Origin of the sequence: Leucobacter sp. BZR 635 (assembly GCF_048061935.2) — a bacterium.
GTDB lineage: Bacteria > Actinomycetota > Actinomycetes > Actinomycetales > Microbacteriaceae > Leucobacter.
Map to the genome: position 1 here is coordinate 1 of NZ_JBLUNZ020000047.1, position 56,482 is coordinate 56,482.

50 protein-coding genes and 3 tRNA genes (1 of these 53 cut by a window edge) are annotated in these 56,482 nt (G+C 67.2%); 25 read left to right on the forward strand and 28 right to left on the reverse strand.

What is annotated here, in order from left to right; genetic code table 11:
• Window positions 1-567: 567 nt before the first annotated feature.
• Together ACI1US_RS09670 and ACI1US_RS09675 are read right to left on the reverse strand one after the other, a co-directional pair.
• Complete coding sequence (locus ACI1US_RS09670; RefSeq protein ID WP_461640022.1) at window positions 568-2,337, reverse strand: MucBP domain-containing protein; 1,770 nt, start codon at window positions 2,335-2,337, stop codon at window positions 568-570.
• A gap of 125 nt (window positions 2,338-2,462) precedes the next feature.
• Window positions 2,463-3,512 carry a LacI family DNA-binding transcriptional regulator gene (locus tag ACI1US_RS09675; protein WP_416549965.1) on the reverse strand — a complete coding sequence of 350 codons (1,050 nt, stop codon included), beginning with the start codon at window positions 3,510-3,512 and terminating at the stop codon, window positions 2,463-2,465.
• A 133-nt stretch (window positions 3,513-3,645) separates the two neighbouring features.
• Between ACI1US_RS09675 and uriH the strand changes: the two genes are divergently transcribed.
• The 3 genes from uriH (at window position 3,646) to ACI1US_RS09690 (ending at window position 7,089) form a co-directional block, all read left to right on the forward strand.
• Window positions 3,646-4,593, forward strand: coding sequence for a uridine-preferring nucleoside hydrolase UriH (gene uriH / locus ACI1US_RS09680; RefSeq protein WP_416549966.1), 948 nt, complete (start codon window positions 3,646-3,648; stop codon window positions 4,591-4,593).
• A gap of 1 nt (window position 4,594) precedes the next feature.
• Entirely contained in the window at window positions 4,595-6,022 is a 1,428-nt protein-coding gene (uriT, locus tag ACI1US_RS09685; RefSeq protein ID WP_416549967.1) for a uridine transporter UriT, read from the forward strand.
• Between the two features lie 116 nt (window positions 6,023-6,138).
• The gene (locus ACI1US_RS09690; protein WP_416549968.1) at window positions 6,139-7,089 is read left to right on the forward strand and encodes a ribokinase; all 951 of its coding nucleotides are present in this window, start codon (window positions 6,139-6,141) and stop codon (window positions 7,087-7,089) included.
• A 146-nt stretch (window positions 7,090-7,235) separates the two neighbouring features.
• On the opposite strand, the gene ACI1US_RS09695 is transcribed toward ACI1US_RS09690, so the two are convergent.
• Entirely contained in the window at window positions 7,236-7,811 is a 576-nt protein-coding gene (locus ACI1US_RS09695) for a YdeI/OmpD-associated family protein (RefSeq protein ID WP_461640026.1), read from the reverse strand.
• A 9-nt stretch (window positions 7,812-7,820) separates the two neighbouring features.
• Window positions 7,821-8,774, reverse strand: coding sequence for an alpha/beta fold hydrolase (locus ACI1US_RS09700; protein WP_461640028.1), 954 nt, complete (start codon window positions 8,772-8,774; stop codon window positions 7,821-7,823).
• Between the two features lie 64 nt (window positions 8,775-8,838).
• Between ACI1US_RS09700 and ACI1US_RS09705 the strand changes: the two genes are divergently transcribed.
• Window positions 8,839-9,846 (forward strand): helix-turn-helix transcriptional regulator, encoded by a 1,008-nt coding sequence (locus ACI1US_RS09705; protein ID WP_461640030.1) that lies wholly within the window; start codon window positions 8,839-8,841, stop codon window positions 9,844-9,846.
• Between the two features lie 7 nt (window positions 9,847-9,853).
• Here the strand turns inward: ACI1US_RS09705 and ACI1US_RS09710 are convergent.
• Together ACI1US_RS09710 and ACI1US_RS09715 are read right to left on the reverse strand one after the other, a co-directional pair.
• A tRNA-Met gene (locus ACI1US_RS09710) sits at window positions 9,854-9,927 on the reverse strand.
• Window positions 9,928-9,962: 35 nt separating this feature from the next.
• Window positions 9,963-10,034, reverse strand: a tRNA-Thr gene (locus ACI1US_RS09715).
• A 195-nt stretch (window positions 10,035-10,229) separates the two neighbouring features.
• Between ACI1US_RS09715 and ACI1US_RS09720 the strand changes: the two genes are divergently transcribed.
• Window positions 10,230-10,784, forward strand: a complete 555-nt coding sequence (locus ACI1US_RS09720) for a hypothetical protein (RefSeq protein WP_461640032.1) — start codon at window positions 10,230-10,232, stop codon at window positions 10,782-10,784.
• Window positions 10,785-10,996: 212 nt separating this feature from the next.
• On the opposite strand, the gene ACI1US_RS09725 is transcribed toward ACI1US_RS09720, so the two are convergent.
• Window positions 10,997-13,228: a YhgE/Pip family protein gene (locus ACI1US_RS09725; protein ID WP_461640033.1), complete on the reverse strand. Its 2,232-nt coding sequence runs from the start codon at window positions 13,226-13,228 to the stop codon at window positions 10,997-10,999.
• Window positions 13,225-16,044: an MMPL family transporter gene (locus tag ACI1US_RS09730; RefSeq protein ID WP_461640035.1), complete on the reverse strand. Its 2,820-nt coding sequence runs from the start codon at window positions 16,042-16,044 to the stop codon at window positions 13,225-13,227. Before ACI1US_RS09730 ends, ACI1US_RS09725 begins: the two co-directional genes overlap by 4 nt.
• Window positions 16,045-16,138: 94 nt before the next feature.
• Here ACI1US_RS09730 and ACI1US_RS09735 point away from each other — a divergent pair, with 94 nt between their 5' ends.
• Entirely contained in the window at window positions 16,139-16,801 is a 663-nt protein-coding gene (locus ACI1US_RS09735) for a TetR/AcrR family transcriptional regulator (protein WP_461640036.1), read from the forward strand.
• A gap of 180 nt (window positions 16,802-16,981) precedes the next feature.
• Window positions 16,982-17,587, forward strand: coding sequence for a dCTP deaminase (dcd, locus tag ACI1US_RS09740; protein WP_461640038.1), 606 nt, complete (start codon window positions 16,982-16,984; stop codon window positions 17,585-17,587).
• A 487-nt stretch (window positions 17,588-18,074) separates the two neighbouring features.
• Here dcd and ACI1US_RS09745 read toward each other — a convergent pair whose 3' ends face one another.
• Entirely contained in the window at window positions 18,075-18,533 is a 459-nt protein-coding gene (locus ACI1US_RS09745; protein WP_461640039.1) for an SRPBCC family protein, read from the reverse strand.
• Between the two features lie 89 nt (window positions 18,534-18,622).
• Window positions 18,623-20,641, reverse strand: a complete 2,019-nt coding sequence (locus tag ACI1US_RS09750) for a cytochrome c oxidase assembly protein (RefSeq protein WP_461640041.1) — start codon at window positions 20,639-20,641, stop codon at window positions 18,623-18,625.
• Window positions 20,642-20,691: 50 nt separating this feature from the next.
• On the opposite strand from ACI1US_RS09750, the gene ACI1US_RS09755 reads away from it, so the two are divergent.
• The gene (locus tag ACI1US_RS09755) at window positions 20,692-21,399 is read left to right on the forward strand and encodes a DUF1361 domain-containing protein (RefSeq protein ID WP_461640042.1); all 708 of its coding nucleotides are present in this window, start codon (window positions 20,692-20,694) and stop codon (window positions 21,397-21,399) included.
• 45 nt (window positions 21,400-21,444) lie between these two features.
• On the opposite strand, the gene ACI1US_RS09760 is transcribed toward ACI1US_RS09755, so the two are convergent.
• Window positions 21,445-22,476 (reverse strand): DUF2804 domain-containing protein, encoded by a 1,032-nt coding sequence (locus ACI1US_RS09760; RefSeq protein ID WP_461640044.1) that lies wholly within the window; start codon window positions 22,474-22,476, stop codon window positions 21,445-21,447.
• A gap of 78 nt (window positions 22,477-22,554) precedes the next feature.
• Here ACI1US_RS09760 and ACI1US_RS09765 point away from each other — a divergent pair, with 78 nt between their 5' ends.
• The 3 genes from ACI1US_RS09765 (at window position 22,555) to ACI1US_RS09775 (ending at window position 25,507) form a co-directional block, all read left to right on the forward strand.
• On the forward strand, window positions 22,555-23,388 hold the full coding sequence (locus ACI1US_RS09765; protein WP_461640046.1) for a class I SAM-dependent methyltransferase: 834 nt from the start codon (window positions 22,555-22,557) through the stop codon (window positions 23,386-23,388).
• 4 nt (window positions 23,389-23,392) lie between these two features.
• Window positions 23,393-24,277 (forward strand): endo alpha-1,4 polygalactosaminidase, encoded by an 885-nt coding sequence (locus ACI1US_RS09770; RefSeq protein WP_461640048.1) that lies wholly within the window; start codon window positions 23,393-23,395, stop codon window positions 24,275-24,277.
• Window positions 24,278-24,394: 117 nt separating this feature from the next.
• A complete protein-coding gene (locus ACI1US_RS09775; protein WP_461640050.1) occupies window positions 24,395-25,507 on the forward strand; it encodes a type I restriction endonuclease in 1,113 nt (370 codons plus the stop codon).
• A 15-nt stretch (window positions 25,508-25,522) separates the two neighbouring features.
• Here ACI1US_RS09775 and ACI1US_RS09780 read toward each other — a convergent pair whose 3' ends face one another.
• A complete protein-coding gene (locus ACI1US_RS09780) occupies window positions 25,523-26,101 on the reverse strand; it encodes a thymidine kinase (RefSeq protein WP_461640052.1) in 579 nt (192 codons plus the stop codon).
• A gap of 255 nt (window positions 26,102-26,356) precedes the next feature.
• Window positions 26,357-26,815, reverse strand: coding sequence for an Lrp/AsnC family transcriptional regulator (locus ACI1US_RS09785; protein ID WP_461640054.1), 459 nt, complete (start codon window positions 26,813-26,815; stop codon window positions 26,357-26,359).
• A 182-nt stretch (window positions 26,816-26,997) separates the two neighbouring features.
• Here ACI1US_RS09785 and ACI1US_RS09790 point away from each other — a divergent pair, with 182 nt between their 5' ends.
• The 5 genes from ACI1US_RS09790 (at window position 26,998) to paaZ (ending at window position 33,557) form a co-directional block, all read left to right on the forward strand.
• Entirely contained in the window at window positions 26,998-28,107 is a 1,110-nt protein-coding gene (locus ACI1US_RS09790) for a thiamine pyrophosphate-dependent dehydrogenase E1 component subunit alpha (RefSeq protein WP_461640056.1), read from the forward strand.
• Window positions 28,104-29,153 carry an alpha-ketoacid dehydrogenase subunit beta gene (locus ACI1US_RS09795; RefSeq protein WP_461640058.1) on the forward strand — a complete coding sequence of 350 codons (1,050 nt, stop codon included), beginning with the start codon at window positions 28,104-28,106 and terminating at the stop codon, window positions 29,151-29,153. The genes ACI1US_RS09790 and ACI1US_RS09795 overlap by 4 nt, the downstream gene beginning before the upstream one ends.
• Complete coding sequence (locus ACI1US_RS09800; RefSeq protein WP_461640060.1) at window positions 29,150-30,550, forward strand: dihydrolipoamide acetyltransferase family protein; 1,401 nt, start codon at window positions 29,150-29,152, stop codon at window positions 30,548-30,550. The genes ACI1US_RS09795 and ACI1US_RS09800 overlap by 4 nt, the downstream gene beginning before the upstream one ends.
• A gap of 154 nt (window positions 30,551-30,704) precedes the next feature.
• Window positions 30,705-31,472, forward strand: a complete 768-nt coding sequence (locus tag ACI1US_RS09805; RefSeq protein ID WP_461640062.1) for an enoyl-CoA hydratase/isomerase family protein — start codon at window positions 30,705-30,707, stop codon at window positions 31,470-31,472.
• Window positions 31,473-31,514: 42 nt separating this feature from the next.
• Window positions 31,515-33,557 carry a phenylacetic acid degradation bifunctional protein PaaZ gene (gene paaZ, locus ACI1US_RS09810; protein ID WP_461640064.1) on the forward strand — a complete coding sequence of 681 codons (2,043 nt, stop codon included), beginning with the start codon at window positions 31,515-31,517 and terminating at the stop codon, window positions 33,555-33,557.
• Between the two features lie 116 nt (window positions 33,558-33,673).
• Here the strand turns inward: paaZ and ACI1US_RS09815 are convergent, their stop codons facing one another.
• The 3 genes from ACI1US_RS09815 to paaI form a co-directional block, all read right to left on the reverse strand.
• Window positions 33,674-34,300, reverse strand: coding sequence for a TetR/AcrR family transcriptional regulator (locus tag ACI1US_RS09815; protein ID WP_461640066.1), 627 nt, complete (start codon window positions 34,298-34,300; stop codon window positions 33,674-33,676).
• Window positions 34,301-34,377: 77 nt separating this feature from the next.
• The gene (locus ACI1US_RS09820; protein ID WP_461640068.1) at window positions 34,378-35,697 is read right to left on the reverse strand and encodes a phenylacetate--CoA ligase family protein; all 1,320 of its coding nucleotides are present in this window, start codon (window positions 35,695-35,697) and stop codon (window positions 34,378-34,380) included.
• Complete coding sequence (gene paaI / locus ACI1US_RS09825) at window positions 35,684-36,166, reverse strand: hydroxyphenylacetyl-CoA thioesterase PaaI (protein WP_461640070.1); 483 nt, start codon at window positions 36,164-36,166, stop codon at window positions 35,684-35,686. The genes ACI1US_RS09820 and paaI overlap by 14 nt, the downstream gene beginning before the upstream one ends.
• Window positions 36,167-36,324: 158 nt before the next feature.
• On the opposite strand from paaI, the gene paaA reads away from it, so the two are divergent.
• The 6 genes from paaA to ACI1US_RS09855 all read left to right on the forward strand — a co-directional run bounded on the left by paaA (window position 36,325) and on the right by ACI1US_RS09855 (window position 41,051).
• Complete coding sequence (gene paaA / locus ACI1US_RS09830; protein WP_461640072.1) at window positions 36,325-37,338, forward strand: 1,2-phenylacetyl-CoA epoxidase subunit PaaA; 1,014 nt, start codon at window positions 36,325-36,327, stop codon at window positions 37,336-37,338.
• A gap of 26 nt (window positions 37,339-37,364) precedes the next feature.
• Entirely contained in the window at window positions 37,365-37,670 is a 306-nt protein-coding gene (gene paaB / locus ACI1US_RS09835; RefSeq protein ID WP_461640073.1) for a 1,2-phenylacetyl-CoA epoxidase subunit PaaB, read from the forward strand.
• The gene (paaC, locus tag ACI1US_RS09840) at window positions 37,667-38,509 is read left to right on the forward strand and encodes a 1,2-phenylacetyl-CoA epoxidase subunit PaaC (protein WP_461640075.1); all 843 of its coding nucleotides are present in this window, start codon (window positions 37,667-37,669) and stop codon (window positions 38,507-38,509) included. Before paaB ends, paaC begins: the two co-directional genes overlap by 4 nt.
• Window positions 38,503-39,012, forward strand: a complete 510-nt coding sequence (gene paaD, locus ACI1US_RS09845; RefSeq protein ID WP_461640077.1) for a 1,2-phenylacetyl-CoA epoxidase subunit PaaD — start codon at window positions 38,503-38,505, stop codon at window positions 39,010-39,012. The genes paaC and paaD overlap by 7 nt, the downstream gene beginning before the upstream one ends.
• 99 nt (window positions 39,013-39,111) lie before the next feature.
• Window positions 39,112-40,218 carry a 1,2-phenylacetyl-CoA epoxidase subunit PaaE gene (paaE, locus tag ACI1US_RS09850; RefSeq protein WP_461640079.1) on the forward strand — a complete coding sequence of 369 codons (1,107 nt, stop codon included), beginning with the start codon at window positions 39,112-39,114 and terminating at the stop codon, window positions 40,216-40,218.
• 17 nt (window positions 40,219-40,235) lie between these two features.
• Window positions 40,236-41,051, forward strand: coding sequence for an enoyl-CoA hydratase/isomerase family protein (locus tag ACI1US_RS09855; protein ID WP_461640081.1), 816 nt, complete (start codon window positions 40,236-40,238; stop codon window positions 41,049-41,051).
• 646 nt (window positions 41,052-41,697) lie between these two features.
• Here the strand turns inward: ACI1US_RS09855 and ACI1US_RS09860 are convergent.
• Window positions 41,698-41,778: transfer RNA gene (locus ACI1US_RS09860), tRNA-Tyr, on the reverse strand.
• Between the two features lie 95 nt (window positions 41,779-41,873).
• Between ACI1US_RS09860 and ACI1US_RS09865 the strand changes: the two genes are divergently transcribed.
• Window positions 41,874-42,422, forward strand: coding sequence for a GNAT family N-acetyltransferase (locus ACI1US_RS09865; RefSeq protein WP_461640083.1), 549 nt, complete (start codon window positions 41,874-41,876; stop codon window positions 42,420-42,422).
• Between the two features lie 143 nt (window positions 42,423-42,565).
• On the opposite strand, the gene ACI1US_RS09870 is transcribed toward ACI1US_RS09865, so the two are convergent.
• The 7 genes from ACI1US_RS09870 to ACI1US_RS09900 all read right to left on the reverse strand — a co-directional run bounded on the left by ACI1US_RS09870 (window position 42,566) and on the right by ACI1US_RS09900 (window position 51,821).
• Complete coding sequence (locus ACI1US_RS09870) at window positions 42,566-43,168, reverse strand: hypothetical protein (RefSeq protein WP_461640085.1); 603 nt, start codon at window positions 43,166-43,168, stop codon at window positions 42,566-42,568.
• 65 nt (window positions 43,169-43,233) lie between these two features.
• On the reverse strand, window positions 43,234-46,875 hold the full coding sequence (locus ACI1US_RS09875; RefSeq protein ID WP_461640087.1) for an aldehyde dehydrogenase family protein: 3,642 nt from the start codon (window positions 46,873-46,875) through the stop codon (window positions 43,234-43,236).
• 103 nt (window positions 46,876-46,978) lie between these two features.
• Complete coding sequence (locus tag ACI1US_RS09880) at window positions 46,979-47,974, reverse strand: ABC transporter substrate-binding protein (protein ID WP_416549718.1); 996 nt, start codon at window positions 47,972-47,974, stop codon at window positions 46,979-46,981.
• A 165-nt stretch (window positions 47,975-48,139) separates the two neighbouring features.
• Window positions 48,140-48,931 carry an ABC transporter ATP-binding protein gene (locus tag ACI1US_RS09885; RefSeq protein ID WP_416549719.1) on the reverse strand — a complete coding sequence of 264 codons (792 nt, stop codon included), beginning with the start codon at window positions 48,929-48,931 and terminating at the stop codon, window positions 48,140-48,142.
• A gap of 2 nt (window positions 48,932-48,933) precedes the next feature.
• Window positions 48,934-49,866 carry an ABC transporter permease gene (locus ACI1US_RS09890; RefSeq protein ID WP_416549720.1) on the reverse strand — a complete coding sequence of 311 codons (933 nt, stop codon included), beginning with the start codon at window positions 49,864-49,866 and terminating at the stop codon, window positions 48,934-48,936.
• 73 nt (window positions 49,867-49,939) lie between these two features.
• Window positions 49,940-51,016, reverse strand: coding sequence for a histidinol-phosphate transaminase (gene hisC / locus ACI1US_RS09895; RefSeq protein WP_416549722.1), 1,077 nt, complete (start codon window positions 51,014-51,016; stop codon window positions 49,940-49,942).
• Between the two features lie 241 nt (window positions 51,017-51,257).
• Window positions 51,258-51,821, reverse strand: coding sequence for a YbhB/YbcL family Raf kinase inhibitor-like protein (locus ACI1US_RS09900; protein ID WP_416549723.1), 564 nt, complete (start codon window positions 51,819-51,821; stop codon window positions 51,258-51,260).
• Window positions 51,822-51,921: 100 nt separating this feature from the next.
• On the opposite strand from ACI1US_RS09900, the gene ACI1US_RS09905 reads away from it, so the two are divergent.
• Window positions 51,922-52,698 carry a FadR/GntR family transcriptional regulator gene (locus ACI1US_RS09905; protein ID WP_416549725.1) on the forward strand — a complete coding sequence of 259 codons (777 nt, stop codon included), beginning with the start codon at window positions 51,922-51,924 and terminating at the stop codon, window positions 52,696-52,698.
• Between the two features lie 182 nt (window positions 52,699-52,880).
• Here the strand turns inward: ACI1US_RS09905 and ACI1US_RS09910 are convergent, their stop codons facing one another.
• Window positions 52,881-53,663 (reverse strand): MerR family transcriptional regulator, encoded by a 783-nt coding sequence (locus tag ACI1US_RS09910; RefSeq protein WP_461640092.1) that lies wholly within the window; start codon window positions 53,661-53,663, stop codon window positions 52,881-52,883.
• A 107-nt stretch (window positions 53,664-53,770) separates the two neighbouring features.
• On the opposite strand from ACI1US_RS09910, the gene ACI1US_RS09915 reads away from it, so the two are divergent.
• The gene (locus ACI1US_RS09915; protein ID WP_461640094.1) at window positions 53,771-54,532 is read left to right on the forward strand and encodes an SGNH/GDSL hydrolase family protein; all 762 of its coding nucleotides are present in this window, start codon (window positions 53,771-53,773) and stop codon (window positions 54,530-54,532) included.
• 7 nt (window positions 54,533-54,539) lie between these two features.
• On the opposite strand, the gene ACI1US_RS09920 is transcribed toward ACI1US_RS09915, so the two are convergent.
• The 3 genes in view from ACI1US_RS09920 to ACI1US_RS09930 are tightly spaced (each overlapping or abutting the next) and all read right to left on the reverse strand, a layout consistent with a single transcriptional unit that may run on beyond the window.
• The gene (locus tag ACI1US_RS09920; protein ID WP_461640096.1) at window positions 54,540-54,935 is read right to left on the reverse strand and encodes a Fur family transcriptional regulator; all 396 of its coding nucleotides are present in this window, start codon (window positions 54,933-54,935) and stop codon (window positions 54,540-54,542) included.
• The gene (locus tag ACI1US_RS09925; protein ID WP_461640098.1) at window positions 54,935-55,786 is read right to left on the reverse strand and encodes a metal ABC transporter permease; all 852 of its coding nucleotides are present in this window, start codon (window positions 55,784-55,786) and stop codon (window positions 54,935-54,937) included. The genes ACI1US_RS09920 and ACI1US_RS09925 overlap by 1 nt, the downstream gene beginning before the upstream one ends.
• Window positions 55,783-56,482, reverse strand: partial view of a metal ABC transporter permease gene (locus ACI1US_RS09930; RefSeq protein ID WP_461640118.1) — the 3' portion only. 269 nt of this gene lie beyond the right edge of the window; 700 of the gene's 969 nt are visible here — the last part of the coding sequence; its start codon lies off the right edge, out of view; its stop codon occupies window positions 55,783-55,785. The genes ACI1US_RS09925 and ACI1US_RS09930 overlap by 4 nt, the downstream gene beginning before the upstream one ends.

The window sequence follows — 56,482 nt, forward strand, 5'->3', positions numbered from 1 at the left end:
AGTGCACACTATTGAGTTCTCAAGAACCAGACACCCACCGTACCGGCCTCAACCAAGAGACCCTCCGAAGAGCAACTTTTCTATCTTAGCCACCCTCACGCCGAAGCGCAAATCCGTGTCGCGGCCCGTAAGCCACCCACCGGAACACGAGCCACTCGAAACGAGCGATACACCGTGTGGTGAAGTCAGGATCTCATTTTCCCTACCCGCTTTACGAACCGATTCGGTTCAAGCTGGGGGTGTTGTGTGAGAGACCCTCTCGCGGCTGCCCCGTTTCCGTGGCGGCCAACAAAGGAATACATTACGCGGATTCCGCCCACCCCACAAATCCGCGCACCCCGGACAACGCCGATCCCAACGGTGGAGCCGATCCACCCCCACCGCCGGGCGTGGCGAACCGGCCCATTGCGCATGCGTTCTCACGCAGTTTTGCCCGAAAGTGGCCCCTGTTCGCGCCAGATGGCCCGCAGCTCTGGCGTGTCGCACTCCTCTAAGAACAATGACGGGGTCCCGCTCTCATCTGAGAACGGGACCCCGTCGTAGTTCTGGCTTGCTCGGCGCCTCGCGCTAGCGCTGCTCGGTCTTCTTACGACGCATAACCAGCCCGGCTGCACCCAGCACCATCGCGGCCGCTCCGAGAGCGGCGAGGTTGAAGCTGCCTGCCTGGCCCGACTTAGCCAGCTCACCCTTTACTGTGGGATCCGGCTTCACCTCGGGCTTCGGGTCTGGCCGGACGATCTCGTCAGCTGCTTCTGTCACGATCACTCCGGTCGCCGCTGTCCGGCTCCCCAACGTCGTGTTCTCCCCTGGAGCTGACAACACCAGTGCAAGCTGCTTCTCTGAGGCCACCGCGCCTTCCGCAGCAGGCTTCGTCTTCACCGTGACCGTTTTCGGGGCAGTCTCTTGGTCCGCCCAGACCAGCTGCACGGCGAGCGCCTCGTAGTCAGCGCCGGCCAGCGCGGTGTCGTCCTGAGTCCGCACCTCTACCGACGTCTCACCGGTCCACGGATCGACGGCCGCGTTCTCCCGCGTCACAGTGAAGGTCAAGTCGCTACCAGCCTTGACTGTCTGATCTGCCCCGATAGCTACAACGCTGTCCACCAGAACGGGAGCGGCGGTCGCCGCATAAACATGCACGACCGAGATCGGATCAGCAGAGAACGCCCCGGCTACTTCTCCCTCGGTGCGCACGTACTCGTAGCCCACGAGCTCCTTCGCCGCTGGCGCGGCGTATGGAGTGCCTACCTCGCCCGTCACGAATTCCGAGTCAGCTACCTCATTGCCCTCTTCGTCGAGGTGCCAGACACTGACCAGCCCGAGCTCTTCTTCGGTTGGACCGTCCTGCGCGGTCTGCACGATAACGCCTGAGAACGGCGTGCGCGCCTCTGCGCTCGGCAGCGACCACCCAAGGTAGAACGTACCCGGGCTCGTCATCTGCCACTGGCCTGAGGTCTCGTTCATTTCGAGGCCTTCACCCCGCAGGTGTCGGGGCTGCACGTCCCTCGTAGTTGGGCCGTTATCGTCCCACCACGCTGCGGAGATGGGCAAACTGTTCCAGGTGTTGAGCGCAGTTGGATCCATTCGCACGATTTGCGCGACGAACTGAGACGTCTCAAGTGTGCGAATTGAGTTCACCGGCGACGTATCTGTTACCCGGTTGACGTTGAGCGAAACTCGCGCGAGGCGCGGGAACGCCCCTGGCTCATTGAACACTGCAACGTCGGTCACATGGTTGCGGTCAGCGTCGATCGAGATGAGTCGGGGCAGCGACTGGAGCCCGTCAAGCGTGGTCAGCCGGTTACGTTCGACGCTGAGGGTCTTCAGCGAGACCAGTGTGTCGACAGCAGGCAACGCTGTGAGCCCGTTGCCTCGCAGCGTCAGCGACTCGAGCTGCGTCATTTCACCGATGAACGCAAGATCCTCGGCACCGATGCCCGCTGACTCACTGAGCTCGAAGACGGTCATCGACTGCAGTTGCGCGAGACCCGAGAAGTCCTGCTTTCCGAACCCTTTCAACGAGGCACCAGTCAGTCCCGTGAGCTGCTCAAGGGGTTTCACCTGAGCGCTGGGCGCCACTGTCAAGCCGACGTAACCCAGTCCCGTGAGCTGCTCAATGCCCTCGAGCGTTGCGACGCCCTCGCCAGCGTCTCCGCAGGTCAGCCTCTTGAGCTGATCGGCTTCAGCAACTGTCAGGCCCTCGCTGACGAGCGCGGCTTGGATGCACGACTCGAGCTGAGGGTCAACAGCGATCGAGTCATCTGCGGCGGCGAGGGTTGCCCCTGAGAAGACGAGTGCTGCTGCTGCGGTTGCGGCAAGCACTGGTGTGAGCGAGCTCACACCGTTGAAACGAACTCGAGGCCACAACTTTTGCACTTGTTCTCCTTCGTCGGATCCCCTCCCCCGGAGGCTAGGAATATCCTACGCAAAGCCAAAGCCCTGTCCAAGTGCTCAGCAGCAACAGGCTACGAGGAGTCGCGCACGATGAGGCGTGCTCCGATGAGCGGAACCGCCTGCCGTGCGGGAGCCAATGCAGCGCCACCGTCGGCAGGATCCTCCCGCTGCGCCTGCAGCGCCCGCACCGCCCCTCGTCCGAGCGCTTCGCCAGGGAGTTCGACCGTGGTGAGGGCGGGCGAGACAATCGCCGAGGCGGGGAGGTTGTCGAAGCCGGTGACTGCGAGGGTGTCGGGCACACTGATCCCGAGCTCGCGCGCCGCACCGAGCACGCCGTACGCGTGCGAGTCAGTGGCGCACACGAGCGCCGTCACTCCGGCGTCTCGCCACCGCGGCCAGTGCTCCACGAACACCTCCGCTGCCCCCTCGGGCGCGATGAGGCTCGCCGCCTCCGGCATCGCGACGTATTCCATGCCTCGCTCGGCCGCCCCGTGCTCAATAAGCTCGCGTCGCAGCTCGAACGTCTCTGTCCGGGTGAGGCTGTCGAGGTACCCGATGCGCTTGTGCCCTTTGCTTGCAAGGTGGTCAAGGAGCGATCCGATTCCGCTTCGCAGGTCGAAGTTCACCGTGGGGGCCTGCGTCTCTCGCCCGGGCGCATCGAGCAGCACGAGCGGGGCCCCAGCGGGCAGGTCACGCAGAAACTCGTCGTCGGGCGCTTCGACCAAGAGCCCTGCTGGCCGCAGCGCGACGAGACGATGCACGTCGGCGGCGCTCGGATTGCGGCCTTCTCCCGTCACTGAGAGCAACAGCTGGTAGTCGCTACCCAGCTCGGCCTTGATTCCCGAGATCACTCGCCCGTAGAACGGGTTCGAGAGGTCGGGCGCTACCAGAATGACAATGTTCGAGGTGCCCCTGGCGAGCGACGAGGCGGTGTGATCGACCACATACCCGAGCTCCCGCACAGCCGCGAGCACCCGGTCAATGTTCGATTGCGAGACGCGACCTGCGGTTTTTCCGTTCACGACGAGTGAAACTGTGGCCGTCGACGTTCCTGCCAGCTCGGCTACTTCCGCCGCCGTCACGCGGGCCGGCCGTGGCGAGATAGCTTCGGGGCGAGACATTCCCTCATTCTAGCTCCGAGCACTCAGCTCCCCACGTTGCGGCGTTAAGCGCTTTGCGTGTTATCGTAAAGCGCTTGACGTACCCAACACGCCCGCCCGCGCCCGCGCGAGCACCGGCCCCAAGGATGTGGAATTGACTAAGAAGATCATTCTCGACTGCGACCCCGGACACGACGACGCAGTAGCCCTGTTGCTCGCGCACGGCAACCCAGATATCGAACTCCTCGCGGTGACCACCGTTGTCGGCAACCAGACGCTGCCGAAGGTGACGCATAACGCACTCTCTGTCGCCCGCGTCGCAGGCATCACCGGAGTCCCGTTCGCCGCCGGTGCAGCGCGCCCGCTCGTGCGCAACATCGAGGTCGCTCCCGACATTCACGGAGAGTCCGGCCTCGACGGCCCCGTGCTCCCAGAGCCCGAGCTCGAGCTCGATCCACGTCACGCGATTGACCTCATCATCGACACGGTCATGGCCCACGAGCCCGGCACCGTGACCCTCGTTCCGACCGGTGGCCTCACCAACATCGCGATGGCCGCGCGCAAGGAGCCCCGCATTGTTGAACGCGTCAAGGAGGTCGTGCTCATGGGCGGCGGCTACCACGTGGGCAACTGGTCGCCCGTCGCAGAGTTCAACATCAAGATCGATCCCGAGGCCGCGCACATCGTGTTCAACGAGTCGTGGCCCGTCGTGATGGTCGGCCTCGATCTCACCCACCAGGCACTCGCGACCGACGAGGTCGCCGCCCAGATCGCCGCGGTCGGCACCAAGCCCGCGAAGTTCGTCGGCGAGCTGCTCGACTTCTTCGCGCTCGCGTACAAGGATGCCCAGGGCTTCGACGCGCCCCCCGTGCACGATCCCTGCGCGGTTGCCTACGTCATCGACCCGAGCATCGTGAAGACCGTGAAGGTGCCGATCGATATCGAGCTCACCGGCACGCTCACCCTCGGCATGACCGTCGCAGACTTCCGCGCAGAGGCACCGGAGGACTGCACCACCTGGGCCGCCACCGAGCTGGATGCCCCCCGCTTCTGGAACCTCGTCACCGAGGCCCTCGAAAACATCGGCGAGGTCGACTTCTAATATGAACGCCCTCGCCCAGAAGCCGGCCGTGCGCGTCGGCTCACTCATGGTCGCGCTGCTCGCAGCGTGTATCGCCTTCCAGCTCAACGCCTCGATGCTGAGCCCCGCGCTCGTCACCATGGCGAAAGAACTCAACACCGACGACGCGACCATCGGTCTCTCGCAGACGATGTTCTTCACGGCTGCCGCGCTCTTCTCGCTGTTCCTCCCCCGCCTGTCAGACATCATCGGGCGCAAGCGCGTGCTCGTCGGGATGCTCGCGATCATGGCCGTCGGCACGGTCATCGCGGCGCTCGCGACCAACGTTGAAATGCTCTTTGTCGGCCGCATCATTCAGGGCGTCACCGGGCCCGTGGTTCCCGTCACCCTCCTCATGCTCCGCAATGAGATCCAGGATCCCAAGCGCTACGGCACCATGATGGGCGTCATCACCGCGGTCAACGGCGGCATCGCCGGTGTTGACGCGCTCGCCGGCGGCTGGCTCGTCGCCAACCACGGCTTCCGGTCGGTGTTCTGGACCATGGCCGTCGTCGCCGTGATCGCAATCGCGTGCGTGCTCGTCTGGGCACCTGAGAGCCGCCCGTCGAAGGACACCAAGATGGACTGGCTGGGCGTCGTACCCCTCGTCGTCTCGATTGGTTCGTTCCTCACGTTCCTGAACTTCCTCGGCGCGGTGAACGACAGCAACTGGTTCATCATCTGGGCGTTGCCCGTGCTCGGCCTCGCCTCGTTCTGGGCATTCTGGGCGCTCGAGTCAAAGATCGCTGAGCCGCTCATCCCGCCGAAGTACCTCAAGCAGCGCTCGAGCTGGGCGCTGCTCGTGACGACGCTCCTCACCATGACCGGCGTCTTCGCGGTCGTGAACGGCCTCGTCGCGTCGCTCGCGCAGAACACCGAGGCTGGCTTCGGTCTCGGGGCGGATCTCACGTCGCTCTGGTTCCTCATGCCCTACGCCGTGGCAGGCTGGATCGTCGGCCCGTTCGCCGGGCGCCTCGCACCAACCTTCGGCTACCTCAACGTCATGCGCGTCGGCATGCTCGGCACGATCGTCGGAACCATCGTGATGGCGTTCGTCGGCGTACACTCGCTGCCCGTGCTCATCGTCACGACGATCGTGCTCGGCATCACCTACGCGGGCATCGGCAACATCATGCTCAACGGGCTCGGCATCGTGCTCTCCCCGAAGGACAACCCCGGGTTCCTCCCAGGGCTCAACGCTGGCGCGTTCAACCTGGGTGCCGGCGTGAGCTTCGCGATCCTCCCCGCGGTGCAGCTGCTGTTCACCTCGGCCGACGACCCGTCGTCGACCACCGGGTACAGCGCCGGCATGCTCGCGGGAGCAGCGATCTCCATCCTCGGCTTCGCGATGAGCTTCCTCATCCCGGCCCCGAAGGACGCCGAGGTTACCGCCCCGGCCACAGGAAAGTAACTCCAAGCAACGTATTCTAGGAGCGGGTTCCCGCAGGCCACCGCCTGCCGGGGACCCGCCCGCTGTATCACCCGCCCGCACGACCGCGAGCCCGCGGGTCGCGAAAGGACCTCACCATGACCGACGGCCTCATTCTTGTAGTTGGTTCGCTGAACGCAGACCTTGTGGTGCAGACCGCACGCTTCCCGCAGCCAGGAGAGACCCTCACTGGCGAAGAGCTGCGCACCATCCCTGGAGGGAAGGGGGCGAACCAGGCGGTCGCCGCCGGCCGTCTCGGGGGGAGCGTCGCGATGGTGGGCGCGCTTGGCGCAGACGCGAACGGGCAGATGCTGCGTGACTCCGTTGAGGCCTCGGGGGTGGACACCGCGCACGTCGCCTCGCTCGACGGCGTCGCAACCGGCACGGCCGTCATCACGGTCGATGGCGCAGGGGAAAACACCATCATCGTCTCCCCCGGCGCGAACGGCCGACTCGGCGTTGCCGACCTCGACGCCGCGGCAGCGCTATTCGAGCGCGCCGCTGTCGTCTGCCTGAGCCTCGAGGTCGGGCTCGACGTGGTCATCGAAGCAGCCCGCCGCGCCCGCACTGCGGGGGCACGCGTGCTACTCAATCTCTCGCCCTACGGCCCCGTGCCCGACGAGCTCCTCAGCCTCACGAACATCCTGCTCATCAACGAGCACGAGGCCGCCGATCTGCTCGACCTCACCGCTGAGCAGGTGCTCGCAGAGGGCGGCAAGTACACGCGCGCTGCACTCACTGAGCGCGGGATCCCCCGCGCCGTGGTCACCGCGGGTGCCGCGGGGAGCATTGTCTTCGACGGCGCCACCCGCGACGGTGCCGACGCTATCGCAGTACCGTCGCCGAAGGTCACTGCGGTAGACACCACCGGCTGCGGCGACGCGTTCATGGGATCCCTCGCGCTGCGCCTCGCAGCCGGCGACCACCTCGCCGTCGCTGCCGGCTACGCGGCAACCGTTGGCAGCTTCGCGGCAACCCGCGCGGGCGCGCAGGCCTCCTACCCGACGCCTCAGGAGCTCGCGGAGTTCATGGCTGCACGCAAGCGCTGACCCTCGGAGCGCGCGGCCCCGAGCGCGGGCCTCGAGCGCGGGCTCCGTAACGAAAATCCCCCGGCCAAAACCGGGGGATTTCTTGTGACGCTCGGTCGCTGAGGCGGGACTCGATCCCGGGACCTCACGATGAAAAGTCGTGCGCTCTACGCAGTTGTTGCGCTGAACACAGGAACTCGTTGACGCTGGGTCGACGAGGAAATCAAGAGATCAAGTCTTTTTATCCTGGTTTCTTCACGCTTCGCGCTCATCACCCACCAGACAGCGTCTCGCCTGTACGAGGGCGCGAACTCCGCAAAGTTCTCCCACGCCTCCTGCTGATCCTTGAATTTCTGTTCATAGGCGGGAGGCAGCTGGGCGTTTCGTGTCTGCGAAGAGTAGCCTTCGGCATCTTTTCGCCTGTTGTAGAGATCGATGCCTTCCTGCCGCATCCTCCCAGACCGAAGCAAGGCCTCGACCTTTTTCACGTTGACGGAACTCCACACGCTGTTCGCTTTGCGGGGCGTGAAACGCACCTTGTAGCTGTCACCGTCCACACGCTTTCTGAGACCATCGATCCACCCAAAGCACAGCGCCACGTCTACGGTCTCACTCCAGCTCTGGCTGCTCTTTCCCGAGCCCTTCTTGTGGAACAAGATCCACACTTCCGACGTGTGACTGTGATGCATCTCGAGCCAGTCACTGAACGAATCAGCGTCAGCAAAAAACTGTGTGTCGAGCATTCTGAATTCCTAGGTGTTGGGGTTCTGCTTCAGCCACTCCATGATCGCACTCGTGACTTCCCTGTGGCGCTCCTGGTGAACCCAATGGCCGCTATCAAAGCTCACCTCTTCAACATTCGGCACGAATGCTGCCAGCTGCTCCGAGCGTGCGACGGCATCGCGCAGGCCATAGATCATAAGCGCGGGCTGGTGGACAATGGGGTCGGCATCCGCCAGCTGGTGCCAATTGCGGTTGAGGTTGCGGTACCAGTTGATGCCGCCGGTGAAGCCCGAGTGGGTGAAGGCAGCGTCATAGACCTCCAACTCGCGCTCGTCGAGCAGCGGTTCGCCAAGCGGGGAATCGTTCTGGGCAATCTCAATAAGCGCCATCCCCGGCCCGGTTGGCATGAGCGGTTCGTCCCTGCGGTACAGATTATTGATGAAACGCGCGGGGTCCGCGTCGAAGACGGCATCTGCGACACCCGGCTGCTTGGTGAAGTGCACGAAGTAGTAGTCGCTCCCGAGCACCGCCTCCATGAAGTCGAGCCACGGCATTTCCCCTCGCGCGAGGTACGGCAGGCCGAGCGCCACCACCCTGTCGACCCGCTGCGGGTACAGCAGGGTGAAGCTCCAAACGATAAAAGCGCCCCAGTCGTGGCCAATGAATGTCGCGCTCTCATACCCGAAGTGGTCAAGCAATGCGGCGAGGTCCCCAGCGAGGTGCTCAATGTCGTAGTCAGCGACATCTGCCGGCGTCGCCGAGTTGCCAAATCCTCGCTGGTTGGGCGCGATCACATGGTACCCGGCAGCGACAAGCGCTGGGATCTGAAACCGCCAGGTGTACGCGAGGTCGGGCCAGCCGTGGCACAGCACAATCGGGTTTCCAAGGTTTTCGCGGCCCGCTTCGAACACCTCAAGTTCAACTCCGTTGACGTGAATAATGCTGGCTTCGGGAAACGTATGCTGATGAGTTGAAATCTCCATAGCTACCAAGGTAAATCGCTAAATAGGACAACTACTGTCCGGTTTGTTTGGAAGAATACACATCATGAAATCCGACCGCTTGGTTGCCATCCTCCTCATGCTGCAGCGGCGTGAGCAGATCACGGCCGCAGAGGTCGCGAAGGAACTCGAGGTTTCTGAGCGCACCGCCCGGCGCGATCTTGATGCGCTTGGCATGGCTGGGGTGCCTATCTATTCGATCCAAGGCAGATCTGGCGGCTGGCGTCTGCTGGGCGGTGGCAGAACCGACCTCTCTGGGCTTACCGAGAGCGAGGCGCGTGCCCTCTTCGTGACCGCGGGGCCAGCGGCTGCCGCGGAGGCTGCGACGCCCCAGCTCAAGGCAGCACTGCGAAAGCTTGTGCGGGCTTTGCCTGAGTCCTTTCGATCGCAGGCAGAGGCCGCGGCGTCTTCGATGATTGTTGATCCGCAGCCGTGGGGGGCCGCAGGCGAGGCGATGCTGCCGCCGGAGCTCCTCGATGAGTTGCAGACCGCAGTGATCCGTGGCATGCAAGCGAGGCTCAGCTACACCGATGGCGCAGGCAAGGAATCCGAGCGAACTGTGCACCCGCTCGGACTCGTGTCGAAGAGCGCGAAGTGGTACCTCATCGCCCACACCGATAAGGGACAGCGCACCTTCCGCCTTGACCGCATAGTGGCCGTTTCATTGAGTGACGTACCCGTTCAGCGCAGCGATGACTTTGACCTTGCACAGAGCTGGCGGGCGCTCACCGATGATGCCGGGCGCTACCGCTCCGCCATAGAAGTTCATGCGACCTGTGATCCGCAGGGCATCGATTTTCTCCGGACAGCGCTTGGCGACAGGCTTCAGATCGGTCCGGCAGCAAGTGATGGTCGCATTCCTGTCGTGTTCCACGCACCGAGTGAGTACGGAATCGCGGGGCATCTTTCGGGCCTTGTTGAATGGCTCGAAATCACCAGCCCACAGAGCGTGCGCGATCACCTGGCAGCAATCGGTGCGGCGCTCAGCGCTCGGTACGGCCCGAACGCTGAAAACGAAAAATCCCCCGGCCAAAAACCGGGGGATTCCTTGTGACTCTCTGTAGCTGAGGCGGGACTCGATCCCGCGACCTCACGATTATGAGTCGTGCGCTCTAACCAGCTGAGCTACTCAGCCAAACTGGCCCGCACTGAGGCGGGCCAGAGAGTCAGAGCCCCGACCGGGATTTGAACCCGGGACCCCTTCCTTACCATGGAAGTGCTCTACCACTGAGCTATCAGGGCGTAGTCACGCTGACGTGACAACCGTTAGAGCGTACCACCTTGTTTGGGTGAATGCGAATTCGGGCGTGATGGCTCGGGCGTGGCGCGCTCCGGGGGTTTCTCTCCGTTTCAGACGGCGCCGGCTTGGTAAGGTTACGGCGAACTGCGGGCGCATTCGCGGGCCCGCGCAAAGCGCGTGTTGCGATGGGAGTCGGCGTGAAGAGTGTGTTCGTCACCGTCATGGGGTTGGTGCTCGCAGTATGGATGTCTGCCGGCCGATGGTTCTTCGGCATTGGCGGCAGCCTGACCTGGTGGTACGTTCCCGCGATCGGGATGACCTACGCGGTTCTGATGCTCTGGATCGGCCACCGCATCGCCGTCACCGAGCAGCGCGGACGGCGACTCGGGCGCTCCGTCTGGGTGACGCTCGCACTCTCATGGGTGTGCGCCATCGCATTTGGGCTCACCGTGCCCGACAATGTCGGCGGCGAACTCATCTCGATCGTGAGCCACGCGGCCGGATCGCAGTTCTCTGCCGAGATGTCGATTGCGCTCTGCAACCCGCTCGGGATCATTGCCTTCACACTGGCGTTCTTCGCTCTGGGTATCGCGATTGCCAACGGCAAGGATCCGAAGGTCACCGAAGACGAGTTGCTCGATGCGGCTGAAGAGCTCAGCGCCTCCCAGATGGTGCCGCATCCGCTCTTGTCGCCGGTGAAGGCCCCCTCGATCACGGACCCGGGCCAGACCACGCCCACCACGTCTCGCTAGCGATCTGCCGGCACCGGCCCGGGCGAGGGCCCGGCCACCCCTTCCTCCCCGACCCTATTTTTCCTGGGTGAGCCTTCTAGAGGCCGCAGAAGGGTCGGAATAGAAAACTCGGGGAAGTGTGGGCGGCAAAGCGGCTCTACGAAGCTGCGGTTCTCGCGGCCTGCGCGCAGGTGGCCTCAGCGAAGCCTCTCGGCGTTCGTGACCGCCGAGCGCTACGCCCGCCGCTCCCGCGCCACAGCCCACGCCGTGAGCGCGGCCCCACCGGCACCCCACAGCGCGAGCAGCACCGCAGCACCACCGGCGCCGCTCACCCCTGCGGCGAGCGCCTGGAAGCCCGTGAACGCCGCCCCGATCGGGCTCGCGTCGCCCACCGCAGACAGCAGCCCGGGCACGGTCGAGACGATCCCCACGGTGAACGCGACTACGAGCAGCGCGAACGCGGCGAAGCGCCCGAAGCCGCCGAAGCGAGCTGAGAGCCCCTGCACCACGAGCGAGAACGCAATCCCGGCCAGCACGGCAAGCCCGAAGAAGCCAGCGGCCTGCCCGAAGTCGTAGCGCAGCGCGATCGGCAAGACGATACCCGCGATCGCCCCCTGGGCGGCACCCAGCAGCACCGCCGGGAGTGCGCTGCGCAGCGTGATCGCGAAGACTCCCCGCGCGGCCTCGCGGGTGCGTGACCAGAGCGGCGACAGCACGAGGAAGGCCGCGAGCGCACCCGCCCAGAGCGCGATGCCCGCAAACAGCGGAACACCCGAGGCGTTGAACAGCTCACCACTCTCCCCCTCGGAGGAGACAGCCTCGACCGCGGTCTCGGCCATCACCTGGCGCTCGCTCTCGGTGTAGTTCGGGATCTGCGCGACGGCATCCCCGAGCCCGTCTGCGAGGGTCTTCGTACCCGTTGCCGATGCCGTAGCGCCCTCCGCGAGTTTGCCGGCACCGTCCGCGAGCTGCGGCGTCTGGGCGGACAGCTCGGTCACGCCCGCCGACAGCTCGTTCGCTCCGGCCGAGAGCTCTCCGGCCCCGCCGGCCAGCGCCGATGCGCCGCCCGCGAGCGCGGAGGATCCTTCCGCAAGTGCTGCGGTGCCACCGGCAAGTTCGGATGCGCCGCCCGCGAGGGTGGCGGCCCCGCCAGCAAGCTGCGAGGCACCGTTCGCGAGGTCTGCGACGCCCCCGGAGAACCCGGCGAGGCCTGCGGCAAGCTCCTGCTGCCCGGCCGCCGATGCTTCGGCTCCCGCGGCGAGCGCTTCACCCTGTCGCTTGAACGCGGCAAGCTGGTTGTTCGGGTCATCGTCGTTGATGACCTTCTCCATCTCGGCGATCACGGTGTTGAGGGTCTCGAGGATCTTTGCCTGTTCCTCGGGCGGCACGGGAACAGTCCCGGCTACGATCGCGTCGACGAGGAGCTGCAGCGGCCCGACCGCCTCACCGACCCCGGCCTGCACCCCGTTCACGATGCTGTTGACGCCGGTAACGTACTCTCGCGTACCCGCGGCGAGTGGTTGCCCGCCCGCGGCCGCATCCTGCGCCCCCGCGGCGAGCTCTGCCGCGCCAGCAGCGAGACCCGACGCACCCGCGGCAATTTCTGCGACACCTCCCGAGAGGTCCTGCGCGCCAGCGGCGAGCGCCCCGGCACCGCCGGCGACGCCCTGCGCCCCCTGGGCGACCCCGGCGACGCCTCCAGAAAGCTCCTGCGCGCCAGCGGCGAGGCCGCCAGCCCCGCCCGCCAGTGCACCGGCACCGCCGGCAAGCTGCTGCGTGCCATCGACGAGCTGCTGCGTGCCGTCGGCAAGCTCCCCTGCACCGTCTGCGAGCTGTGTGCCGCCCGCAGCGAGCTCTTTTGCCCCACCCGCGGCTTCGCTCACGCCGTCATGGATGCTCGACATGCCGACGAACACCCCTCCGACGAACTGCTCGCCGAGCTGCTGGTTGAGCACGCGGGTCGCGGTCTGAGTGACGATGCCTGAGAGCGCGGTGTCGAGGAGTCGGCCGCGGTCGCTCTCGGTGATCTCGATCGTTGCCTTGCGTGCCTGCCCTGGCCCGGCTGAGAGCGAGGTGGCCGCCGCGGAGAACTCCTTCGGGATCGTGATGCTCGTCGCGAAGCGGCCGTCGTCGAGCCCGGCGCGCGCGTCGGAGGCGCTCGTGAGCACCCAGGTGAAGTTCTGGCGCGCATCATCGGCGGCAGATCCGGCAGACACGGCATCGCCTGAGTCACCCCCCGAGATGAGCTCAGCCGCAAGCACCCGCCCGAGCGGCACGAGCTGCCCGTCGAGCTCGACTGGCTCATCCTCGTTCACGACGGCTGCGGTGACGGTCTCGAGCCGGTCGCTCGGGTTCCACAGCCCCCAGAGGAAGAGGCCTGCGACGGTGAGCGGCACGAGCAGCAGACCGAGCAGCGTGGTCCAGCTGATGCGCTTCCCGCGGAGCGGGGTGAGTGCGGGGGTCATCGTGCGCCCTCCAGTTCGAGGCCTTCGGTGTAGTCATGGGGTGTGGCTGCCGCGTGCCCGGGGGCGGCCTCGCGATCAGCCGAATCAGCGGCCGAGCCAGCGGCCGGGTGCAACACGGCGGCGTGGCCCTCTGGCAGCAGCGGCGTCGCGGCAGCGGGGTCGCCGAGCACGATAAGGATCGGCTCGTCACTCCCCCGCGCCCGGTCGACGTGCCAGGCGGCGATCGCGGAGCGAGCGTCGGCGACGGCGGGCGGCTGTAGCGGAGTGAGCTCGGCGGATCGCAGGTCGAGCACGAGCAGCGCGGGCCGGTCACGCAGCGCCTGTCGGAGTGTCTCGGGGTCGGCCCAGGCGGTTCGCGCACGGAGGGTGCCCGCCCGCTCTGGGAGGAGGAGGCCGTCGACCTTGAGGGTGCCGGCGACGATCTGCCCTCGCCCACTCAGTGCCTGCGCGAGCGGGAAGCTCGCGGGGTCGCGCGGGTTGAGGATCAGTGCCTCGCCCGCCGCGAGTCGCAACGCGGGGGTGGTGAGGTTCGATCCGCGCCCGCGAAGGGTGAGGCGGTCGGATCCGATCCGCGCGTCCGGCATGTCCTCGGGCCACTCGGCGTGCGCGAGTTCCCGCGCGAGCCCCTCGCCCTCGACGTCGAACGACGGCAGCACGCGGGCGAGCCAGCGTGGCATCTTCCATGCGCGGTCGCCGAGGAGGGCGAGCACCGCGGGCACGAGCGTCATACGCACGATGAACGCGTCGACGAAGACGCCGACGGCGAGGCCGAGCGCGATGACCTTGATGCTCGGGTCGCCCGCGGGCACGAAGGCCGCGAACACGGCGATCATGATGAGGGCGGCCGCGGTAACAACCTTCGCCGAGCCGACGAAGCCGCGGTGGATCGCGCGTTGTGCATCGCCGCCGTGCACGTACTCCTCGCGCATTCGGGCGACAAGGAAGACCTCGTAGTCCATTGCGAGCCCGAACAGCACGCCCATGAGGATGATCGGCATGAAGCTGAGCACGGGGCCTGTCGAGCTCACCTGCAGCAGGTCAGACAGCCAGCCCCACTGGAACACAGCGACGACCGCGCCGAAGGCTACGCCGACCGAGAGCAGGTAGCCGAGGGTCGCCTTGATCGGCACCCAGACGCTACGGAACACCATCGCGAGCAGCACGAGCGACAGCCCGACGACGAAGATGCCGAACGGCAACAGCGCGGTCATGAGCTGCGCAGACACGTCGATGCCGACGGCGGTGAAGCCGGTCACGGCGAGGCTCACGCCGTACTTTTCTTCCCACTCGTCGTGGTGGGATCGGAGCTCCTTCACGAGCTCCGTCGTACTCGCGGCGTGCGCGCCCTCCTCAGGGATGATCTGGATGATGCCCGTGTCGGCCCCCGGGTTCGGGGTCGAGAGCGGCACCTCTGCGACGCCCGGCACCTGTTCGACCTCGCGCTTGAGGTCGACCATGAGTCCGAGCGGGTCGGTGCTCGAGATGATCGACCCGGTGAGCAGCAGCGGCGAGTTGAAGCCCTCGCCGAAGTGCTCGCCCGTGAGCTCGTGGGTGACGCGGGCCGGGTCGTCGACCGCGAGCGAGGTCGCGTCTGGCAGCGCGAGGCGCAACTGGAGGGCAGGGATCGCGCCGATCCCGAGCACCACGAGCACCGTGAGGATCGTGACCACCGGCCGCTTCGTCGCCCCGCGCACCCACGATGCGAAGAATCGGTCGGCGCGGGTGGGGGTGAGCTCGACGGGCTCCGCCGCCGCGACGACGTCGGCCGTTGGCCGGTGCTTGCGGGGGAGGATCCTCATCCCGGCCATCGACAGCACCGCGGGGGTGAGGGTGATCGCGATCAGCACGGCGACGGCGACGGCCGCAGCGGCAGCGACGCCGAGCGCAGTGAGGAACGGGATCCTGGCCACCGCGAGGCCGACGAGCGCAATGATCACGGTGAGGCCCGCGAAGACCACCGCTGAGCCGGAGGTCGCGGTCGCGCGCGCGATCGATTCGCGCACGTCGAGGCCCGCGCGCAGCTGCTCCTGGTGCCTGCTCACGATGAAGAGCGTGTAGTCGATGCCGACCGCAAGGCCGAGCATGAGCGCGAGGATCGGTGTGGTCGAGGTGAGATCCACAAATGCAGTGACAAAGAAGAGTCCGGCGATCGATACGCCGACACCGATGAGGGCGATGAGCAGCGGCATTCCGGCTGCAATGAGCGAGCCGAGGGTGAGGATCAGCACGACAAACGCAATAATCACGCCGACCGCTTCCGTGGGACTCACGGACGGCACCGACGCAGAGAACATCTCGCCGCCGTACGACACCTCGGCATCCGCGGGGAGCAGCTCCCGCAGTTCATCGCTCGCAGCGGCAATCCCGTCGATGGTGGCGGCGTCAACACTCGTCATTTCGCCCTCGACCTGCACCTGCATGAGCAGCGCCCGGCCGTCGGGAGAGATCTCGGTGTTGGCTGCCGCGGCCTCGCCCGTGCCAAACGGTGTGAGCACTGCCGAGACGCCGGGGAGGGCCTCAAGATCCGACACCACCGACAGCACCGCGCTGCGGTACGGATCCTCCTCCGTCTGTCCCGCCTCGGGCGAGACAACGATGATTGTCGCGCTCGTTCCGCTCACCTCGGGGAAGGTGTGCGAGAGCGACGTAATGGCGTCCTGCGCTTCGGTACCGGGGATGGTGATCGGCGCATCCGCACCCTTGCCGAAGATCAGCGCGCCCGAGGCAAGCAGGGCAAGCACCAGCAGCCAGATAGCGAGCACGGTCCACTTGGCCCGAGCAGCCCAGCGCCCGAGGGCGTACAGTGCGGATGACATAGGATCCCCCGGTTCCTTAAACGATACATGAGTGTATCCGTTTCGATACAGTACTGTATTCGGTAACCCTGTTGAGAATCTGTGAGGAGACACCGTGGCCGACACCATCCCGGGCGCCGAGGGCGACCCGGTGAGCGCCAGGCGTCGCGAGACCCGCACCCGGCTCTTGGACGCCGCTGCCACGGTATTCGCGGAGTTCGGCATCCAGGGGGCCTCGGTCGAGCGCATCTGCGCCCGGGCCGACTTCACCCGCGGGGCCTTCTACTCGAACTTCTCCTCAAAAGAAGAGCTGTTCCTCGCGCTCCTCGAACGCGAATACGAGCAGCGGGCGAGCCAGATTCGGCTTCGCGCGGCGGCGCTCACCGAGCGGCTCACCGCCGACGACGTTGCGCCCACGCGCGCTGATGCCGCGCACTACGTCACCGAGTTCCTCTCCCCGAGCGGCGACCAGTCCAGCTGGTTCACCCTCGAAACCGAATTCCTGCTGCTCGCGCTCCGCGATCCAGCCGGGCCGATCAGCCACATCGACTTCAACCTGCAGTTCCGCGAGGAGCTCAGCCACGTGGTCGAGAGCATCATCCACGCTGCCGGTCGGCGCTTTCTCATTCCGGTCGAGCGCTCGCTCGTGATCCTCACCGGCATCTACGAGCGAGCCGTCAGGGTGAGCGCCCTCGGCGGGCCGCAGGCACCCGAGGGTGTCGCGGAACTCGGTGAGCGCCTCTCGGAGCTGCTGTTCACCATCACCGAACCGGCGTAGCGAGGCTGATGCTGCTCCCGGCACCTCTGGTCAAAGAACGCCAAGGCATCGCCGAATGCAGCGGAACCCGTGGCGCTCAGTGACCAGCAGTAGGCCGCAGCCGCGGGAGCAACCCGCCGCGGGCGCCACCGCGGGCGCCAAAGCCTCGTCTACACAGTGCATTCTCGCTAGAATCGAACCGTGCTGCTTTCAGATCGTGACATCAATGCCGAGCTCGGCGCGGGCCGCATCAAGCTGACCCCAAGCGAACCTTCGATGGTGCAGCCGTCAAGCGTCGACGTGCGCTTCGACCGGTACGTGCGACTGTTCGACAACCACAAGTACGCGCTCATCGACCCGGCGGCTGATCAGCCCGACCTCACGAGGCTCGTCGAGGTTGACCCTGAAGAGGGCTTCATCTTGCACCCCGGCGAGTTCGTGCTCGGGTCGACGTTTGAGCTCGTCGGCCTCCCCGATGACATCGCAGCCCGCCTCGAGGGTAAGAGTTCGCTCGGCCGGCTCGGGCTTCTCACGCACTCCACCGCGGGTTTCATCGACCCGGGCTTCGAGGGGCACATCACGCTTGAGCTCTCGAATGTGTCGACGCTTCCGATCCGGCTGTGGCCGGGCATGAAGATCGGCCAGCTGTGCTTCTTCCGGCTGTCTTCGCCCGCCGAGCGCCCCTACGGTGCCGGCGCGACGTTCTCCCGCTACCTCGGTCAGCGCGGGCCCACCGCCTCGCGCTCGCACCTGAACTTCCACCGCGCCGACGTCACGGGCTCCGTCGAGGGTAGCCCCGGCAACTAGCTGCACAGCTCGCGCCTGGCACCGTCGCTCGGGGCCTGGCTGGCCCTTGCCCGGCGTGCATTGGGAGCGCCCACACCCTTCACTCCCCGATTCATCCATTGTGCGCCTTATCCAGCCCGGAAAAGGCTCACACTAGAAAAATCGGGTGGGGGTAGCTCGGGAGTTCGCGGCCCTGCCGGATCCAGCGAAACGCCACAACCCCAGGGCAGGCGCGTCCCGTTCCCGGGCTGAAGCGGGGTGGCCCGGGCCAGAGAACCACGGGGGCTCCCCCGGCTGGTGCGCAGCTGGCGGCACCCGGTTGGTCTCAGCGGTTTCCGCCGCGCCAACGGGCCGCTGCCAGCGCCTCGCACTCGACGCGGCAGCCGCCCCTCGCTCGCAAAGGGCCGATTGTTCTCATGTGATCCTTGTGCAGCCCGAAAAGGAGTCACTATAGAAAAATCGGGGCGCAGTAGCTCGCAGCAGGCGGCAGCATCGCGCCAGCACCCGCTCAGCTGCCGGACGCCTCCGCGATGCGCAGCACCTCGTCGAGAAACACCTGCCAGCCGTCGAGCGTCGCCACCTTCTGCTCGTGCGGGAAGTCCGGGGTGTCCTGGGTCATGTGCAGCGCCGCGCCGCCGTCCGCCGGATACACAGCGACCGTGACCAGCACCTCGGGGGCTGCTGACCCCGGCATATCGGTGAGCGTGAAGTCGAACCGCGAGGGCGCGTCTACCCGCACGAAGCTACCGCGCCAGTCGATGGTGTTGCCGTCGGGCAGCACCATGGTCGCGTGCCAATCGCCGCCCTCGACCGCCTCGAAGGCGAGTCGGTCCTCGGGGACCTCGACGTCGGGGCCGCCGAACCAGCTCGCGAACGAGGCTGCGTCGCTGAGTGCCGCGAACACCACCTCCGGTGACGCCTCGGTCGTGCGATCGATTTCAATGCCGGTTTTTGTAACCCCAGTCATTGTTGCTCCTCTCGGCCGGCGAGCACTCGTTCTGGCTTATGAGACTACTGCGGCGACCGGCGGGCCGAAACCCCTGCGAGCCGCTGGCCTCACTGGTCCCCGTCGAGGTTCGTGTCGACCTTCGCGTCAAGCTTCTTGTCGCGCTTGGCCTGCGCGGAGAGCATCGCGTTGTAGGCCTCGAGTTCGGAGTCGCCGGAGCGATCCTCCGCGCGGTCCTTGCGCTTCTGCTCCTTCGTGTCGCTGCGCGACCACTGCACCGCGACGACGAGCGCGAGCGCGAGCGTCGGGAGTTCGCCGATGCCCCACGCGATCCCGCCGCCGGCGGCCTGGTCCGCGAGCGGCGTCGCCCCCCACGTGCGGCCCATCGCGCCGAACCAGTCGGCGAGGAACAGTGAGTCGCCCGTCATGATGGTGACGCCGAAGAACGCGTGCGAGGCCATGGTTGCGAAGAGGATCACGAGCCTGAGCGGGTACTGTGCCCGGTTTGGCACGGGGTCGACGCCGATCATCGTCAGGCTGAAGAGGTAGCCGGAGATGAGGAAGTGGATGATCATCCACTGGTGCCCGAGGTGCTCAGAGGTTGCCCAGCGGAGCATGGGCGAGAAGTAGAACACCCACAGCGAGCCGACGAAGATCGCGGCGGCTACGACCGGGTTCGTCACGAACTTCGACCACGGCGTCTGCAGCCCCCACATGACCCATTCGCGGGTGCCCCATGAGCCGTCGGTGCGCTTGTCCGTCGCGCGCAACAGCAGCGTGACGGGGGCACCAAGCACGAGCACGAGCGGGATCAGCATCGTAAACATCATGTGACCGAGCATGTGCACGCTGAACAGGTACTGCTCGTACGCGTTGAAGGCGCCGTTGGTCGAGTAGAACAGGAACAGCATGCCGGTGATCCACGAGATCGTACGGCCCACTGGCCACTTGTCGCCGCGCTTGCGGAGCCGGATCACGCCCGCGAGATAGAACACGATGCCGAAGAAGCAGACGAGCCCCCAGGCAAGGTCAAACTTCCACTCCGTGAGATAGCTCATGGGGGTGAGTTCTGGCGGGAGCGGGTCGCCGGTGAGGATCTCGGCGGGCGATGCCCCGATGGCCTCGTCGGCGGGCTCGAGTGGCACGGGGGTGGCGGTGCGGCCGAGCGCGCCGGCGATGCCGCTGGCGAAGCCCATGAGCGCGAGCTCCGCGACGACGAACCAGGCGAAGACCCGCATGCCGCGGTCGCTCTTCGCGATGCGCGGGATGAGTCGCTGCCGGTGGATCGCGCCGAAAGCGCCAAGCCCTACGAGGGCAACGACCTTCAAGATGATGAGCTGGCCATAGCCGGTACCAAAGAGCGCGTCGACCGTGCCGATGCGCAGCCACGCGCTCACGACGCCCGAGGCGCTCACGGCAACGAATGCCAGCAGCGCGATCGAGGAGTAGCGCGCGACGAGCAGCGCCAGGCGGTCTCGCTTGACCGCGTTCGAGATGAAGATGAGTACGAGCAGGCCGCCGAGCCATACGGCGGCACCGACGAGGTGCACGAGCAGCGAGTTCACGGCCTGGCTGTGGCCCGAGGCCCCTGCGGCGTGCCCCTGCTGGGCGAGTGGCAGCGTGGTGAACAGCGCGAGCACGAGTACGAGCAGCGTGAGTTTCCGGCCGCGAACCGCGAACGCGAGCACGGTGACGACAGCGGCGATCATCAGTTCCCACAGCCACAACTGGCCGAGTTCGACCTCGGTGACGAACTGAGCGAGTCCCGCTCCGAAAGCGGACGACGCCGAGAACGGCATCGAAGCGAGGTCGCTGTAGGTAAACATAAGCGTCGCGCCAGAGGCGACGGTGAGCACTGCGGCGGATCCCGCGGCAACATCAAGCGCGATCCGGTACTCGCGACGCTCCGCAGAAAACGCCCACACCGCCATCACAAGCGAGCCGATGAGGCCCGCGACGGCGACATTCACCAGCGTGCGCAGCAACGGCATGCCGATGCGCACCACGGGCCCGGGGTCGGCAAGCGCACGCTCGTTCGCGGCCCCGCCTATGGAGAGTCCCCAGAAGACCGCGGCAAGAGTTGCAGCGAGGAGCACGGCAGGGGCGATCACGCGAATGAAACGGGGCACCCCACTAGCCTACGCGGGCGCACCTGACTGCCCGCACCTAAGCTGAACGCATGGAGTTCCTTTTCCTTGGTGCCGCGACCCTCAGCGTCTACGCCGCAACGCTCGTGATCCTCCGCGCAGTCGTGTACCGCACGAAGCTCTACCGGCCGATGCTGCTGAATATCGGGCTCTCGGTGCTGCCGATTCTGCTGCTCGGGCTCGCGTTCATCGCGCTGCTGTGGCTGGTACCCATCAACCAGGTGCTCGCCATTGTCGTGGTTGCCGTGCTCGGGATCGCTTGGCTCCTCATGCTGCCGAACGCCAGCTACCTCATCACCGAACTCAACCAGTCGCACCGCAAGGAGGACGACCCGGTGCCGCTCTGGTACGACATCATCCTCGTCATTTCGCTGGCGATGAGCGGCGTCATCAACACGATCGTGAACGTGTTCGTCGCGCAGATGCTCTACGGTGTCGTGATGTTTGACGACCGCGCGCTGTCGTTCTTCCGGCCGAGATCAATGATCCTGCTCGTCACCGTGCTGTTGCTCATCGGTCTCGGCATGTATCTCGGCCGCTACCTTCGGTTGAACAGTTGGGATGTGCAGCATCCAATCGCGTTCGTTCGCAAGGTCGTCGCCCACTTTCGTGAGCGAGGCAACGCGCTCGCATGCCTCGGGTTCACCCTGACGTATGCGATCTTCATTGGCATTCTCTATCTCACGATCGTTACGCCGATCGTCACGGGGCTGTACGACCTCGAGCTCGCGCGGCAGTAGCGAGGCATCAGCAGCAGCGCAGCATCGCTGCGGCGAGCGCCCGGGTCACCAGCGGTTGTGCACGTCCTCCGCCCAGCCGGTGAGCCCCTCGAACGGGATCAGTTCCCCGGAGTCCGTACGAAACGTGCCCGCCCACTCGCCGAAGCACTGATCGGTGCTCCCAGTAAGCACGACGAAGTTCATTCGGCTTTGTTTCACGTGAAAAGGTGTGAAGGTCGCGTCTAGGCCGCCGCCGTGCACCCGCCACGGCTCGCGCCAATTCGCGAGATCGTACTCCCACACGGTCTCCCCGTGGATCTTGTGCATGATTCCGTCGACGAAGAACGCGTTCTCGGAGACGCCGGTTCCCGCCGTCCAGCGTGCGCCGACCTGGATCCCAAGCACACGATCCCCCACACGCCCCGAGCCGGCGCCCCAGTTCCAGGCGATGTCGTACGGCCAGCGGCCGCGCCCGTGGTCGAGCACCGCCCAGCTCTCGCCGGCAGGAAGCGGGTGCTGTTTACCGTCGATTTTGAGCCAGCCCGTCGCCGGACGCGCAACGTCCTTAACCGTGTACTGAAAACGAGTGTCGCTCCACGGCACGACGACAGCGAGTCGCTCGTGGCCCGCGGGGCGGCCGGCAACGATATCGAAAGACACGCCCTCGATCTCCGCCCGGATGCGAGTGGCACCGGGCAGCTCATCGATGTCGATGGAGAGCGCCTTCGCGCGCATCCGGGAAGCTCCCTGTTCGAGCCGCGGTGCCAGCACCGCACCGCGTGGCGGAATGATCGCGGCCGACTCACCCCACTCCCTGCCCGTCACCCGGTCGAACACCCACACCTCGGGCACGCACGCGTAGTCGATCGATGACACCGTTGCGGCGAGGATGTGCGTCGGGGTGACGACGTTCCAGTACTCCCAGCGCTTGTTGCGCCCGCGGCCCTTGCCGAGGCCGCTCGTATCGATGATGGGCTGCCGCGCCCATCCGACCGCGGCCCGGTTCAGCTTGCCGTTCGCTCCGACCAGTGCCGTCGGGGCGGCGATCTCCGGCTCACGGAAAACCTGATCGCGCTGAGAGACATCTTTGTCATTCATGGCCAGAGTCTATCGAGCGCTCATGTTATTGGGGCGGCTGTTATTCTCGGTACGTTCGCGCCCCAGAGAATCGACATCATGACCAACGAATATTTCGCCGCCAACCAGGCCAACTGGGATGATCGCGCTCCCCTGCACGCCGCCCGAGACGGTTCGGGCTACGGCGTGCAGGAGTTCATCGACGCTCCGACAGCGCTCTCCGACGTGGTGCGCTTCGACCTGCCACGCCTCGGCGACATCGCCGGCAAGCGGGCGGTGCACCTGCAGTGCCACATCGGCACCGATACCATCTCACTCTCGCGGCTCGGTGCATTCGTGACCGGCCTCGACTTCTCCGGCGAGTCGGTGGCGGAGGCTCGCAGACTCGCCGCCGACAGCGGCGACAACGTATCGTTCGTCCAGTCGGACGTGCTCGAGGCGCTCTCCGTGCTACCGAACGCGGCGTTCGACCTCGTGTTCACGGGCGTCGGGGCCATCTGCTGGCTGCCAAACATTCGCGAGTGGGCGGGCGTCGTCGCAGGTCTGCTCGCACCGGGCGGGAGCCTGTTCATTCGCGAGGCACACCCGATCCTGTGGGCAATGGACGAGTCCCTCACCGACGACCTCTTCCTACGGTTCCCCTACTTCGAGCACACCGAACCCCTCGAGTGGGACGACGAGCAGAGCTACGTGCCGACCACCGCCGCGCTGCAGTCAACAAAAACGTATGAGTGGAACCACTCACTCGGCGAGATCGTGACCGCGCTCATCGACAGCGGCCTACGCATCGACCTCCTCGTCGAGCACGACAGCGTGCCCTGGGAGGCGCTGCCCGGCCAGATGACGCTCCGCGAGGGCGGCGAGTGGGCGCTCAGTGAACGCTCCGGCGTCGCACCGCTGAGTTACACGCTGCGCGCGAGCAAGCAGGCCTAGCGCGGTGCCGCGGCAGCAGGTGCAGCAGGTGCGGCGGGTGCGGCAGCGATCCAGCGCCACCTCAGAGCGCAGCACGGCTGTACGCCGACTCACCGGCGTGGTCGCCGTTGCGGCGCTCGCGTGCATGACCGCCCTCACCGGCTGCGCGCCGGCGACCGCGGCATGGGCGCTCCCTCCCGCGGGTGCACTCCCCGACTACCAGCTCGGTGAGGCCTACGACGCAGACCCGCGAGTCGGCATCATCGCCCGTGATCGCACAGCCCCGGCGGCGAAAGATCGCTACTCCATCTGTTACATCAACGGATTCCAGACGCAGCCGGGAGAACTCGCGTCGTGGCCGGAGAACGTGTTGCTGCATACCGCCGGTGGTGAGATCCGCTTCGACCCAGACTGGCCCGACGAGGCGCTGCTCGACACCTCAAGCACGTCGGCACGCACGGCAATCGTTGACACGGTGTCGGACTGGATCGAGGGCTGCGCCCGCGACGGCTTCGACGCCGTCGAGTTCGATAACCTCGACTCCTACACCCGCTCCGACGGGGCGCTGACGCTCGCAGACAACCTCGCCGTGGCGGCTGAACTCGTGCGCGTCGCGCACGGCGCCGGGCTCGCGGCGGGTCAGAAGAACGCCTCCGAAGATGCCGCGGCGTGGCGGGAGCAGGCGTCGTTCGACTTCGCGATCACCGAGGAGTGCAGCGTGTTCGACGAGTGCGGTGCCTACACCGCGGTGTACGGCGATCACGTCATCAACATCGAATACGCCGACGACCTTCCGCGCCCCTTCGCCGAGATGTGCGCGGACGAAGCGGCACCGGCCTCGATGGTGCTCCGCGACCGCATGCTCGGCGCACCGGGAGACCCCGACTACACCTTCGAGCTGTGTGACTGACGCTGCGGCGCACCGCTGGGCCACACGCCGCGGGAGAGCCTGAATAACTCATTTGGCCCCCGGGGCACAGTGCCCAGTAGGATCAGGTCAATCTGAGTGTGCAACAAAGGAGTATGCATGTCCACGGAAATTCGAGAACGCCTCAATAGTCTTGCCTCCAAATTGGAGCAGCAGAGGGCCTCCATCGAAACTGAAGAAGCCACGAAGAACGCGTTCGTCATGCCGTTTATCTCGCTGGTCCTCGGCTATGACGTGTTCAACCCCAATGAAGTGATTCCGGAGTTCACCGCAGATGTCGGCACGAAACGGGGCGAAAAGGTTGACTACGCAATAGTCAAAGATGGCGAGGTGCAGATACTCATCGAGTGCAAGCATGTCGGTGCACCGCTCAACATCAAGCATGCGTCCCAACTGTTTCGCTACTTTGCAGCAACGACCGCACGTATCGCACTTCTCACGAATGGCGACGAATACCAGTTCTTCACCGATCTAGACGCTCCGAACAAGATGGACGAGAAACCCTTTCTCGTCATCAAGGTCTCGGACTTTGACCCCTCTCTCATCCCTGAAATCAACAAGCTCGCGAAAGACGCGTTCGACCTCGACTCGATCATCAACGCCGCCGAGGAACTGAAGTACGTTGGGGAATTCAAGCGGGTTCTGACGAGCCAGTTCGCCGAGCCAGACACGGAGTGGGCCAAGTTCCTCACAGCGCGAGTTTACGAGGGGTCGTTCACTCAGAAGATCCGCGAACAGTTCACGCCGCTTGTACGAAAAGCCATGAAGCAGTTTCTCAACGATCGGGTCAACGATCGCTTGAAGGCTGCTCTGGGAAACCAACCACTTCAGTTAGATGACGCCTCCGTGTCTTCGCCTGAAGCCAGCGCTCATGTCGCTGAGGCGTCAGCAGAAGCAGCCGAGGCCGTACGTGACGGCATAGAAACAACCCTCGAAGAAATTGAGGGGTTCCAAATTGTCCGAGCCATCGCCTGCAGTGAAGTCGCGCCGGCGCGCATCTTTCAGCGCGACAACAAGAGCTACTTCGGAATCCTGCTCGACGATAATAACCGCAAACCGCTTGCTCGGCTCTGGTTCAATACGTCTCAGAAATACCTTGGAATCTTTGACTCTGAGAAGAACGAAACTCGACACCCCATCGAGACACTCGACGAGATCTATCGCTTTGCTGACGACATACGCAAGACCGTCCAGAACTACGAGCAGGCCTGACGCGCGCCTAGCGAACTAGTCCCAGCGGGCACCGGCGGCAATGCGCTCGCGCTGGTGGCACGCGGCGCAGACCGATTCGTACTCAACCGAGCCGTCGTCGATTGCGACCTGCTCGCCGTCGAACACCGGCGTGCCCGCGATTCTGCGGAGGTTCATCGTGGCCTTGGAGCCGCAGCGGCAGAGCGTGCGGATTTCCTCGATCTCGTGCGCGAGACACAGCAGCCTTGCAGCTCCGGGAAAGCTGTCGCCGCGGAAGTCTGTGCGCAGCCCGTAGGCGATGACGGTGATGCCGACGCGCACAGCTACGTCGAGCAGCTCGTTCACCTGCCGCTCAGAAAGAAACTGCGCCTCGTCGACGAGGATCACGTCAAACTTCACGTCGCTCACCGGCAGCGGCTCACCATCGGCCCACAGAAAGTCGACGGGGCGTTCGACCCCGAGCCTAGAGATAACGCGGTCGCCGCCCTTGGAATCGACGGCGGGCTTCACTATCAACATCTGCTTGCCGAGCGACTCGTAGTTATGCCCGACCTGGAGCAGCGCAACGCTCTTTCCCGCGTTCATCGCCGCGTACCGGAAATGCAGTTTTGCCATGCTGCGACTTTACCGCGTCGCAGGGGCGGTGCGCGTGCCGGGTCACCCGAACGTGTGTTTCGAATTACAGGGATGTAACTTCCGGAGCTATGTTCTACTCAGTGCACAACTTTCTGTCCACAGGCCGAGTTTCCACAGGCCCCTGTGGACAGGTTGTGAGTATCTCTCGCATTCATGCCGAAAGTTATCCACATTCTTGGGGATAACTTGTGGACAGATTTCTTGTTTCGAAGGCTTCCCTGCCCGATGTTCGAATCATTCGGCGCTGCCACCGGGCCCGGGGAGGTTGGGGAAATCTTCAAAGATGAGCAGAGTGCGCGAGGTGCGCACGAAGGGGATCGCCTGCACTTCTTCGAGCACCACCCGCCTGAGATCTCGGGTGTCACGTGCCCGCACGAGCAGCATCACGTCGAACTCACCGCCGACGAGAGCGATGTGCTCGACCTCCGGAATATCCTGCAGCCGCAGCCGCACCTCCTGCCAGGCTGGCTGCTCGACGGAGAGCGTCACGTACGCCGACGTATGCTGCCCGAGCAGCACGGGATCGGTGCGCACCGTGAAACCCGTGATGACCCCCGCAGCCTGTAGCCGCCTGACCCGCGCATGCGCGCCCGCCCGAGAAATGTGCACGGCTTCAGCGAGTGTGGTCATCGAGGCACGCGCGTCCCGTCGCAGTTCGCGCACGATCGCGCGGTCCGTGTCGTCCAGTTCCATGTCGCTCCTGCCGTCGTTGGCCACCGCTGTGAGCACCAATCGTACGCAATAGCGGGGGGATCGGCTCGTTTCGTCCAGACTTCTGCCGATGTTTGTAGACGATTACTACGCTGAGGGCACATCGCGCTCCGGGGCTTACCTCACAGGTTCGCTCACGGGGTGCCGAGCTCAAGGAGGAGCCGATGTCTCACACAAGCGTGCCTCCGGCAGCGAACGCGCTGCTTCCGAGGAGCCTGCCGGTTCAGCTCATCACGGCATCGGGGGAGTATGTTCCTGACGCCGACTACGCTGCCCCCGACGACGCGGTACTCACCCGCGCGTTTGCAGGGCTCGTCGAGGGCAGGCGGATCAACGACCAGTGCAATGCACTCGTGCGGCAGGGCCGTCTCGCGGTCTACCCCTCGTCGAACGGCCAGGAGGCGTGCCAGATCGCGGCCGCGATGGTGCTCGAGGAGTCCGACTGGATGTTTCCGACCTACCGTGACTCCGTCGCGGTCATCGCCCGCGGGGTCTCCCCCGAGGACGCGATGGTGTTGCTGCGCGGGGACTGGCACTCGGGCTATGACCCGCGGGAGTTTCGAGTCGCACCACAAGCAACGCCGCTCGCGACCCAGCTGCTCCACGCGGTCGGGTTCGCACACGCGGCGAAGCTGCGCGGCGAAGACACCGTCGTGCTCGCCATGTGCGGTGACGGCGCAACGAGTGAGGGCGACTTCCACGAGGCCATGAACTTCGCGGCCGTGTTTGGCCTCGCGGTGGTGTTCTTCGTGCAGAACAATGAGTTCGCGATCTCCGTGCCGCTCTCCAGGCAGACCGCTGCCCCCTCGCTCGCGCACAAAGCGATCGGCTACGGAATGCCGGGGCAGCGCGTTGACGGGAACGACGTCGCGGCGCTCATCGCGGTTCTCGGTGAGGCAGTCACACGCGCCCGCAGCGGCGCCGGCCCGACCCTCGTCGAGGCGCACACCTACCGAATGCTCGCCCACACGAACGCTGACGACGACACCAGATACCGCGGGCACGAGGCCGTGCAGGCCTGGATCGAGCGCGACCCGTTCACGCGGCTGCGCGCGCTGCTCAGGGATCGCGGCGCACTCACCGACGAGCTCGAGGCCGGGTTCGCCGAGCGCGCGGAACAGATCGCCGCGGGGCTGCGCACGGCGATGCACGCCGAGCCCGAGGTGGATCCTGAAGCCCTGTTTACCCACGTGTTCGCGGAGCGCCCGGCAACGCTCGCTTCGCAGTGGCGCTTTCTGCAGGATGAGATCGCGCGGACGGAGGCGGTCTCATGAGCACCGTGACGCTCACTCAGGCGGCCTCCCCATCGAGCACCGCACCAACAGCCTCCCCGCCAGCGGTCGAGACCATGACCATGGCCGCGGCGCTCAACCGCGCGCTGCATGACGCGCTCACCGAGGACGAGCGCGTGCTCATCTTCGGCGAGGATGTCGGCGCGCTCGGCGGCGTCTTCCGCGTCACTGACGGGCTCACGGCGCACTTCGGCGAGGCGCGCTGCTTTGACACTCCGCTCGCGGAGTCGGGCATCGTGGGAACCGCCGTCGGCATGGCGATGAACGGGCTCATCCCCGTCGTCGAGATGCAGTTCGACGCGTTCGCGTTCCCTGCCTTCGAGCAGATCGTGAGCCACGTCGCGAAACTTGGCAACCGCACCCGCGGCGCGATGCAGATGCCCCTGGTGATCCGTATCCCGTACGGCGGCGGGATCGGCGGGGTCGAGCATCACTGCGACTCGTCTGAGGCCTACTACGCCCACACCCCGGGCCTCACGGTCGTCACCCCGGCATCCCCGCAAGACGCGTATTCACTGCTGCGTGCAGCCATCGCATCGCCAGATCCTGTTGTGTTCATGGAGCCGAAGAAGCTCTACTGGTCCAAGGGGGCCGTCGACACGTCGATCGTTGCAGAGCTCCGGAGGGCGGAGGTGGTGCGCGAGGGCTCAGATCTCACACTCATCAGCTACGGCCCCTCGCTCCCGGTCGCGTTGGAGGCCGCGGCGGCATGCGCCGAGGAGGGGCGCAGTGTGCAGGTCGTAGACGTGCGCACGCTGACCCCGTTTGATGATGAGACCGTGATGGCTGCCGTGCGCAGCACCGGTCGCGCTGTCGTGATCGCTGAGGCGCCGGGCTTCGCGAGCGTCGCCTCGGAGATCCAGGCGCGCGTCTTCGAGCAGTGCTTCGAGTACCTCGAGGCTCCCGTGCGCCGCGTCGCAGGCTTCGACATTCCGTTCCCGCCGCCGAAGTTCGAGCACTGGAACCTGCCCGACGTCGATCGCGTCCTCGACGCCATCGACACCCTGCACTGGGAGGAAGCGCGATGACACCCCAGGTATTCCGCCTCCCCGACCTCGGTGAAGGACTCACCGAAGCGGTCCTCATTCGCTGGGCGGTTGCGCTCGGCGACGAGATCACCGTGGATCAGGTCATCGCCGAGGTCGAGACCGCGAAGAGCATTGTCGACCTCCCGTCGCCATTCGCGGGCAGGGTAGTCGCGCTGCATGGCGAGGAGGGGGGATCGATCTTGACAGGCGCCCCCGTGATCGAGGTGGGCACCGCCGATGGGCTGAGGCCGAGCACCGCCGAGCAGGAGGCGTACCGCGCCGAGGAGCAGGCGGGATCGGGCAACGTGCTCATTGGATACGGCACGGGTGCCGGGCCGGTGCGGGGCCGCAGGCGTCGCGTCGGCGGCGGCGCGGTCGCCTCGCCGCCGCCGTCGCCGTCGCCGTCGCCGCCCAAGCGAGCCACCTCCGCCCATGCGATCCCGGCAGCCCCTGCAGCCCAGCCGATCCCCCCAGCCCCCGCCGCGCCAGCCCAATCCACACCCCGTGGGCCGGTCGCCGTCCGGTCCCCGATTGTGCGGCGCCTCGCTCGCGAGCTGGGCGTTGATCCCGCACACGTCACGCCCACAGGAAGTGACGGCGCGGTCACGCGCTCAGACATCCTGCGATCGGCCGGGGGCGCACCGGATGCGGCAGCTGAAGTTCGCGATCCGGCGAGCACGGCACCGGAGCCCGCGGCACCCCTCCGCGTGCTCCGCACCGAGCGGTTCTCGCCGCTGCGCAGGGCCGTGAGCGCGAAGCTCAGCCGCAGCCGCGCCGAGATTCCGGAGGCCACTGTGTGGGTCGACGCGGACCTCACGGAGCTGTGGGAATTGCGCGGCGCGATGGCGCCCGCGGGGCAGGATCCGCCCTCGGTGACCGCGATCTTCGCCCGCTACGTGCTGCTGGCGCTCGAACAGTTCCCGCTTCTCGCCTCGCGGATCGTGGGCGACGGTGACGAGTTCGAGTGCTACGACGGGGTGAATCTCGGGATCGCGGTCGACACCGACCGCGGGCTCATGGTGCCCGTGATCCCCCACGCGAACGCCCTGAGCATTGCAGACATCAACTCGGCGCTGCGTGATCTCGCCGCCGCGGCGCGGGCCGGCCGCATCGCTCCCGCACAGTTACGCGACTCGACGTTCACGGTGAACAACTACGGCGGACTCGGCGTGGACGGATCAGCGGCAATCATCAACCACCCGGAGGTCGCGATCCTCGGCATCGGGCGAATCCTCGAGCGCCCCTGGGTCGTGGCAGGCGAGATCGTGCCCCGCCGCATTGCGCAGCTGTCGCTCGTCTTCGACCACCGCGTGTGCGACGGCGGCTACGCGGCCGGGTTTCTCCGGGCGGTCGTCGAGTTGCTTGAGCACCCACTGCGCGCGTATCCGCGGGTCTGATTGCGTGTTGCGGTGGACCCGCGAAGGATCCCCTCCCCCGTGGGCGACCCCCTGGTTGCGTGGGGGCGAAGCGCCACCTATCCTGAATTCATTACCGAACGGTCAGTCACTATTGAGACTGGTCGAGCGTCAGCCTGACAAGGAGGTCAAGCTCGTGTCGGAGAACCACGCCACCGAGACCCATTCACCGCTCCGGGTCGAGCACCGCGAGACCCACATCCACGCAACACTCAACCGCCCGGAGAAGCGCAACGCGATGGATCTCGCGGCCATCGACGCCCTCCACGAGCTGTGTACCGAGCTCGAGCGCACGCCCCAAACGCTCATCTTCTCAGGTGCCGGAGGCAACTTCGCCGCCGGGGCCGACATCGCGCAACTGCGTGACCGACGCGGCCCCGATGCGCTGACGGGGATCAACACACACGCGTTCATGCGAGTCGCGGCGCTCCCCATGCCCGTCATTGCCGTGCTTGACGGCTACGCGCTCGGCGGAGGTGCCGAGCTCGCCTACGCTGCGGACATCCGGCTGGGGACCACCGGGCTTCGCATCGGTAACCCAGAGACGAACCTCGGCATCCTCGCCGGGGCGGGCGCAACCTGGCGGCTCCCAGAGCTCGTGGGCGCGCCACTCACCGCCGAGATGCTGCTCGCGGGGCGGATCCTCACGGGCCCCGAGGCCTTCACTGCGGGACTCATTACCCACCTGCACGACAGCTTGGAGGAGGCGCTCTCCAGAGCAGAGCAGATTGCCGCCCGGATCGCCGCGCTTGACCCGCAGGCCACTCGCGCGACAAAACGTGTGCTTCGCGCGCCGCGGGAGGCCCACCCGGCGATCGACTTCGCCGAGCAGGCGACACTCTTCGAGAGTCCGGAGAAACTGCGCCGAATGACCGAGTTTCTCGAGCGAACACACCAGCAATGAGCGCTCTCCTGCCACACCCACCGCACGACGAACGGAGCCCCGATGACCCGCACACTCCAGAGCTACATCCACGACGCCTGGTGGGAGCCTGACGCTGCGGACCTCGCGGTCTCGCCAGCAACCGAGGTCTGCGACGCCGTCACCGGCGAGGTCGTCGCAGGCGTGTCGACCGCGGGGCTCGACCTTGCCTCAGTCATGGACTTCGCGCGAGCAACCGGCCAGGCGAGCCTGAGCGAGCTCACCTTCCACCAGCGCGCCGTGCTGCTCAAAGAGTTCGCGCTCGCGCTCACAGCTCGCAAGTCTGAGCTCTACGAGCTCTCGACCCACACCGGCGCGACGAAGGCTGACTCCTGGGTCGACATCGACGGCGGCATCGGGGTGCTGTTCACTTACTCGAGCAAGGGTCGCCGCGAGCTCCCGAACGCGCGCGTGCAGCTCGACGGCCCCGTCGAGGCGCTCTCGAAGGACGGCTCGTTCCTCGGCAGGCACATTCGCACCACCCTTCCGGGGGTCGCCGTGCAGATTAACGCATTCAACTTTCCGGTGTGGGGCGCGCTTGAGAAACTCGCCCCGACGTTCCTCGCGGGCATGCCGACGGTCATCAAGCCAGCAACCCCCGGGGCCTACGTGGCCGAGCATATGGTGCGGATCCTCGTCGAGTCCGGCCTGCTGCCGGCCGGTGCCGTGCAGCTCGTGACCGGCTCGATCCACGAAGTGTTCGCCCACGCGCGCCTCGGAGACGTCATCTCGTTCACGGGCTCCGCGAGCACCGCCGAGGCGCTGCGACTGCACCCTGCGGTGCAGACGGGCGGCGTGATCTTCGGTGCCGAGACCGACTCGATCAACGCTTCGGTGCTCGGCCCAGACGCGCTGCCAGGCACCCCGGAGTTCGACGCCTACGTTCGGCAGCTCGTCGCAGAGATGACGTCGAAGGCCGGGCAGAAGTGCACGGCAATCCGTCGCGCCATCGTCCCCGAAGCGGTCGCCGATGCCGTGGCAGAGGCGGTGGCCGCCAGGATCGCAGCGAAGGTTGTCGTCGGCGACCCGCGCGACGAGGCCACCACGATGGGGGCGCTCGCCTCCACCGCGCAGCGTGAGGAGGTGCTGCGGCAGGTGCAGCGCCTCGTCGACGGAGGCGGGCGGGTGCTGATCGGCGATGGCCAGTCCCCCGATCCGAGCAGCGCGTTCCTTGACCCGATCCTGCTCCGCTTCGACGACCCGCAGGCCGACCGCGCGCACGATACCGAAGCCTTCGGTCCGGTGTCGTCGATCCTCACCTACGACTCCCCGCTCGAGGCCACCGAGTTGGTCGCCCGCGGCGGCGGCTCGCTCGTGACGAGCGTGGCGTCGGCCGACTCCGAGTTCGTTGCACTGTTCACCCGTCGCATTGCCTCGGCCAACGGGCGAGTGCTCGTGCTCGACCGCACGAGCGCGCGGGCCTCGACCGGTCACGGCTCCCCGCTCCCCACACTCGTGCACGGCGGCCCCGGCCGCGCGGGCGGCGGCGAGGAGCTCGGCGGCGTGCGCTCCGTTTTCCACTACATGCAGCGCACCGCGATCCAGGGCAGCCCCGAGATGCTCACTGCCATCACAGGCGTGTGGCACGCGGGGGCGGCGACGCGCGACGATGTGCACCCGTTTCGGAGGTCGCTTGAGGATCTGCGGATCGGCGACCGCGTGGTCTCCGAGTCGCGCGAGGTGACCCTCGACGACATTTCGCACTTCGCCGAGTTCACGGGCGACACGTTCTATGCGCACACCGATGAGGAGGCGGCCGCGGCGAACCCGTTCTTCCCCGGCAGGATCGCGCACGGCTACCTGCTGCTCTCGTTTGCCGCCGGCCTGTTCGTCTCGCCTGATCCGGGGCCGGTGCTTGCGAACTACGGCCTCGAGAGCCTGCGCTTCATCACGCCGGTCTCGCCCGGCGACGAGGTGCGCGTCGCGCTCACCGCGAAGCAGATCGTGCCGCGTGAAACCGACGACTACGGCGAGGTGCACTGGGACGCGGTGCTGTCGAACCAGCGTGGCGACATCGTCGCAACCTACGACGTACTCACGCTCGTCTCCAAGCGGCCGCGCGGCTAGAGCTCGGGCCGGGCGGTGAGGCCGGGCGGTGAGGCCCGAGGGCGAGCCGGGCGGTGAGGCCTGCGGCCGAGCCGGGGCTGCCGCGCGCGGAGCTCGGTGGCGGCCCGGCGCGGTCGCTACCGGGGGCCTCGCCCGTCGGCCGCCAGCATGCCCGACCGCACGAAGGCGAGGACGGTGTCCGCGAGCGCCGCCGGCTCGTCGGGCCCGTCTGGGCGGTACCACTCGACGAGCGAGTTCACGAGGCCGAAAGTGAGGCGCGCGGCAAGCGCGGGGTCGATGTCATCGCGCGCCCCGCCCTCCGCGCGCGCGGCCTCGAATATGCGACTCAACCGCGCCGTCAGCTCGCGCCTCCTGGCCATCGCGTTGAGCTCAACGTCGGAGTTTCCGTGCAGCCGAAGCAGGAGGACGAGGTACTGCTGCCGCGCGCACGCGACGAGCACCGCCTCGCTGATAATCCGGCGGATCCGCTCGACCGCGGGCAGATCGAGGGCCTCCGCGTCGTCGAACACGCGCTCGAGCTCGCCGAGCACCCGCTCCAGCGCGATCTCGAGCATCTCGGCCTTCGAGGTGAAGTGGTGGTAGACAGCCGACTTCGACAGGCCGAGGCGCTTCGCGATCGTATCGAGCGAGGAGGCGTCGTAGCCGCGATCGACAAACACCTCAACGATCACCTCGAGCATGCTGTTCTGGTCGTAGCCTGGCCGACCCCGCCGAGCTGCCGGCGCGACATCCAAAGCCGCCATCAGATGCTCCTTCCTGCCCGGAACCACTCGGGTACCGGCCACACCGCCTCAGGGAGGATCATCCGCCCGTGTCCAAGTTACCGCAGGTCGACAAGCCGCTTGAGCTTTCCCTCAGACCGCGGCAGCGATCCCGCCGCGACGAGCTGCACGCCGAGGCTCGCGCCGACGCGCTCCTTGATGCGCGTGCGAAGCAGGTCCGCTGCTCGCTGGGCGGTCGCCCCGTCGACGCCCTCCTCTGGCTCGATGCGCACGAGCAGCTCGTCGAGCGCGCCGCGCTGCGAGAGCTCGAGCACGAAGTGCGCGGTAAGCCCGGGCACCCCGAGTGCGATCTCCTCGATCTGCGTGGGAAACACGTTGACGCCGCGCAGAATGATCATGTCGTCGTTTCGGCCGAGGATCTTCGCGATGCGCCGGTGCGCCGGCCTGGCCGTTCCCGGGTGCAGCGAGGTGAGGTCACGGGTGCGATAGCGGATCATCGGCATCGCCTCCTTTGTGAGCGTCGTGAGCACGAGCTCGCCTTGCTCGCCGTCGGGCAGCGGGGCGAGGTCCTCGCCGATGATCTCCGGGAGAAAGTGGTCTTCCCAGATGTGCGGGCCGTCTTGCGTCTCGACGCACTCGTTGCCCACTCCCGGGCCCATGATCTCGGAGAGCCCGTAAATGTCGACGGCCTTCAGGTTGAAGCGCCGTTCGAGCTCGTCGCGCATCGCGTCGCTCCACGGCTCCGCCCCGCAGATAGCGACCTTCAGGCTCGTTTCGCGCGGGTCCAAGCCCGCGGCCTCGAAGCCGTCTGCGATGGTGAGGAGGTAGCTCGGCGTGCACATGATGGCGTCGGGCTGGAAGTCGCGAATCAGCTGCACCTGCTTCGCGGTCTGCCCGCCGGACATGGGAATGACGGTGCAGCCGAGCCGCTCGATCCCCGCGTGTGCGCCGAGGCCTCCGGTGAAGAGCCCGTAACCGTAGGCGTTGTGCACGGTCCAGCCCGGGCGAACACCAGACGCGTAGAGCGACCTGGCCAAGAGATCCGCCCAGTGGTCGAGGTCCCCCTGAGTGTACCCGACAACCGTTACCCGCCCGGTCGTTCCCGACGAGGCGTGCACTCGCCGAATCTCGCTGCGCGGCACAGCGAAGAGCCCGAACGGGTAGTGCTCCCGGAGGTCCGCTTTCGTGGTGAAGGGGAGGCGAGCGATGTCGCCGAGCTCTCGGATGTCGTCGGGGGTCACACCGGCCTCGTCGAAGCGCTGCGTATAGAACGGCACATGCTCGTAGGCATAGCGCACGGTCCATTGCAGCCGCTGCAGCTGCAATCGTTCGAGCCCTTGGCGAGTGAGGAGCTCTTCGGGGTGCAGCGCGGCCGCCGCACCGCCTGGCGGCTCTTGGGGAATCTCAGCGGGTGCCATGCGGGCCTCTCTCCTGTCTCGTCTCGAAGGAGCGCCCGCGGAACTCGGCGACGACCTCGCCAGAGGATCGCGTGACGGTCACGTCGTACAGCCCGTTGCGCCCCGACAGCCAGCGCCTGGTCGCGGTCGCCGTAAGCAGCTCACCCGCTCGGCTGGCCGCGGCAAACGTGATCTCGGCACCCGCAGCGACCACTGCGTGCTCCGCCTCGTTGCAGGCGTAGGCGAAGGCGGTGTCGGCGAGCGTGAACACCACTCCGCCGTGCGTGATCCCGAAGCCGTTGGTCATGTCTTCACGCACCCGCATCGCGAGCACCGCGCGCCCCCGCTCGAGCTCAACCACGACGATGCCGTAGGCCGTTTTCGCGGCGTCCTCGCGGAGCATCGCCGTCGCAGACCACGTGGGATCGACCGGGACGTCGACCTCTACGGGGCCGTCGTGTCCCATGGGCTGGTTCGCCGGTGAACGCATGTGCACTCCATTGTGATCGTGGTATCGTGACTATATACTCACTGAATGGTCGGCAAGTAATTCACTTGACGGCAACGCTACCACCTCGATTCACCGACGAACAGGGGGAAGCTGAGCCAGCATCGTGAGCGCGCCGGCCTCACGCAAGGAGGCACCAGATGAGTCATACGACGGACCCCGACGTCGCCACGCGCGACACCGTCGGCCTGCACACCGCGGTCGGCCCGCAGACCACACTCGACGAGCAAGCGCGCTTCGACGCGATCATCGAGGCTGATCAGCGCATCGAACCACGCGATTGGATGCCCGACAAGTACCGCGCCTCGCTCATCCGCCAGATCTCGCAGCACGCCCACTCCGAGATCATCGGCATGCAGCCGGAGGCGAACTGGATCACCCGGGCACCAAGCCTCAAGCGCAAGGCGATCCTCATCGCGAAGGTGCAAGACGAGGCCGGCCACGGGCTCTACCTCTACTCCGCAGCCCAGACCCTCGGCGTCACCCGCGAGGAGATGACGCAAAAACTCGTCGACGGGCAGGCGCGCTACTCATCGATCTTCAATTACCACACGCCAACCTGGGCAGACATGGGCGCGATCGGCTGGCTCGTTGACGGCGCAGCGATCTGCAACCAGGTGCCGCTCTGCCGCGCATCGTACGGGCCCTACGGCCGCGCAATGGTGCGGATCTGCAAAGAGGAATCGTTTCACCAGCGGCAAGGGTTCGAGATCCTCTACGAACTCTCGCACGGCACCCCCGAACAAAAACAGATGGCCCAAGACGCGGTGAACCGCTGGTACTGGCCCTCGCTCATGATGTTCGGGCCCAGCGACGACGCCTCCCCGAACTCTGCCCAGTCGATGAAGTGGAAGATCAAGCGGTTCTCGAATGACGAGCTGCGCCAGCGCTTCGTCGGCATGTGCGTTCCGCAGTTCGAGGCGCTCGGCCTCGAATGCCCGGACAAGGATCTCAGATTCGACGAGGCCACCGGCGCATGGATCTCCGGGCCCCTCGACTGGAACGAGTTCCGGGAGGTACTTGACGGGCGCGGCCCCGCCAACAGCGAACGGCTCAGCCACCGGCGCACCGCTCACGAAGACGGTGCCTGGGTGCGGGAGGCCGCTGCCGAATACGCCAGGAAGCAGCGGCTGCGCGCTCGCGCCGCGGCCTGATCCGCAACACCGAAGGAGAGACAACGATGTCGACACCAGGAGAACTCGGAACTGAGATCTGGCCGCTGTGGGAGGTATTCATCCGCGCGAACCGCGGCCTCAGCCACGTCCACGCGGGATCCCTCCACGCCCCCGACGAGGCGATGGCGCTACGCAACGCCCGCGACCTCTACACGAGGCGCAACGAGGGGGTCTCGATCTGGGTGGTTCCGGCCGCCGCGATCACCACGAGCGACCCTGGCTCGAAGGGAGCCTTCTTCGAATCCCCCGCCGGCAAGAACTACCGCCACGCCGTGTACTACACGCGGGCCGAGGGGGTGAAGCACCTGTGACCGAGAGCCTGAAGACCCGCGACGCTGCGGCGCTGCACGGCAGCGTGAGCGTCGACGAACTGCGGCTTGCCGAAGAGCTGCCAGGCTCGGGCGGGCAGGCCAGCGCAGACGTCGCCGAATACGCCATGTGGCTCGGCGACGACGCGCTCATCATGTCCCAGCAGCTCGCCTGGTGGATCTCGCGCGCGCCAGAGCTTGAGGAAGACCTCGCCCTCTCAAACATCACCCTCGACCTCCTCGGCCACGCACGCGCGCTGCTGCACTACGCCGGCACCGCGACGGGGCGCTCCGAAGACGACCTCGCCTTCTGGCGCGACGAGCCAGAGTTTCGCAACGCGTGGATCGTGGAGCAGCCGGTCGGCGGTTTCGGTGACACGATCGCACGGCTGTTCCTGCTCTCCGCCTACCAGCTGCAGCTCTACCGCGCCCTTCTCGACAGCCCCGACGCGTCGCTCGGGGCCATCGCGGCAAAGGCCGAGCGCGAGGTGAGCTACCACGTCGATCACGCCGCGCAGTGGGTGCTGCGCCTGGCGGGCGGAACCGAGCTCTCGCGGGAGCGGATCATCGCCGGGTTCGAACGCGCGTGGCCCTTCGTCGCCGAACTCTTCACGGACGAGGCGCTCACCGACCGGCTCGAAGGCTTGGCCCCGCGCCCCTCGGCGCTGCGGCAGGGCTTCGACAGCGCAGTCGCCACGGTATTCGCTGAGGCAGAGCTGGCGGTGCCGGAGGTGCAGCCCGCCCACGCTCGCGGCCGCGCCGGGCACCACAGCACCCACATGGGTTACATCATCGCCGAGCTCCAGTGGCTCGCGCGTCGACACCCCGGTGCGACATGGTGACCCGGCTGCGCCCCACCGACTCGGCCGCCGCCCGCGTGTGGGACATCGCGGCACAGGTGCCCGACCCAGAGGTGCCCGTGCTCACGATTGAGGATCTCGGGGTGCTCCGAGACGCCACGGTCACCGCGGGCGAGGTGTCTGTCGTGCTCACCCCCACCTACTCCGGCTGCCCGGCCATCGACCAGATGCGCGACGACGTCACCGCCCGGCTGCATGAGGCCGGCTACGCACGCGTGCGCGTCACCACCACGCTCTCGCCCGCCTGGACCACCGACTGGATGAGCGAGGACGGCAAGCGCAAACTCGCCGCCTACGGCATCGCACCGCCGCACGTGCGATCCGCCCTCGGCGACGGGCCAGTGCGACTCCAGCTCTCCATCAAGTGCCCCCGCTGCCACTCCCCCAACACCCGCGAGGTCTCCCGCTTCGGGTCGACCGCCTGCAAAGCCCACTACGAGTGCCTCGCCTGCCTCGAGCCCTTCGACTACTTCAAACCGCACTAGCGGGTGCCGCAGCCCCGACTGATCTCCCCGCTCCGATCCACCCGTTTCGATCCACCCGTTTCGATCCATCCCGGCGCTGAGCCACGAAAGGGACGAGCCATGGCCGCAATTAACCTCGGCGCGAAGAAGCGCGCGACGTTCCACGACCTGCGCGTGGTGCAGTTACGCCCCCTCACCGCCGCGAGCGTGGAGGTCACGTTTGAGGTGCCAGCGCACCTCGCGGGCGAGTACCACTACCTCGCAGGCCAACACCTCGCGCTCCGCACCACCATCGACGGAGACGACCTGCGCCGCTCCTACTCGATCTGCCGGCCGCCAGCAGACGGCCGCATCTCGGTCGCCGTGAAGCGAGACCACGGAGGCGTCTTCTCGACGTGGGTCAACGACGAGCTCCGCGTCGGCGACAGCCTGCAGGTCATGACGCCGCAGGGCGCATTCACCTCCAACCTCGACGAACTCACGGGCAGACACGTGGTCGGCATCGCCGCCGGCTCCGGGATCACCCCCGTCATCACCATCGCGCACCACGTGCTCGAGGCGTCCGACTCCTCACGCTTCGATCTGCTCTTCACCAACAGATCCTCCGCCGACGTCATGTTCGTCGAGGAACTCTCTGACTTGAAGGATCGCTTCCCCGACCGCTTCGCGCTGCACCACGTCCTATCGCGCGAACAACGCTCGGCCCCGATCATGTCGGGCAGGCTCGACGAGGAGCGGCTGCGCACCATTCTCCGCGCGGTGATCCCCGCGAGCATGCCCGATGAGTGGGTGATCTGCGGCCCATTCGACCTCGTACAGCTCTCGCGCGACCTGCTCGCCGAGCACGGCGTCGATCCCTCCCACGTGCGCTTCGAGCTGTTCACCACCGGCGAGCCGGGAAGCGCGCCGCGAGCGCGGCCCGTCGAGGTCCGCGCCGGCGAGGAGGTCGTCACGATCGACTTCACCCTCGACGGCACCTCCTCCTCCGTGGAGAGCCCGGTCGCGGCGAACGAGACCGTGCTCAATGCGGCGCTGCGGGTGCGCCCCGACGTGCCCTTCGCGTGCGCGGGCGGGGTGTGCGGCACCTGCCGAGCCCACGTCACCGAGGGTTCCGTGTCGATGACCGAGAACTACGCGCTCGAGGCCGACGAGATCGAACGCGGCTTCGTGCTCACCTGCCAGTCACACCCCCAGTCCGAACGCCTCGTCATCAACTACGACGCGTAACCCAGAAAGGTCCAGGCATGTCGCAAGAAATCACTCTGACCATCACAGACGGTGTCGCCGAAATCATGCTCAACGCGCCAGCACGGCTGAACGCGCTCGGGCCCGACATGCTGCGCGGGCTGTCAGACGCATACGCCGAGGCGGCGGCAGCGAACGTGCGCGCGCTCCTGCTCCACGGTGAGGGCCGCGCCTTCTCGGCCGGCAGAGACATCTCGGGCGTCGACCCGCGAAACGACGACGTTTCCGGCTACCTCGGCGGACTCGTCGAGCCGCTCCTCGCCCAGATGAGCGAGTTCCCTGCGCCAACCTTCGCGAGCGCCCACGGCGCCTGCCTCGGCGTCGGCCTCGGGCTGCTCATCGCGACCGATGTCGTCTACGTCGCAGAATCAGCAAAGATTGGGAGCCCGTTCGCAAATCTCGGCGCGACCCTCGACTCCGGCGGGCACGCACTCTTCTACGAGCGGCTCGGCGCGCACCGCACGCTCGACCTCATCTACACCGCCCGCCTCATGAGCGGCGCGGAGGCCGTCGCGGCGGGGCTCTTCTCGCAGTCGTTCCCGGACGACGAGGTGCTCGAGGCTACCCGCGCCGCCGCGACCAACGCAGCGCGCGGTGCGACGCAGGCATTCCTCACCTCGAAGGAGCTCATCCGTGAGCTGCGCGACCGCCGCGTGGGGCTCTGGGAGTCGATGTCCGCGGAGAACCGCGCGCAGGCGGCGCTGTGCGATACGCCGGACTATCGCGAGGGCTTCGCCGCGTTCCAGGAGAAGCGCACGCCCACGTTTGGCGGCGAGGCCGCCGGTGCCGCCCCGCATCCCGACCGACCGGAATAATGGCTCTTCACAGTCGAAGGTGCAGACCTCAGCGATGACGAGCGCTCAACAGCCATGACCTCAGCGAGGTCATGGCTCCTTTGCTGCCGATTACCCCTGACTTCGCTGAGGGGATGTCTACTGAGCGTGGTTCGGGTTGGGGTTGCTTCGCTGCGAGCCATTGGGTCGGAGGAAACCGCCCAGAGCAACCGGGCGCCGCCAGCCGGGTAGCGAGCGCGGGAGCCCCCGCAACACTCAGGCCTGAGCCACTTCCGCTTCAGCACGCCCTCGTGCCGACGTTCGTGCTGGCGGCTGCCGCGGGCGCTTCGCGCCCTTGCCGGGCAGGGCAGAGGGGCGCGGGTCGTGTAGGTTGCGCAGCTCCCGAGGTGCGTTCGTCGGGCGCGGCAGTTGCGGCCTTCCAGCGAATTGGGCAATACCGCGCCCCTCACGGTCCCTTGCCGATGCCGGAAGCGGCTACACCCTCGCTTGCAAAGCGCCCGATTCATTCAGACCGACCCTTGTGAGGGCCAAAAACGGGTCGGAATGGATTACACGGGGGGTCGGGGTTGTCCACACGCCTCCGCTGCAGGGCCCGGGCGCAGCAAAAAACCCGGCCCCCACTCAGTGTGGGCCGGGTTTCTGCAATGTCTTCCAACATTCACTTGGGTGGCGGGTGAGAGATTCGAACTCACGTAGCTTGCGCGTCTGATTTACAGTCAGATCCCTTTGGCCGCTCGGGCAACCCGCCTTTGGTCGCGCGAACACGACCAGGAAATAACATTACCGGCTCAGCGCGCCGAACGGAAATCGAATTCGCTCGCGTCGGCATGTCAAGATTGTTCCATGCCCTCGCTGCCCCCGAACTACGCGCTCCAGACTGCCCGTGGCCTCACCGAGCTCACGCCCCGCACCTTCCACGACATTGCGCGGCTGCGGCAAGAAGTCTTCGTCATCGAGCAAGAGTGCGCCTACCTCGATCTCGATGGGCGCGACGCCGAGAACACGACCGAACAGTTCTGGATCGAGGCCGCGCGCCAAACTGCCGGCACCGAGGCAACCGCCTCACCCGGCGAGCAGGCCCCAACGATCGTACCCACAATCGCGGCAACGCTTCGCGTGCTCGCCGAGGAGGACCGGGAGCCCGGCCTGCACGCGGTCGGGCGGGTTGCTACTGACGCCGCACACCGCGGAAAGGGTCTCGCGGCAGCCCTCATGACCGCAGTGCTCGCGGAGTATGGCAGCGGGCCACTCGTGCTGGAGGCACAGTCGCACCTCACCGGCTGGTACGGCAGGTTTGGTTTCGCGCCGGACGGAGCGGAATACCTCGAGGACGGGATCCCGCACACCCCGATGCGTCGCCCCGCGACGGGGCCCGCGACGACCCCGAACTAGTGGTCAGTTAGCGCCGCTGAGGCGACGATTTCGCCGAGCTCGGTGCGCAAACTGACCAGGAGTTGATGTGCGGGGTGGGGTGGGTGAGTTGGGGCGGGTGACTTGGGGCGGCGCGGCGCGGGCGCAGACGCGACCACGCTGGCTCAGCACTCGAGGCCGAGCGCTTCCAGCCGGTCGAGCCAGGCGTCAGCGGTCGCATCGTCGAACGGGGGCGACTGCTCCCGCACCCGCGCTTCGAGCTCGAGCGCCAAACCCTCAAGCCGCTCCATCACCTCAGCCGGGTAGCCGAATTCGGCGGCGTGCTCGGCCCACTCGTCGCGGTCATCCACCCAGGTGCCGCGCGCGCCCTCGACGCGCACCACGTCGAGGTCCATGTCGATTCCGGTCACGAGCAGAGGATCTTCGTCCCACCGGATGTCCCACCCGAGGTCGATGTAGACGCGCATCCCCTTGGGGTGGCTGCGATTTACCGTGAGCGTGAAGTCTGCGTGCCGCAGGCCCGCACCTTCCAGCCCGGCAAGCGCCGCATCGGCACCGGCAGCGGCACCGGCACCCGCGCTATCACCCGCACCGAGCGCGGGTATCAGCGTGACGCTCGGCCCCGTCACGGTGAAGGCTCGGCCGGGCCTGACGCTCGCCCAGCCGACCGTCTGCCCCACCCAGTCGCCCCACTCGTCAGCGCCGAGGTAGACGCAGTCGTGCCGCCAGTGCGGTGAGCCATCCCACTTGCGCCACTGGAAGACCAACGCGGTTCCTGGCTCTGGGCGCCCGCTCGCGCGGGGCGAAAGTGACGGCTCAGCCGGAGTCGGCCTCATCCGTCGAGCAGCGCGTCGAGGCCGGGCGCGACCTCCGCGAGGCCGTGGCGTTCGGCCCGCACCGAGATCGATTGTTCCCGCAGCAGCGTGAGCAACTCAACGGGCCCAGCCATCGTCACGGGTTCTGCCCAGAGGGCTGCGCGGTCGAGCCCGCCCATCCACTCGGCGACACGCACCCGGTCGCCTCCGATGAGCCGCACGCGCCGCGCGACGGAACCGTCTGGCCCCGTCGGCCCCTCCGCGGCAAGCCGCTCGAGCCAGGCGTCGTCGCGTTCGAGCGAGACCTCGATGCCCTGCGCAGCGAGCAGCTCCGACACTGTCGGCGGCAGCACAGTTCCCGTGGACACGGTGAGGCGGGCCCGCACGAGGAGCGCCGCGGCGAGCACGCGGAACAGCCCGGCAACCGAGCCGTTCTCTGCGAGCCGCACGTGCACCGCGACCGGGAAGGTGCGTAGTGCGTTGCGTTCGACGCCGAGCCCGATGGTGTCTGCCACGACCCCGAGGTCGGTCTGCCAGGTGAGCTGGTCGCCGAGGGCGGCCCTGCGGAGTTCGTCAAACTCTTCGTAGCTGAGGGCGCTCTGCGCTGCCTCGATGAGGAGTGCCACCTCGGGCGTGAGTCCGCGCAGGTGCAGGGTGTCGCTGCGTTGGCCGAGCCTGCGCTCCCACGAGCCCTGCGCGACGAGCCAGTGCGGGCCCCCGCTGAGGGCGGGCATGCCCATGACAGCGTCGTTCCAGCCGCCGTAGGGTTGCCGCTCGATGCGGGCCGCGCTCGTCGCCCGGTTCACGGTGAGGCTGGCGGCCTGCACGCTGTCGAGCCAGCCAAGGGTCTCATCTTCGTCCCACGACTGGATCCCTGCGACGGCACCGCTTCCGCCGGCGTTCTGCTGGGACACGGCGTCGCTGAGCATCTGCGCGGTGCTCACGCCGATGAGGGGAAGCCCCCGCGCATCGTCCCAGAACGGCGCCCCCGGGGAGACGCCCAGCCGCACGCCGGGCGACCAAAGCCTTCCGGCGCTGTCGAGCTGTTCGGGGCGCACGAGCCATTCCTCACCCGGGCCGAGTTCGGTGAGCGCAGCGAGGGCTGCCGGGCCGGGGGGCGCGGCGAGCGGCCCGACGTCGAAGCTAAGGGGGTCAGCGCCGCGCGGCCGTGCGGAGTCCCCGACCCGCAGGCGCCGGACGGCGTCAGCGAGCGCGGCACGGAAGCTGCGCGAGCGCGCGACGCTGGCGAGCAGGATCACGGCGTTCGTGCTGCCGAGCGAGGTCTGCGTACCGCGGAACGCGGAGTCAATGATGTCGGCGATCGCGCGCTCTCGTTCGGCCGAGGGGGTGATGAGCATCGACCCGCGCGCGGTGAAGTGGCCCTCGACACGGAGGTCTGGTCGGCGGCGGGAGAGGTCGCGCCCGAGCGACCGGTCCCCAAGCACGACGGCGCGGTCAACGTGCGGGCTCGCGCCGAGCGCCGCGAACGCCTCTTCCCCGACGACGCTCACCGGGCGGATCGCGCCGGGCGTGAGGCCTCCGGCCTCCCACTCTTCAACACAGGCTGTCGCGGCGGCGAGGGCCCCGGGCGACACCGCCCACAGCGCCCCCGAACCACTCGCGAGCACGGCGAGCACGGCTGCGGCCTGGGGCGCGATGGGGGCTGAGGCGTCGGCGACGACGAGCACGAGCCGGTCGGGCACATAGGTTGCTCCGCGGACGACGCGGAGCCCGTCGGCGAGCTGGGCGGCGTAGCGGGCCGCGTCGATGACGTGGTTCACCGCGGCGTCGAGCTCCGGGAACGGTGCGCCCGTTTCTGCCGCGAGCTCAGTGATGAGTCGGTCGCGGGCTGCGGCGGTCGCGAGCGCGACGCGGCGGAGGCGAACCGCGCGCCCCTCGTGGCGCAGCTCGGCCCAGCGCTGCGCGGCCTCGCGGGCGGCGAGCGCTGCCGCGTCGGGGTGCAGGTCTGCGTCGGTGAGTGCGATGGTCTCGTCGAGCCGGGCCCCCTGTTCAGCGGTTTCCCCGGCCCTGCGAAGCAGCGCACGCGCCCACTCGCGGTTGGCGGGGAGACTGCCGTCGGTGGGCGGTTCGTTCGCGAACCCGGTGCGTGACACGACGGGGATCGCGCGCAGCGGTGCCGCTGCCTCGAGTACGATCTCGCCGGTCGCCTCGCGCGCGAGGCCGAGCACGGCGGCGGTGAGTCCGCCGGTGTCTTGCGTCGCGGGCTCGTCGGGGGCGCGGTAGAAGAGGGCGCTGTCGCGCTCAGACGGATCCCACTCCCGTGCACGCTGTTGCTGCCGGTGGCTGGGCTGGGGTGGCTGCGTCGCGCGCGTAGCCGCGTCACGGAGCTCGGTGAGCGTGAGCGGGCCGGCGGAGTGGTCTGCCGCTTCGGCAAGCAGGCCGACGAGGTAGCCGACGACCTCGCCGTATTCGCCCTTGGGGGTGACGGGGAGTCGCAGGCGCACCTCGGGGGCCGGTTCCTCGGCCAGTATCCGTTCGGCGAGCTCGGTGGCGAGGCCGCAGCGCAGTTGGATCGCGAACAGCTTCTCAGCCCCCAGCCGGGTGGCCGCTTCGAGCGTCGCCGCGACGACCAGCGGATCCTCACTCGCGATCACCGGCCGCAGCACGGCGGCTCTGCCCGGTTCGAGCGCGACCTCGATGAGCCGCAGAAGCTGCGCGGTCCGTTCGGCTGCGTCTTCGATCACGGGCACCGGTAGGCCGCTGTGGATCGAGGCTGCCCGCTCAGCCGCCGCCACCTGCGAGAAGCCGATCACGGCTTCGACGGGGGCACCGCCGTCTGCGACGCGCCTGCGCGCGAAGCGGTGGATCGCCGCGTAGCTCTCCCACGATTCGGGCAGCTCGGCAAACAGCCGCACGCCCACTTCGAGGCGGTCGAGCTCGGCGCACGCGAGCGCGCGCTCAAGGAAGTCGCCGAGTTGCTTCGCCCACACCGTGTCGCGTGGCTCAATGATGAGCCGCACGTCGTGGGCGAGTGCCGCCTCAAGCACCGGGCGCGCCCGTGCTGCGGCGAGCGCGACGTCTGTTTCGATCGACCACTCGGTGGCATTGGGTACGAGCCGCGCTGGATCAAACGCGAGATCCTTCACCGCCGGGTGCTCGGCGAGCGCGATGAGCCGCTGCGCTTCGGTGTCGCCGCCAACCTCGCCGAACACTTCTGCGCCGTGGAGGGCGAGGAGTACGGAGTGGCCGTGCTCCCGGTAGCCGCGGAGCGTCTCGGTGAGTGCGGTGAGGCGGCCCGGGAGCTTGACCTGGAGCAGCACGTCGGGGAGGCGCGCGAGCAGGTTTTTCCGCACCGCGGGCCGCACCGCCCACGGCAGTCCGAGCGATGCGAAGCCGCCGGCGCGCAGCAGCAGCCGGTCGCGGGTAGGCATGCGTTCCGGGAGCTCGCCGCGGGTCACCTCGCGCAGCCCGAGGGCCGCGGTGAACGCGTCGGAGGTGCCGAACAGCGCGTCGATGAGTCGCCGAGTGAAGTCGAGGCTCTCGGGGTTGGCCGCGAGGTCGCCGAGCAGGGTGGTGCGGGTCTCTTGCCGTTCCTCACCGTCTGGGGTAGCTGCCTCGACCCAGTTGCGTACCCGCTGCTGTGCGGCATCTGCGACAGACTCCCACAGCGGCGCGCCTTCTGCCCGTTCGTCTCCCATGTCCCCACTCTAAGGCGGGCACCTCTCGAAACCCCGGGAACACGCGAGAGCCCCGCGCACCTTTCGGCGTGCGGGGCTCTGGCTATTCAGCGGGCAGGGAGGGCTATTCGACCTTCTCTGCTTCGGCGAGGATCGCCTCGGGGATCGTCGCCCCCATGCGCTTTGCCGCGTCCTCGTTGACGACGTAGGCAAACTCCTTGGAGACCTCAACGGGCATCGTCGCGGTCTCGGCACCCTCGAGCACCTTGATCGCCATCTCGCCGGTCTGGTAACCGAGCTTCGTGTAGTCGATACCGAGCGTGATGACGGCTCCGTTCTCGACCGTGCCAGCCTCGGCACCAATCACGGGGATCTGCTTATCTTCTGCGACCTGCACGAGCGACGCGAGGCCCGCAACGACCATGTTGTCGGTCGGCACGTAGATAGCGTCGACGTCGCCGAGCGCCTCGGTGGCTGCGGCGATATCGTTCGCGGTGGTGACGGTCTTCGTGACGACCTCGAGGCCGAGCGGGCCGGCCGCCTCGGTGACGGCGTCAACCTGCACCTGCGAGTTCACCTCGCCAGAGGCGTAGACGATGCCAACCTTCTTAGCCCCAGGCACGACCTCCTGGAGCAGGGCGAGCTGCTCGTCGAAGGGCGCGAGGTCACTCGTGCCGGTGATGTTGCCGCCTGGTGCCTCGTTCGACGCAACGAGCTGTGCCTCGACGGCGTCGGTGACGGCGGTGAAGAGGATGGGCTTATCGGTGATTGCCTGCGCGGCGGTCTGCGCCGACGGTGTTGCCGCTGCCAGCACGAGGTCGAGGTCAGCAGACGAGAAGCTCTGTGCGATGGAGACGGCGGTCGCCTGATCACCGTTGGCGTTCTGGTCGTCCCACTCAACGTCGATGTCCGCGTCGTCGAAGGCCTGCTTGAAGCCCTCGGTCGCCGCGTCGAGCGCGGGGTGCTGCACGAACTGGCTGACACCGATCTTGTAGGAAGCCTTGGCGTCGTCACCTGACTCGGTCTCGGCCGGGCTGGAGGAGCATGCGCTCAGAGTCAGCGCGGCCACAGCGAGGCCAGCGAGAGCGATGCCTGAACGGCGGAACGAGGTCATTCGCATAGTAATCGGTCCTTCTTCAAGTCTGCCGCTGCAGCTCCGCAGCGGCGCGGGAAACGGTAAAGGCCTTAGCCGTTTCCAGCATCGTACCCGGTGCCGAGGGGGCCCCTCACGGGCTTGGGGGTGAACAGTTACGCAAACGAGACGGGCACGCCGCCCCGACGGCGGTTAGGCGAGGAGTGCCCGGTCGTCGAAGCTTGCGCCCTTGATCTTCGCGAACTCGGCGAGCAGCATCGGGACGGTGAGGCCCGCCTTCTGCTCCGCGTCCGCTTCGAACACGATTCTGCCCTCGTGCATCATGATGAGCCGGTTTCCCAGCTTGATCGCCTGCTCCATGTTGTGGGTCACCATGAGCGTCGTGAGGTTGCCCTCGGTCACGATGCGCTCGGTGAGATCCGTCACGAGCGCTGCGCGCTGCGGGTCGAGCGCGGCGGTGTGCTCGTCGAGGAGCAGGATCCGCGGCTGGGTGAACCCAGCCATCAGCAGCGACAGCGCCTGGCGCTGCCCGCCCGAGAGCAGGCCGACCTTCGCGGTGAGTCGGTTCTCGAGGCCAAGCTCGAGCGACTCGAGTTCGGTGGTGAAGCGCTCGCGGCGGGCCTTCGTGATGCCGAGCCGCAGCCCGCGGGGCTTGCCGCGCTGCAGCGCGAGGGCGAGGTTCTGTTCGATCGTCAGGTCGGGCGCGGTTCCCGCCATCGGATCCTGGAAGACACGGCCGACGAAGCGGGCCCGCTTGAACTCCTTGAGACGCGCGACCGACGCCCCATCGATGGTGATGTCACCCGAGTCGATCGGGTAGCGGCCCGAGATCGCGTTAAGCAGCGTCGACTTGCCCGCGCCGTTCGACCCGATCACGGTCACGAAGTCGCCCTCGGCAAGCTCAAGGTTCACGTCGACGAGCGCGCGCCGCTCGTTGACGGTGCCGGCGAAGAAGGTCTTAGAAATGCTGGTGATGTTCAACATGGTTATGCCCCCTTCGCTGCGGCGGCTGCCGGTTCGGTCAGTGGCTCCGGTTTCCGGTTGCCGCGGTTCTTCCACGACGGGATCCGCTTGAGGAAGCCCCAGCGCGGCAGCAGCAGCGCAGCGACCACCAGCAGGGCCGTCATGAGCTTCATGTCGTCCTGGTTGAAGCCGATGCGGAGGGCACCGAAGATGATGATGCGGTAGAGCACCGCGCCGACAATGACGGCGAGCGTCGCGAGCCAGATCCACCGCTGCCCGAGGAGCGCCTGGCCGAGGATCACTGATGCGAGACCCACGAGGATCACACCGATGCCCATGCTGATGTCTGCGACACCGTTGAACTGCGCGATGAGCGCGCCCGCGAGACCGACGAGGCCGTTGGAGAGCGACAGCGTCAGGATCTTCATGCCGTCGGTGTTGACGCCGAAGCTGCGGATCATCTGCTCGTTGTTGCCCGTCGCCTGAATCGCGAGTCCCACATCGGTCGACAGGAACCAGTCAACGAGCAGCTTGAAGAAGAGCACAACCGCGAGGAAGATCAGCACGACGTACCACGTCTTCCCCATGAGCCCGGCCTCGCGCAGCGGGCTGATCAGGGTGTCCTCGCGGAGGAACGGAAGGTTCGACTTGCCCATGATGCGCAGGTTGATCGACCACAGCGCGATCATCGTGAGGATGCCGGCAAGCAGCCCGTCGATTTTGCCCTTCGTGTGCAGGATGCCGGTGACGGCGCCTGCGATCATGCCCGTCACGCCGCCTGCGAGCGTCGCCAGCAGCGGGTTCTGCCCGGCATGGATGAGGGCGGCCGCGGTCGCGGCACCGGTCGTCAGGCTGCCATCAACCGTCAGGTCTGGGAAGTTCAGCACCCGAAAGGTGAGATATACCCCGAGAGCGAAAATGCCGTAAAGAAGTCCAACTTCAATTGCGCCAATCACGTCGCGCCTCCTGGTGTGTCTTGGATTGTTCTGCGTGTTCCGGCGCCAGTGCCGAGAACGATTCCACAGTTGTTCACAGTCGCGCCGCCGCCGATCCTGCGACCTCGATCACGGCGTCGTTCTCGTGCGGTGCTCCGATCGAGACGCGAACTCCGTCGCCGGGGAAGCAACGAACAGACACCCCGCGAGCGCTGAACACGTCATTGACTGCCTCGCTCGCGTCTCCTGCGGGGATCCACACAAAGTTCGCCTGCGAGTCGATGACCGGCAGCCCTGCGGCGCGGAGCGCGGTAATCACGCGTGCGCGCTCAGCGACAAGCACGTCGACGCGCTCCTGCAGCTCGGCCTCGGCGGCAAGCGATGCGACGCCGCCGACCTGCGCGAGCGCGCTCATACCGAACGGAATCGCGGCCTTGCGCAGCGCCTCAGCGACGTCCGGCTGCGCGACCGCGTACCCGATCCGCAGACCGGCGAGGCCGTACGCCTTCGAGAACGTGTGCAGCACCGCGACGTTCGGGTAGCGCTTGAAGAAGTCGAGCCCGACAGCGGAGTCCGAGTCAACGTTGAAGTGCACGTACGCCTCGTCGAGCACGACGAGCACGTTTTCGGGTACCCGCGCGAGAAACGCTTCGACCTCGGCATGCGTGACGACGGTGCCCGTCGGGTTGTTCGGGTTGCACACGAAGATGAGCTTCGTACGCTCGGTGATCGCGTCGGCCATGGCCGGCAGGTCGTGCTTGCCGTCGGCATCAAGCGGCACCTGGCAGGGCGTCGCGCCCGCAAGCTGCACCAGAATCGGGTAAGCCTCGAACGACCGCCACGCGTACATGACTTCGTCGCCCGCGCCGGCGAGCGCGTGAATGAGCTGGGAGGCTACCTCCACCGATCCCGCACCAAACGCAAGGTTTTCCGGTTCAACGCCGAGCCGTTCTGCGAGGGCCGCGGTGAGCTCCGGTGCCGCGATGCTCGGGTAGCGGTTCACCGAGCTCGGAATCGCGGCGGTGATCGCGTCGAGCACCGAGGGCAGCGGATCGTAGGGGTTCTCGTTCGAGGAAAGCTTCGCGCTCAGCCCATCGGGGCCGAGCTGCGCAGGCTTCCCTGCACGGTAGGAGGGAATTCGCTCAAACCCGGAACGGATCGACACTGACATGAGGGGTCTCGCTTTCGAAGAGGCTGCATCAATCCTACGCTTCGGGCGGGCTGCCGTGCGCGGCATCCGCCCGCCCGCGGCCCGCCCGTGCCCGCCACGCGTCCCCGAGACGACGCAAATGTGTCTGCGCCCGGCACTGAATACGCGTTTGCGCGCTCGGGCCCGGGTGCGGTGGGGCTGGGTCGGCTGGGCTGGGCCGGCTGGGCTGGGCCGGCTGGGCCTGCGCCGGGTGGGGCTGGGCCTAGGCCGCGCCGCCGAACTCTCCCGTGGCGACGATGATCGCGCGTGCGAGCACCGCGTCGCGCATCATGAAGCCGAGCACCGCGGGCGTTGCCTGCGGGTCAATCTCGATGTGCTCGACGTTGAGCGCATGGACGACGAACCAGTAGTGGTGGACTCCGGTGCCCTCGGGCGGACCTGCGCCAACAAACGCGGGCTCGCGCTGCTCGTTCGGCATCGTGATCGCGCCCTCAGGCAGCAGTGCACGACCGGCTTCCCCCGGAGCGCCCGCGCCAGCGGGGAGATCTGTGACGCTCGCGGGAATGTTCGCGACCGCCCAGTGCCAGAACCCCGACCCAGTCGGGGCATCGGGATCGAAGCAGGTCACGGCAAAGCTCTTCGTCTCGGCCGGGAACCCCGACCAGCTCAGCTGCGGGGAACGGTTCGAGCCGCCCGCGCCCTCGCCGTAGAGCTCGGCGGGGAGCGGCTCACCGTCTTGAATATCGGTACTCGTCAGGACGAACCCTGGTTTCTCCGGCATCCCGGCGTACGGGTTCACAGCGCCGCGACTCGGATGACTTGTCATGTTCGCTACGCTACCCGGGAACACTCGTTCTGGGTAGCGTGCACCCGATAGACTGGGTGGAATAACAGCGACGCAGCAGTGATGTGGACAGGAGTACAGCATGGCGATCACAACTGGCTCCGAGCGCGCACGCGGCGCACTCTCATACCTTCGACGCAAGATCTCCACCGGCGAGTGGGCGGTCGGCGAGCGAATCCCGATCGAACCCGAGCTCTCCGAGCAGATGGGTGTTGGCCGTTCGACGGTGCGCGAGGCAGTGCGCTCGCTCGCGAGCATGGGAATGCTTGAGACCGCGCCAGGCCGCGGCACATTCGTTCGCTCAGCTTCGCCGACGAGCTCGCTGCTCGACGAGTTTCTCGCAGACTTCTCGCTTGAGGAGATCCTCAGCTACCGCCGCGCCCTCGAGGTCGAGGCCGCGCAGCAGGCAGCCCTGCACCGCTCAGACGAAGACCTTGCGGCGCTCGAACGTGCCACGATTGAAGAGGTCGGCTGCTCGCGCTGCCCCGTTCTGAGTCTCTCGGACTCGGGCGACGGCGCATTCGACAGCCGCTTCCACCGTCTCATCTTCGACGCGGCAAAGAACCGGCTGCTGGCCGCGCTCTACGCCGGCATCAACGACCAGTTGCGCACCCCGCAGCACCGCGGGCGACTCGCGAACGTCGCGACCGGAGCCGAGATGGAGCGCGATCACCACCGAGTGCTCGACGCGATCCGCCGCCGCGACTTCATTGACGCCGTGCACGCGATGGTCGACCACGTCGACCACGACGTCGTCATCGTGAACGACCAGCAGGAGGTCGTTCCCCCGCTCGCGCGCACCCCGGAGCAGCAGCAGCGCATCGACGATGTGCGCGACAGCCGCCCCGCGGCCGTCTAGCCGGCAACTCTCCGCTGCCTCATCCTGAATCCCCCGTGTAATCCATTCCGCCCCGTGTACGGCCCTCGCAAGGCTCGGTCCAGGTTAATCGGGTCGGTGAGGATGCGAGGGGCGGCACCCTGCGAGGGGCAGGACGTACACTCGCAGCTCTGACGAGCCGCGAGCCGCGAGTTCGCAACGATCTAGCTCGCAGTGAAGACCCGTAAGGCATCACGCACGAGCGTGGCGCCCTTCACGCCGCCGTAATTCGCGGCGAAGCGCTCATCGGCGACATACATCTCGCCGAGTCCCCGCACATAGGGGAAGAACTGCTCGCCACTTGGCGCCCCCGGAAAGCCCTCGAGCCAGGCGATGTGCCGGGCAGCGAGCGCCTGCGAAACCTCCGAGGCGGGATCCTCCCCCGCGTCTGCCGCTGCGCTCCAATCGGCGTTGAGCGCGCCAACGTCCTGCTGCCACCGCTGCTGTTCGCTCCCGGTGAGCCCGCGCCACCAGCGATCACTCTTCGCGTAGGCGTCCTTCCCCCAGCGCTCGGTGACCTCCTCGCGGTGTGCGGTGTGGTCGAATCCTTCGAACATGTTCGCGTTCATGAGTCCTGTCCTTTCGTGTGGTGAGGTGAGGGCCGCGATCGTGCGTTGAACTGCGCCGATCTGCGTGTCGATCCGCCCGCGCTCGCGCCTGAGCAGTTCGAGGTGCGCGGTGAGGAGCGTCGCCTCGGCCGCAGCGGGGTCGCTGCCCTCGCCGCGCGCGTCCTGCGCGGCGAGCACCTCGGCGATGCGGTCAAGTCCAAGGCCGAGCTCGCGCAGCAACAGCACCCGCTGCAGCCTGACGAGCGCGCGGTCATCGTAGAAGCGGTAGCCATTGCCGCCGACTCGCGACGGCCGCACGAGGCCCAGGCTGTCGTAGTGCCGCAGCGTGCGCGAGGTGGTTCCCGCCGCGCGCGCTGTCTCTTGGATGGAATACTCCATGACGGCTCCTTTCTGCCCTCGGAGACAACGTTAAAACTTGACGTTACGTCAATGTCAAGGCCAAGTTTGCTGCACCATGCCGCGACAAGGCGGCGTAGGCTGGAGCGATGGCAGTCATTCGCTACGTCGCAATCGGAGACAGTTTTACCGAGGGAGTCGGTGACGAACAACCCGACGGCAGCGTGCGCGGTTGGGCAGACCTCGTCGCGCAGGGCCTCGCCGACGCGACCGGCGAGCCGATCGAGTATGCAAACCTCGCGATCCGCGGCAGGCTGCTCGCGCCGATCCTCGCAGAGCAGCTCGAGCCGGCGATCGCGCTCGGCCCGACGCTGCTGAGCTTCAACGGTGGCGGCAACGACATGCTGCGCCCGGGAACCGACGTTCCGTCGATCATCTCCGACACCGAGGGCGCGCTGCGCCGCATCCAGTCCGCGGGGATCGAGCCGCTGCTGCTTGCCGGCGCGAACCCGACTGCCGGGCTGCCGAACGGCTCAACCGTGAGTAAGAAGGGCAGCGAGCTGACCGCCGCGGCTGGCGCGGTCGCCGAGCGGCTCGGAATCCGCTTCTCAAACAACTGGAGCGACCCGGAGCTCGCGCTCAGCCAGTACTGGTCGCGGGATCGGCTCCACCTCGCACCGGTCGGTCACCACCGCGTCGCCGCCAACGTGCTGCGCACCCTCGGCTATGACGCACCGGCCGACTGGGTGCTGACCGCGGAGCCGCTCGCCGTCCCGACGATGCGGGATCAGCTGCAGTACACCCGCGAGCACGTGCTGCCGTGGATCGGGCGCCGGCTCACCGGCCGTTCGAGCGGCGACGGCCGCACCGCGAAGTACGCCGAGTTTGTGACGGTCGCGCCCAGGCGCTGAGCCCGGGCTACTCGGCCGCCGAGCAGCTCGGGCACAGCCCGAACAGATCCACCACGTGCCCGATCTCGGTGAAGCCGTGCTTCGACCCGACGCGATTCGCCCAGTCCTCCACGACGGTCGCGGCGAGCTCGCGCGTCTCGCCGCACTTGCGACACACAAGGTGGTGGTGGTGCGCGGTCGTCTCGCACGAGCGAAACAGCGTCTCCCCCTCGGGAGACTGTAGCGAGTCGGCGTCACCGACCTCCGCGAGGTGCGCGAGCGCGCGGTACACGGTCGCGAGCCCAACGGTCGATCCACCGTCTTTCAGGCGTCGGTGCAACTCTTGGGCGCTCACAAAGCCCGGCGCGTCAACGAGTTCGACGCGCACCGCTTCGCGCTGCCAAGTATTTCGCTTCGGCTGCATCACTCACCTCCCGTGATCACTGCAGCTGGAGAACCAGCTCTAACGCTAGCGGAGACTCCGGGGAGCTTCTTCACAAGCACCGAAACGCCGAGCGCCACAACATAGACCGCGGTCGCTGCAAGCCCGATCGCCCCGCCCGCCGCGATGTCAAACGCACGCGACGCCCACAGCCCCGCGAGCCCACTTCCGACGCCGAGCAGCGCGGCAATCGGGGGCACCCAGGCGATTGTCGGCGCGAGCAGCCGTGCTGCCGCAGCGGGCGCGATGAGGATCGCCACCCCGAGGATCGCCCCGACAGCCGGCATAGCAACGACGACGGAGGCGGCGATGACCGCAACCACCACGAGCTCGACCGGGCCCGACCGGAAGCCCGCAGCGGTGAAACCCGCCGGGTCGAAGGTGTGGAAGAGGATCCGCCTGCCGAACAGCGCAACCGCGCCGAGCGACAGCACCAACACCGCGGCCGTCGCCGCCACGTCGCTGCCTGACACTCCGAGCGGGGACCCGACGAGCAGCGCATCGACTGGCACCCCGAGGCCGGGGTTGGCGCTCGAGAGCAGCGCACCGAGCGCGAAGCCGAGGGACAGCACGATGCCGCTCGACACCTGGCCGCCCTGGCCGGGGATCCGCGAAAGCAGGCCCATGAGCAGCACGAGCAGCGCAGCAAACAGCGCCTGCCCGATGAGCAGATTCCAGCCGGCGAGCGCGAAGATCACACCGCCGGGGAAGGTCGCGTGGCTGAGCGCGACCGCGAAGAACGACCGCCCTCGAAACACGATGAGTGTGCCGGCGACGCCGGCGAGCAGGCCGAGCAGTACCAGTTCGAGCGCTGCGAGTCCGAGGTAGCTCATGCACACACCCCCGTTCGTGCGCCGGCGGGCCGGTCAGGCTGCGCGGTAGCTGCAGCGGCCTGCGTGCGACGATCCCGATTCTTTTTGAACGCGCGCACCGCCACCGACCCGAGCACCGCAGCGCCGTAGATCGCGACGAGGGTGAGCACGATCATCGCCCCCGGCGAGGCCGAAACCTCCCCGCGCAGCGACCACTCGAATGACCCCCAGAGCCCCGCAACTCCCGCCGCAAGCGTCACGAGCGCCGCAACGGGCGCGAGGAGTAGCAAGCGGCGCGTGAGGAGCCGCGCGACCGCGACGGGCAGCACGAGGATCGCAACAACCATGAGCACCCCGAGCGCCTGCACGCCCGCCACGACGAGCAGCGCAACCGCGATGTTGAGTGCAAGGTCTGCTCGAAACTCGCTGAAGCCCGATGCCCGGAAGCCTGCCGGGTCGAACGCGCGAAACAGCTGTGCCCTGCGGGTGAGCAGGATGATCGAGATCGCGAATGCGGCGACGACGGCGATCTGCCAGAGCTGCGCGTCAGTCACCGTGAGGATCCGCCCAAACAGGAGCTCCTGCAGCTGCGAAACGTAGCTCTCGCTGCGGGAGACGAGCACAATACCGAGGCTGAAGAGGCCGGTGAGCACGACGGCAATCCCGGCGTCTCGCGATGCTACGCTGCCGCCGCGGTGTGAGCCGCTGCGCCCGAGC

Coding starts and splice junctions, on each gene's coding strand:
- uriT (WP_416549967.1), top strand. CDS start 4,595: ATGAACGCCCTCGCCCAGAAGCCGGCCGTGCGCGTCGGCTCACTCATG.
- ACI1US_RS09905 (WP_416549725.1), top strand. CDS start 51,922: ATGGCGATCACAACTGGCTCCGAGCGCGCACGCGGCGCACTCTCATAC.
- ACI1US_RS09775 (WP_461640050.1), top strand. CDS start 24,395: ATGTCCACGGAAATTCGAGAACGCCTCAATAGTCTTGCCTCCAAATTG.
- ACI1US_RS09915 (WP_461640094.1), top strand. CDS start 53,771: ATGGCAGTCATTCGCTACGTCGCAATCGGAGACAGTTTTACCGAGGGA.
- paaB (WP_461640073.1), top strand. CDS start 37,365: ATGTCGACACCAGGAGAACTCGGAACTGAGATCTGGCCGCTGTGGGAG.
- ACI1US_RS09910 (WP_461640092.1), bottom strand. CDS start 53,663: ATGGAGTATTCCATCCAAGAGACAGCGCGCGCGGCGGGAACCACCTCG.
- ACI1US_RS09745 (WP_461640039.1), bottom strand. CDS start 18,533: ATGACTGGGGTTACAAAAACCGGCATTGAAATCGATCGCACGACCGAG.
- ACI1US_RS09780 (WP_461640052.1), bottom strand. CDS start 26,101: ATGGCAAAACTGCATTTCCGGTACGCGGCGATGAACGCGGGAAAGAGC.
- paaI (WP_461640070.1), bottom strand. CDS start 36,166: ATGCGTTCACCGGCGAACCAGCCCATGGGACACGACGGCCCCGTAGAG.
- paaE (WP_461640079.1), top strand. CDS start 39,112: ATGGCCGCAATTAACCTCGGCGCGAAGAAGCGCGCGACGTTCCACGAC.
- ACI1US_RS09790 (WP_461640056.1), top strand. CDS start 26,998: ATGTCTCACACAAGCGTGCCTCCGGCAGCGAACGCGCTGCTTCCGAGG.
- ACI1US_RS09755 (WP_461640042.1), top strand. CDS start 20,692: ATGGAGTTCCTTTTCCTTGGTGCCGCGACCCTCAGCGTCTACGCCGCA.
- hisC (WP_416549722.1), bottom strand. CDS start 51,016: ATGTCAGTGTCGATCCGTTCCGGGTTTGAGCGAATTCCCTCCTACCGT.
- ACI1US_RS09900 (WP_416549723.1), bottom strand. CDS start 51,821: ATGACAAGTCATCCGAGTCGCGGCGCTGTGAACCCGTACGCCGGGATG.
- ACI1US_RS09800 (WP_461640060.1), top strand. CDS start 29,150: ATGACACCCCAGGTATTCCGCCTCCCCGACCTCGGTGAAGGACTCACC.
- ACI1US_RS09920 (WP_461640096.1), bottom strand. CDS start 54,935: ATGCAGCCGAAGCGAAATACTTGGCAGCGCGAAGCGGTGCGCGTCGAA.
- ACI1US_RS09885 (WP_416549719.1), bottom strand. CDS start 48,931: ATGTTGAACATCACCAGCATTTCTAAGACCTTCTTCGCCGGCACCGTC.
- ACI1US_RS09705 (WP_461640030.1), top strand. CDS start 8,839: ATGAAATCCGACCGCTTGGTTGCCATCCTCCTCATGCTGCAGCGGCGT.
- ACI1US_RS09795 (WP_461640058.1), top strand. CDS start 28,104: ATGAGCACCGTGACGCTCACTCAGGCGGCCTCCCCATCGAGCACCGCA.
- ACI1US_RS09700 (WP_461640028.1), bottom strand. CDS start 8,774: ATGGAGATTTCAACTCATCAGCATACGTTTCCCGAAGCCAGCATTATT.
- ACI1US_RS09865 (WP_461640083.1), top strand. CDS start 41,874: ATGCCCTCGCTGCCCCCGAACTACGCGCTCCAGACTGCCCGTGGCCTC.
- ACI1US_RS09880 (WP_416549718.1), bottom strand. CDS start 47,974: ATGCGAATGACCTCGTTCCGCCGTTCAGGCATCGCTCTCGCTGGCCTC.
- ACI1US_RS09785 (WP_461640054.1), bottom strand. CDS start 26,815: ATGGAACTGGACGACACGGACCGCGCGATCGTGCGCGAACTGCGACGG.
- ACI1US_RS09925 (WP_461640098.1), bottom strand. CDS start 55,786: ATGAGCTACCTCGGACTCGCAGCGCTCGAACTGGTACTGCTCGGCCTG.
- ACI1US_RS09875 (WP_461640087.1), bottom strand. CDS start 46,875: ATGGGAGACGAACGGGCAGAAGGCGCGCCGCTGTGGGAGTCTGTCGCA.
- ACI1US_RS09725 (WP_461640033.1), bottom strand. CDS start 13,228: ATGACCCCCGCACTCACCCCGCTCCGCGGGAAGCGCATCAGCTGGACC.
- ACI1US_RS09760 (WP_461640044.1), bottom strand. CDS start 22,476: ATGAATGACAAAGATGTCTCTCAGCGCGATCAGGTTTTCCGTGAGCCG.
- ACI1US_RS09690 (WP_416549968.1), top strand. CDS start 6,139: ATGACCGACGGCCTCATTCTTGTAGTTGGTTCGCTGAACGCAGACCTT.
- ACI1US_RS09675 (WP_416549965.1), bottom strand. CDS start 3,512: ATGTCTCGCCCCGAAGCTATCTCGCCACGGCCGGCCCGCGTGACGGCG.
- ACI1US_RS09820 (WP_461640068.1), bottom strand. CDS start 35,697: ATGGCACCCGCTGAGATTCCCCAAGAGCCGCCAGGCGGTGCGGCGGCC.
- ACI1US_RS09695 (WP_461640026.1), bottom strand. CDS start 7,811: ATGCTCGACACACAGTTTTTTGCTGACGCTGATTCGTTCAGTGACTGG.
- paaA (WP_461640072.1), top strand. CDS start 36,325: ATGAGTCATACGACGGACCCCGACGTCGCCACGCGCGACACCGTCGGC.
- ACI1US_RS09855 (WP_461640081.1), top strand. CDS start 40,236: ATGTCGCAAGAAATCACTCTGACCATCACAGACGGTGTCGCCGAAATC.
- ACI1US_RS09765 (WP_461640046.1), top strand. CDS start 22,555: ATGACCAACGAATATTTCGCCGCCAACCAGGCCAACTGGGATGATCGC.
- paaD (WP_461640077.1), top strand. CDS start 38,503: ATGGTGACCCGGCTGCGCCCCACCGACTCGGCCGCCGCCCGCGTGTGG.
- paaZ (WP_461640064.1), top strand. CDS start 31,515: ATGACCCGCACACTCCAGAGCTACATCCACGACGCCTGGTGGGAGCCT.
- ACI1US_RS09730 (WP_461640035.1), bottom strand. CDS start 16,044: ATGTCATCCGCACTGTACGCCCTCGGGCGCTGGGCTGCTCGGGCCAAG.
- ACI1US_RS09815 (WP_461640066.1), bottom strand. CDS start 34,300: ATGGCGGCTTTGGATGTCGCGCCGGCAGCTCGGCGGGGTCGGCCAGGC.